The sequence below is a fragment of the Streptomyces sp. NPDC007095 genome (assembly GCF_040634475.1).
Classification (GTDB): domain Bacteria; phylum Actinomycetota; class Actinomycetes; order Streptomycetales; family Streptomycetaceae; genus Streptomyces.
Genome location: NZ_JBEYFS010000033.1, coordinates 1 through 57,671 on the forward strand (window position 1 = coordinate 1; position 57,671 = coordinate 57,671).

Here is a 57,671-nt window from a genome sequence, read left to right on the forward strand (position 1 = left end):
AGGGCCTGTGCCCGGCACGCCGAGAGCACGCACCTGACGCCGCAGGGCCCGCCCTCCGGGCGGACGACGGGAATTTGACGACAGGACCTAGGCCTGTCCGGTGGATCATGCCGCAGACGCGGGGCCTGGAGCGCGGTACATCGTCGTGCACGTGGAGAGGGCCCGGCGCCTGTGACAGGTGCCGGGCCCTCTCCACGTGTTGCGCGGGGACCGCCGCACCCCCGTTACCGGGGGGCGGGACGACGGCGGTCCCCGCGAGGGACGCGGGCCGGGTCAGGGCCGGGCTTGCGCGTCCGTGGCGTCCATGGAGGTCCGGGAGCCGCTCCGGAGGTCCTTGGCGCCGTTTTGGTGTCGGCCGGGGCGGGGAGCCGCTCCCGCCCTGCCGACACCCACTAATGTGCCGGACCCGTGTTAAGCGGGTGCTGCGCGGACGTGACGCGCTCGTACCACTTCCGCGAAGTTCCCTGCCGAAAGGCAGGAAGATCCCCCTCAGGAGGGGAACTTCGGGAAATATCCTCCTGCCACCTGCGGAAATCGCCCCGACCGGCGCCTTCTTGCCCGCGGGGCGCCCGTGCGCTCCTACTGCTTGGCGCCGCCCTTGGCGAGGAAGGACAGCAGGTCCTGGCGGCTGACGACACCGGTGGGCTTGCCCTCGACGAGCACGATCGCCGCGTCGGCGCTGCCGAGCACGGACATCAGGTCGCCGACCGGTTCGCCGGAGCCGACCTGCGGCAGCGGCGCCGACATGTGCTTCTCCAGCGGGTCCTGCAACGAGGCGCGCTGGGTGAACAGGGCGTCGAGCAGCTCCCGTTCGACGACCGACCCGACGACCTCGGCGGCCATCACGTCCGGGTGACCGGCGCCCGGCTTGACGATCGGCATCTGCGAGACGCCGTACTCGCGCAGCACCTCGATGGCCTCGCCGACCGTCTCGTCCGGGTGCATGTGGACGAGGGAGGGGATGGTGCCGCCCGCCTTGTCGTTCAGGACGTCAGCGACGCGCGCGCTCGGGCCGGAGTCCTCCAGGAACCCGTAGTCGGCCATCCACTCGTCGTTGAAGATCTTGCTGAGGTAACCGCGCCCGCTGTCGGGGAGCAGCACGACCACGACGTCGTCGGGTCCCAGCCGCTCGGCCACCCGCAGCGCGGCGACCACGGCCATCCCGCAGGAGCCGCCGACGAGCAGCCCCTCCTCCTTCGCGAGCCGCCGCGTCATCTGGAAGGAGTCCTTGTCGGACACGGCCACGATCTCGTCCGCGACCGTCCGGTCGTAGGCCGTCGGCCAGAAGTCCTCACCGACACCCTCGACGAGGTACGGCCGCCCGGACCCGCCGGAGTACACGGACCCCTCCGGGTCGGCGCCGACGACCTTGACCTTGCCGTCGCTCGCGTCCTTCAGATAGCGCCCGGTCCCGGAGATCGTGCCGCCGGTGCCGACGCCCGCCACGAAATGGGTGATCCGCCCCTCCGTCTGCTCCCACAGCTCGGGGCCGGTGGAGTGATAGTGCGAGAGGGGGTTGTTCGGGTTGGAGTACTGGTCGGGCTTCCAGGCGCCGGGCGTCTCACGGACCAGCCGGTCGGAGACGTTGTAGTACGAGTCCGGGTGCTCCGGGTCGACGGCCGTGGGGCAGACGACGACCTCGGCGCCGTACGCCCGCAGCACGTTGATCTTGTCGGTGCTCACCTTGTCGGGGCAGACGAAGATGCACTTGTAGCCCTTCTGCTGGGCCACGATGGCCAGCCCGACCCCGGTGTTTCCGCTGGTCGGCTCGACGATCGTGCCGCCGGGCTTGAGGGCCCCGCTCTCCTCCGCGGCCTCGATCATGCGCAGGGCGATGCGGTCCTTCACGGACCCGCCGGGGTTGAAGTACTCGACCTTCGCCAGGACGGTCGCCTGGATGCCCCCGGTCACGTTGTTGAGCCTCACCAGCGGGGTGTTGCCGACGAGACTGATCATCGAGTCGTGGAATTGCACCGTTGTCTCCGGAGCTGCGTTTTAACAGGAATGGTCCCGTCAGCCTAAGGCCCTGGGTGACGGTTCACTCGCCGTTGAGATTGGCCGACCTGCTCCACGGGGCAAGCAGTGGTTGTACGGCTACGAGGAGGTGGCGGCGACGTATGTCGAGCTTGTCGAGGGCGAGGGTGGCACGGCGGATCGCGGCGGGCGCGGCGTACGGCGGCGGCGGGATCGGGCTGGTCGGTGCCGCGGCGGTCGGGGTGGTGCTGGCCGAGGTGCAGCTGGCGAAGCGCCATGTGGGCAACGGGCACGCGCACGCGCCCCGCGCCGACGGTCTCTACGGGTACGCGTACGCCGTGCAGGACGGGCCGCCGCTGCGGCTGACCATGCTGGGTGACTCGACCGCGGCCGGGCAGGGCGTGCACCGGGCCCGCCAGACGCCCGGCGCGCTGCTGGCGTCCGGGCTCGCCGCGGTCGCCGAACGCCCCGTCGAGATGCGCAACGTCGCGCTGCCCGGCGCCCAGTCCGACGACCTCGACCGGCAGGTCGCGGTCGCCCTCGCGGACACCTCGCGGGTACCGGACATCTGCGTGATCATGATCGGCGCCAACGATGTCACCCACCGGATGCCGCCGACACGGTCGGTCCGCCATCTGTCGGCCGCGGTGCGACGGCTGCGTACGGCGGGGGCGGAGGTCGTCGTCGGGACCTGCCCCGACCTGGGCACGGTCGAGCAGGTCCAGCAGCCGCTGCGCTGGCTGGCCCGCCGCGCCTCGCGCCAGCTCGCCGCCGCGCAGACGATCGGCGCGGTCGAGCAGGGCGGCCGTACCGTCTCGCTGGGCGACCTGCTGGGCCCCGAGTTCGAGGCGAATCCGCGCGAGCTGTTCGGCCCCGACAACTACCACCCCTCGGCGGAGGGGTACGCGACGGCGGCGATGGCCGTCCTGCCCACCGTCTGTGCGGCGCTGGGCCTCTGGCCGGCCGAGGAGGAACGCCCGGACGTCTCCCGTCGCGAGGGCTTCCTGCCGGTCGCGCGGGCCGCGGCGGAGGCGGCGTCCGAGCCGGGCACGGAGGTCACGGCCGCCATGCCCACGGGGCCGCGGGGCCCGTGGGCCCTCCTCAAGCGCCGCCGGCGCCGGCGCGTCCCCGCCACGGACCCGGCTCCCGCGCCGACGCCGTCCGCGTGAGACACCGGGCGCGTGAGACACCGGACGCTTGAGACACCGTCCGCGTGAGACACCGTCCGCGTGAGACACCGGACGCTTGAGACACCGGACGCTTGAGACACCGGACGCTTGAGACACCGTCCGCGTGAGACACCGTCCGCGTGAGACACCGGACGCTTGAGACACCGGGTGCCGCCGAGGGGGTGTCCTGCCGCCGCGGGCGCGTCGGGGCCGGCCGCGCGGTTCCCCGCGCCCCCAGGACGGGGCGTCACCCCGGCTCCCGGCCCGCCCGGCTTTCTTCGGACGCCGGCCGGTGGGGGCTTGGCGCGCAGTTCCCCGCGCCCCTGGGCCGGGGCCGCACCCCGGATCCCCGCGCCCCTGAATGCCTCCAGCGACCGAGGCGAGGAAAGCAAGCGCTTAGAAATGCGGTCCTAGTCACACCGCCGGAGCGGTGACCCGCGCGGTACGGGCGGGTAACTTCCCAAGCAGCCCTGCCCGTCCACCCCATAGCGCCCATGGAGCCGTGATGCCCGAAGCCGTGATCGTCTCGACCGCCCGTTCCCCCATCGGCCGCGCTTTCAAGGGCTCCCTCAAGGACCTCCGCCCGGACGACCTCACCGCCACGATCATTCAGGCCGCTCTCGCCAAGGTCCCGGAGCTGGACCCCAAGGACATCGACGACCTGATGCTCGGCTGCGGCCTCCCCGGCGGCGAGCAGGGCAACAATCTCGGCCGCATCGTCGCCGTGCAGATGGGCATGGACCACCTCCCGGGCTGCACCATCACCCGTTACTGTTCCTCGTCCCTCCAGACGAGCCGCATGGCCCTGCACGCCATCAAGGCCGGCGAGGGCGACGTCTTCATCTCGGCCGGCGTCGAGATGGTCTCCCGCTTCACCAAGGGCAACTCCGACTCCCTCCCCGACACGCGCAACCCCTTCTTCGCGGAGGCCGAGGCCCGCACCGAGGCCGTGGCCCAGTCCGAGGGCTCGACCTGGCACGACCCGCGCGAGGACGGCCTCGTCCCGGACGCCTACATCGCGATGGGCCAGACCGCCGAGAACCTCGCCCGCATCAAGGGCGTCACCCGCCAGGACATGGACGAGTTCGGCGTCCGCTCCCAGAACCTCGCCGAGGAAGCCATCAAGAAAGGCTTCTGGGAGCGCGAGATCACCCCGGTCACCACCCCCGACGGCACGGTCGTCAGCAAGGACGACGGCCCGCGCGCGGGCGTGACGCTGGAGGGCGTGCAGGGCCTCAAGCCCGTCTTCCGCCCCGACGGCATGGTCACGGCCGCCAACTGCTGCCCCCTCAACGACGGCGCCGCCGCCCTCGTGATCATGTCCGACACGAAGGCCCGCGAGCTCGGCCTCACCCCGCTCGCCCGCATCGTGTCGACCGGCGTCACCGGTCTCTCCCCCGAGATCATGGGCCTCGGCCCGGTGGAGGCCAGCAAGCAGGCCCTCCAGCGCGCCGGCCTGACCGTCGACGACATCGACCTCTTCGAGATCAACGAGGCCTTCGCCGCCCAGGTGATCCCCTCCTACCGCGACCTGAACATCCCGCTGGAGAAGCTGAACGTGAACGGTGGCGCCATCGCCGTCGGCCACCCCTTCGGCATGACCGGCGCCCGCATCACCGGCACGCTCATCAACTCCCTCCAGTTCCACGACAAGCAGTTCGGCCTGGAGACGATGTGCGTGGGCGGCGGCCAGGGCATGGCGATGGTCATCGAGCGCCTCAGCTAGTTCCGTACGGGTGACCACCGCTGAGCCCAGCGTGACCGAATCGGCCCAGAGCCCGGTAACCACCGGGACTCTGGGCCGATTTGTGATCCAATCCCCCCCAAGATGTGACCTATCTCCCCCCGGAGAGGGATTTACGCAGGTCAGAGCCGCTGCGCGACTAAACCTGAGGGCCAAAGTCCTGTCCTATTCGTGACGTTACGCACTGACAGCAGGATGGTCCGCCCTTCAAGCTGATGTAGGAAGTCGGGGGGTCGACTTTGAACCGGGAGTACGTCAGTGAGCGCCATGCCGATTGCTTTGCTGCTCACCACCGCCGCGACCGCGGCCGTGGGCGTCGCCGTTCTGCGCACCCTGCAGGGTCTGCGCCGGCAGATCGCGGCCCTGCACGACGAGCTGGCCGAGAGCCGCGCCACGACCGTCACGCACGGCCTCGTACCGGCGGCGCGCTCGGCCGCGGACACGGACGAGATACGCGCTGCCGTCGCCGAGGCACTCGCCGAGGAGCGGGAGCGGGAGCTCGCCGAGGCACGGGCGTTCTGGGCCGCCCAGGAGGCACGTGACGCCTCGGACGCGCCCTCGCTGCTCGGTCTGCCCGACAGCGAACTGTTCATGCCCCGCGAGTCGGACTTCGTGAGCCTGGAGCCCCTGGAGCCCGTCACCGAGGCGGGCCTCGACGCCGACGAGTACGCGGGTGACTCGCCCGAACTGGCCGCGGCCCGCCGCCGTCACCCCTCGCACCCGGACTTCGTCCCGGTCCAGTCACCCGTCGTGAACGACCATGAGCGCACGGTGTCCTGCCTGGAGGAGCTCGCCGAGTCCCGCACGGAGCTGGCGGACGTCCGCCCCGGCCCGCTCGGCACCCTCGACGTCTACGTCTTCGCCGACGGTACGACCCTGTGCATGACCCCCGGCCACCGCGAAACCGCGGAACGGCTGGCCGCGGCCCTGCGCGCCGGTGAAACCCCGGTCCTCCTCGGCGGCTCCGGCGTCTCCGGCGCCTACGCCCTGACCTTCGCCTGCGGCGAGGAGAACATCTACATCCTGGCGGACAGGGTCATAGCGTCCCTGTAGGTCCCTGTAGGTCCCTGTGGGCAGGTCCCCGCAGGTCGCTGTAAGTCCCTGTCCGGCGTCACACCCCGGCTCTCTTCTGCGCCTCCTCCACCAGCACCACCGCCTCCGCCAGCTCTCTCTCGTCCCTCAGGACGACCGCCAGATCATGCGCCGCGACGGTGATTTGATCGGCGACGGCGAACATCCCCGCGTCCGGCATCTCGAAAGGCTCCGCCGCGGGGTCCTCCACACGCTGCGCCCACCGCGCCAACTCCCTGGCCAGCCCCAGCGCCTCCGCGGCGGCCCCCCGTTGCAGGCGGCTCTGCGGCGCGGCCCGCAACCGGTCGGCGAAGTGGTCCACGGCTCGGGTCAGCGGCGTCGTATCAAGCACGCCGCGAGACTACGCGCCGCGACGGGACTGTTGCCAACAACCGAACCCTCAGGCACCGTGGCGTGAAGGACCGGCTTACACCCCATTGCGTCCGGAGGCGCCGATGTCCCAAGTGTTCTCCCAGGAGACCCACCGCAATCTGCTCGCCCGCATTCCCCACTGCACCGGTCGTGAAGTCGCCGACTGGCTGCGCACCGTCGACGAAGGCCCCGCCCTCTTCCGCTTCGAGGAGAAGGTCAGTTGGCTCCGCGCCGAGCACAACCTCGCGTACGGCCACGCCAAGGCGATCATTCATGAGTACGACTTGAGGAGGGCCGCGCGCAAACTGCTCTGAGCGCGCACCACCAGGACCAGGCATCCCCATGGCAAAGGGCCCGCGAACCGATGGTTCGCGGGCCCTTCAGGCCGGTCACCGGCCCGTTCGGCCGGTGGGCTCGGCTAGTCGTCGCCGCTGAAGATGGCGACCAGCCGCAGCATCTCGATGTAGATCCACACGAGGGTCATGGTCAGGCCGAACGCGGCCAGCCAGGCCTCCTCCTTCGGCGCGCCGTACGCGATGCCGTCCTCGATCTGCTTGAAGTCGAGGGTCAGGAAGAACGCGCCGATCAGGATGGCCAGGATGCCGACGATCGCGCCCAGCGGGCCCATGCTGCGCAGTCCACCGTCGCCCGCAACGCCGAAGACGACGAGCAGCAGGTTGACCGCCATGACGACCACGAAGGCGATCGCGATGGTCATACCGATGCGTGCGTACCGCGCGGTCACACGGACCCAGCCCGCCTTGTAGACGAGGAGGGTCGCTCCGGACACCGCCATGGTGCCGAGCACGGCCTGGAAGGGCGCGCCGCTCCACCGGCTGTTGTACATCTCGCTGACGACCCCGAGGAAGACGCCCTCGAAGGCGGCGTAACCGAGGATCAGCGCGGGCGAGGCCGTGCGCTTGAAGGACTGCACCATCGCGAGGACGAACGCGACGAGCGCGGCGCCGATGGCCAGCCCGTAGCTGGTGCTGGACACCGGAAGCAGCGCCCAGGCGAGGATCGCGCCCACGGTGACGGTGCCGAGCGTCATGGCCGAGCGCATGACGACGTCGTCCATCGTCATCCGGCCGGTGGAGACCGGGGCCTGCGGCGGTGCGCCGTGCTGCAGGTCCTGCTGGGCGTAAGGGTTCTGCGCGTAGGGGTTCTGCGCGTAGGGGTTGCCGCCCTGCGCGTACGGATTGGCCTGCGTGCCGACAGCGGGTCCCCCGGCCTGCGGCGCCGCGTTGAATCCCGCGTAGCCGTTGTCGCGGCTGAACCCCCGTCGCGAGAAGACCGGGTTGCTGCTCCTCATTTCACTCCTCCATGGCCACCGTGCGCGGCCTTGGCTCAAGGGTAATGGGTAGGCAAAGGATCGACCCTACTGCTTGGGGAGGATCTTTCCCTCACGCTGCCAAGGTACGCGTGTGTTTCCCGGCCCGCGCGCACTGGTACCAAGCCGTGACAGGGCCCTTACGCCCTGCTTGACGGGGTGTCGGGACTTCCGCGGCGATCAGTCCAGAGGAAACCCGGTGTAACCCTCCGCCAGGTCCGCCTCGGCCGCCCGCGACGTGGCGATCCGGCGCAGCCTGGCCAGCTGGACGCGGTCCTCGAAGGGGGTCGCGTCCGGGGCGCGGTGCAGCAGGGTGGTCATGTCGTACGAGAACCGCTCGGCCTGCCAGACGCGGCGCAGACAGGTCTCGGAGTACGCGTCGAGACGTTCCGCCGATCCGGTCTCCTCCAGGTGGACCAACGCGCGGGCGAACGTCACCACGTCACCGACGGCGAGGTTGAGTCCCTTGGCACCGGTCGGCGGAACGATGTGGGCGGCGTCCCCGGCGAGGAAGAGCCGCCCGTGCCGCATGGGCTCGTGGACGTAACTGCGCATCGGGGTGACGGACTTGGAGGTGATGGCCCCGCGCTCCAGACTCCACCCGTCGGCGGTCTCGAGGCGCCGCTCCAGCTCGTCCCAGATCTCCTCGTCCGCCCACGAACCGGCGTCCGTGCCCTCGGGCACCTGGAGGTAGAGCCGGGAGACGGCGGGCGAGCGCATGCTGAGCAGGGCGAAGCCGCGGTCGTGGCGGGCGTAGACCAGTTCGTCGTGGGAGGGCGGCACGTCGGCGAGGATCCCGAGCCAGCCGAAGGGGTACGTCCGTTCGAAGACACGGGAGTGCTCGACGGGCACCGCCTGCCGGGCCACCCCCCAGAACCCGTCGCAGCCGACGACGTAATCGCACTCCAGTACGTCCTCGCGCCGCTCGCGCCGGAAGCGGACCCGCGGCCGCTCACTCTCCGCCCCCTCCACCGCCAGCGCCTCGGCCTCGAAGAGCAGCGGGCCGCCCTCCTCGATCTGGAGCGCGATGAGGTCCTTGCAGACCTCCGTCTGGGCGTACACCATCACGGAGCTGCCGCCGGTCAGGGCGGGGAAGTCGACCCGGTGCCGCTCCCGCGCGAACCGCAGCTCGATCCCGTCGTGCCGCAGCCCCTCCCGGTCCATCCGCCCGCCGGCCCCGGCGGCCCGCAGCACGTCCACCGTCCCCTGCTCCAGGATCCCGGCGCGCTGCCGCTGCTCGACGTACGCCCGGTCGCGGCTCTCCAGCACTACGGAGTCGATCCCCGCGTTGTGCAGCAACCGCGCCAGCAGCAGGCCGGCCGGCCCGGCTCCGATGATTCCGACGGTGGTACGCATCCGGCACGCCCCTTCGCGTTCCGCTCAGCCCGCAGTGCGGCCTGTTCGCCCAGTGCTTGCTCGTCCAGTGCTTGTTCGCCTGGCGCGTTGTTCGTCTGGTGAAAATTACTTCACCATTTACTGACGGGAGTTTGCGACGGCACGCGCTTGCTGTCAACGGTTCACGATGAAGTCGCCGAAGACGCCCCTGAGGGACGCAAAAGGACAGAAGGGTCGGAGGTGCCCGGAACCGGACTTGAACCGGTACGCCCGCGAGGGGCAGCGAGGTTTAAGCTCGCCGTGTCTGCATTCCACCATCCGGGCAGGCCATGGGCTCCGCATCGAGGTTCCGAGCCTATCGGGACGCATCCCTCGAACAACGGACGAGCGAACCGATGTTGTCTTATTTTATTGACGTCTGAGGGTGCATCAGCCCCCGGTACGGGCCATCCGCACTTGCCAATAGCCTTTCGGGCGGCACGGACCCGCGTATACGGAATGACGGAATTTCACCGTCCGAACGGACGCACTCACAGGAGTCGTACCCGGCCGGCGCTCAGGAAGCACTCAGGGAGCGCTCAGGGCGCGCCCTCATCCCCAGGTATGACAAGACCGTCCGCGGTCCGACCCGAGGCTGCCCCCTGAACCGGAACAGCGGCTGACTCCAAGGCGCAAAACGGCCGCGAGGATGGGACACGTCCCCGAAAACGCCGTCGTCCCGACAGGAGCACCCTCCCGTGACCAGCACGCCCCTCGCCGACCGGGCCACCACCGTGGCCGCCCGCGCCACGGAACTGTCGAAGGTCTACGGACAGGGCGAGACCCAGGTGGTCGCCCTCGACCGGGTCTCCGTCGACTTCCGGCAGGCCGAGTTCACCGCCATCATGGGCCCCTCGGGGTCCGGCAAGTCCACGCTGATGCACTGCGTGGCGGGCCTCGACACCTTCTCCTCCGGCTCCGTGCGCATCGGGGAGACCGAGCTCGGCTCCCTCAAGGACAAGCAGCTCACCAAGCTCCGCCGGGACAAGATCGGCTTCATCTTCCAGGCGTTCAACCTGCTGCCGACGCTGACGGCCCTGGAGAACATCACCCTCCCGATGGACATCGCGGGCCGCAAGCCCGACCGCGAGTGGCTGGACAAGGTCATCACGATGATCGGTCTCTCCGACCGCCTCAGCCACCGGCCCTCCCAGCTCTCCGGCGGCCAGCAGCAGCGCGTCGCCGTCGCCCGCGCGCTCGCCTCCCGGCCCGACATCATCTTCGGCGACGAACCGACCGGAAACCTCGACTCGCGCTCGGGTGCGGAGGTGTTGGGCTTCCTGCGCAACTCGGTACGGGAGTTGGGACAGACCGTGGTGATGGTGACCCACGACCCGGTCGCGGCGGCGTACGCGGACCGGGTGGTCTTCCTCGCGGACGGACGGATCGTGGACGAGGTGTACGGGCCGACGGCGGACTCCGTCCTGGACCGCATGAAGCAGTTCGACGCCAAGGGCCGCACCAGCTGACCGAGGGCAACTCGCCCCCGCCGCCCCTACCCGTCCCATCCTCGACCCGGGGGCTCCGCCCCCAGACCCCCGATCGGCCTGAACGGCCTCGTCCTCAAACGCCGGACGGGCTGAAAGATGCGCGCAGCGCGCCCATAAGGGGCGCGGCGAACCGCGCGCCCAGCCCTCACCGGTCCGCAGACAGGGCCACACACTTCACCTGCCGACCGCCTCACCCTCCTGGACTGAGAAACCCCATGTTCCGAACCGCCTTGCGCAACGTGCTCGCGCACAAGGCCAGGCTCCTGATGACCGTGCTCGCCGTAATGCTCGGCGTGGCGTTCGTATCGGGCACCCTGGTCTTCACCAACACCATCTCCGACGCCTACCAGAAGAGCTCCGCCAAGGGCTTCGACCAGGTCGACGTCGCCATCCAGCCCAAGACCCAGGACGACAAGGGCGACAAGGTCGGCAAGGAGCAGAAGCTCACGCAGGCACTGCTCGAGAAGGCCTCCGAGGCCCCCGGCGCCGGAACCACCGTGGGCGTCGTGACCGGCTTCACCGCGATAGCCGACAAGGACGGCAAACTCGTCGGCAGCGGCTTCCAGTCGCAGGGCGGCAACTACTGGGGCAGCAAGGACGCCCGCTACCCGCTGACCAGCGGCCACGCGCCGAAGGGCAAGAACGAGGTCGCGATCGACTCGGAGACCGCCAGGCGCGCGGGCTACAAGGTCGGCGACACCGTACGGCTCTCCGTCGACGGCCCCGTCCTCAAGCCCACCGTCGCCGGAGTCTTCACCACCGACGACGGCAACGTCGCGGCCGGCGGCAGCCTCGCCCTCTTCGACACGGCGACCGCGCAGCAGCTCTTCCACCGCGTCGGCGAGTACGACGAGATCGACGTGAAGGCCGCGTCCGGCACCAGCCAGACCGCCCTGCGCGCCGCCCTCGACCAGGTCATCCCCAAGGGCGTCGCCTCCACCACCACCGGCAAGCAACTCGCCGACGACCAGGCGAGCGCGATCGCCTCCGCGATGAGCGGCATGAAGACGGGCCTGCTGGTCTTCGCGGGCATCGCGCTGTTCGTCGGTACGTTCATCATCGCCAACACCTTCACCATGCTGGTCGCCCAGCGCACCAAGGAACTGGCGCTGCTGCGCGCCGTCGGCGCGTCCCGCCGCCAGGTCACCCGCTCCGTGCTCGTCGAGGCCTTCGTCGTCGGCGCGGTCGCCGCGGTGGCGGGTCTGCTCGCGGGTATCGGCATCGGCGCGGGCATGCGCTCGCTGATGGGCTCGCTCGGCGCCACCGTCCCGGACGGCCCGCTGGTGATCTCGCCCGGCACGATCGCCACGGCCCTGCTCGTCGGCATCCTCATCACCATGCTGGCCGCCTGGCTGCCCGGCCGTCGCGCCGCGAAGATCCCGCCGGTCGCCGCGATGACCAGCGTGCACGCGCAGGCGTCGACGAAGTCCCTGGTCGTACGGAACACGATCGGCGCCCTGTTCGCCGCGGCCGGCATCGCCGTCGTCCTGTACGCGACGACCATGAGCGGCTCGGACGGCCAGGCCCCGATGGGTCTCGGCGCGGTCGTTCTCATCATCGGCGTCTTCGTGCTGACCCCGCTGCTCTCCCGCCCCCTGATCGCGGCCGCGGCCCCGGTGCTCCGGGCCTTCGGGGTCTCCGGCAAGCTGGCCCGCCAGAACTCGGTGCGCAACCCGCGTCGTACGGCCGCCACCGCCTCCGCCCTGATGATCGGCCTCACCCTGATCACCGGTATGACGGTGATGGCGGGCAGCCTGCAGAAGTCGATCGACAAGATGGCCAGCTCCGCGATCAAGGCGGACTACGTCGTGTCGATGGCGAACCACGTCCCCCTCTCCCCGGAGGTCGCGAAGACCCTCGCCGGCCTCGACGGTGTCACCGACACCAGCCCCCTGCGCACCTCCCCTTCGCGCATCGACGGCACGTCCGAGATGCTGGCGGGCGTCAACGGCGAGTCCATCGCCAAGCTCACCGACCTCACGCTCGACGAGGGCGCCTTCAAGGTCGGCGGCACGCAGGTCGTCGTGGACGACGACACCGCCAAGTCGCACGGATGGAAGGCCGGTTCGGACCTCGCGGTCTCCTACGAGGACGGCAAGAAGCAGCGCCTCACCATCGCCGGGATCTACCAGGGCAACATGATGATCAACGGCATCATGGTCGACAACGCGACGCTCTCCCCGCACCTGACGGACGTCGCCGACATGCAGGTCATGCTGAAGACGGCCGGCGGCACGTCCGACGCGACGAAGAACAAGCTGGAGAAGGCCCTCGGCGACAACCCGGCCATCCAGGTCCAGGACAAGAAGGACATCTCCAACAACATCGCGCAGATGTTCACCCTGCTCCTGAACATGCTCTACGGCCTGCTCGCCATGGCGGTCGTCGTCGCCGTCCTCGGTGTCATCAACACCCTGGCCATGTCGGTCTTCGAGCGCTCCCAGGAGATCGGGATGCTCCGCGCGATCGGCCTCGACCGCAAGGGCATCAAGCGGATGGTCCGCCTGGAGTCCCTGGTCATCTCGCTCTTCGGCGGCGTGCTCGGCATCGGCCTGGGCGTGTTCTTCGGCTGGGCGGCCGGCGAGCTCGTCGGCAGCAAGATGTCGACGTACGAGCTGGTGCTGCCCTGGGACCGGATGGCTCTCTTCCTGCTCCTCGCGGGGACGGTCGGCGTGCTGGCCGCGCTGTGGCCGGCCCGCCGGGCGTCCCGCCTGAACATGCTGTCGGCGATCAAGTCGGAGTAGCGGCGCGGGACCGGTCACGAACGCCGGGGCCCCGTTCCGGATCGGAACGGGGCCCCGGCCGTTGCACGGGCGGACTGCGTCAGCGGCCGATGCCGACCGGCGATGTTCAGTGGGCGGGGTTCCAGGTTCTGGCCCGCAGGGGCATTCCGGAGGCGCCGGAGGGCTCGGGGGTCCTGACCGCCAGTACCTGGTTGACGCCGATGCGGTTGCGCTCGAAGGCGACCGCGGAAGCCGCCATGTAGAGACGCCAGACACGGGCGCGGCCCGGACTGGTGAGCGCCACGGCCCGCGCCCACTGCGCCTCCAGGTTGCCGACCCAGCGGCGGAGTGTGAGGGCGTAGTGCTCGCGGATCGACTCGACGTCGCGGACCTCGAACCCGGCGCGTTCCAGCTGGGTGACGGTCGTGCCGATGGGCGCGAGCTCGCCGTCCGGGAAGACGTACGCGTCGATGAACTCGTCGACGTCGTACGCCGATTCGTCCCGCCGGGGCGGCCGTGCGATCTGGTGGTTGAGCAACCGCCCGCCCGGCTCGAGGAGGCGGTACAGCACCTCGGCGTACTCCAGGTAGCGCTCGGCGCCCACGTGTTCGGCCATGCCGATGGAGGAGATCGCGTCGTACGGCCCGTCGGCGACGTCCCGGTAGTCCTGCACCCGGATCTCCACCCGGTCGGTCAGTCCCTCGTCCGCGACGCGCTTACGGGCGTACGCGGCCTGCTCGTGCGAGAGCGTGACCCCGACGACGCTCACGCCGTGCTCGCGGGCGGCGTGGATCGCCATGGAGCCCCAGCCGCAGCCGACGTCGAGGAGCCGCTGCCCCGGCCTCAGACCGAGCTTCTGCGAGATGAGTTCCAGCTTGTCGCGCTGGGCGTCCTCGAGGATGCCGCCGTCCTCCCAGTAGGCGCACGAGTAGACCATCGAGGGCCCGAGGACGAGCTCGTAGAAGTCGTTGCCCACGTCGTAGTGGTGGCTGATGGCGCGCTGGTCGCTGCGCTTGGTGTGGAGGTGGCCGCGGCGCCTGCGCACCTCTTCCTGGGGCGGGCTGGGCGGCAACGGGAGGCCGCCCATCTTCACCAGTCCGCGGACGGCGGCCCGTACCTCCGGATCGCGCAGGGCCTCCGCGACGCCTCGCGCGTCCTCGCCCCGGTCCCAGACGAGCCCCGACAGCAGGTCGAGCGCGGTGTAGAGGTCGCCCTCCACTCCCAGGTCCCCCGCGACCCAGGCCCGGGCGAGCCCCACCTCACCCGGTTTCCACAGCAGCCGGCGCAGGGCGCGCCGATTTCGTACGACAACGGCGGGTGCGCCGGGAGGGCCCGCCTCCGAGCCGTCCCAGGCGCGGATGCGGATCGGGAGCGGGGCCCCCACCAACTGTTCGACAAGGCTCTTCAGCCGCAGCGCGGCGTCCTGCATGGCGTACACCTCCGAGACAACACTCCCGAACGCTCCAACACCACGTAAACACCAACTGGCCTCGTGCGCAGTCCCCCTTCCGCGTTACAGCTGAGCAAAATACTTGTATTCACCATGTTCTTTCGGGCGGGTGGACGGGCGCGCGCTCCGGAACGCCGGACGCCCCGAGGCTTCCAGGGGCGCGGGGAACTGCTCGACCAGCCCCTGCCGGTCCGCAGCCGAACAACGCCGAAGGGACCTCCCGCACCACGGATGGCGGGAGGTCCCTCAGGGACGAGCAGGTGACCGGAGGTCAGGAGGCCTTGGCCTTCTCCTCGGTCTTGGCGGCGACGGCCGGAGCCGCGGCGGCCGCGGCCGGCGCCGGCTTCGCAGCCTCGTAGAACTCCTCACGAGGAGTCTCGATCGCACCGAGCGAGACGACCTCACGCTTGAGGAACATCGCGAGCGTCCAGTCGGCGAAGACCCGGATCTTACGGTTCCACGTCGGCATCGCCAGCCCGTGGTAGCCGCGGTGCATGTACCACGCCAGACGACCCTTGAGCTTGATCTTCATCTTGCCCATGACGATCATCGCGACGCCCTTGTGCAGGCCGAGACCCGCGACAGCGCCCTTGTTGGAGTGCGAGTACTCCTTCTGCGGGAAGCCCCGCATACCGGAGACCACGTTGTCGCCGAGGACCTTCGCCTGACGGAGCGCGTGCTGCGCGTTCGGCGGGCACCAGGCGTTCTCGACCCCGGCCTTGCGCGCGGCGACGTCCGGCACCTGGGCGTTGTCGCCGGCGGCCCAGATGTAGTCCGTGCCCTGCACCTGGAGGGTGGTCTGGGTGTCCACGTGACCACGCGGGCCGAGCGGCAGGCCGAAGCGGGAGAGGACGGGGTTCGGCTTGACGCCGGCCGTCCACACGATGGTGTTGGAGTCGACCTCGAGGCCGTTCTTCAGCACGACGTGGCCGTCGACGCAGGAGTCCATGGAGGTGGAGAGGTAGATCTCCACGCCACGGCTCTCCAGGTGCTCCTTGCCGTACTGGCCGAGCTTGGGGCCCACCTCGGGAAGGATCTTGTCCGCGGCGTCGACGAGGATGAAGCGCATGTCCTCGCGGGACACGTTGGTGTAGTACTTCGACGCGTCACGGGCCATGTCCTCGACCTCGCCGATGGTCTCCGCACCCGCGAAGCCACCGCCCACGAAGACGAAGGTGAGCGCCTTGCGGCGGATGTCCTCGTCGGTGGTCGAGTCAGCCTTGTCGAGCTGCTCGAGGACGTGGTTGCGCAGGCCGATGGACTCCTCGATGCCCTTCATACCGATGCCCTGTTCGGCGAGGCCGGGGATCGGGAAGGTGCGGGAGACCGCGCCCATCGCGATGACGAGGTAGTCGAAAGGCAGCTCGTACGCCTCGCCCACGAGGGGGGCGATCGTGGCGACCTTGCGGTCCTGGTCGATGGTGGTGACCCGGCCGGTGAGGACCTCCGCCTTGGGCAGGACGCGTCGCAACGGGACGACGACATGCCGAGGGGAGATGCTGCCGGCGGCGGCTTCGGGGAGGAAGGGCTGGTAGGTCATGTACGACCGGGGGTCGACGACCGTGACGGTCGCCTCGCCGTAGCGCATCTTCTTGAGAATGCGCCGAGCTGCGTACAGGCCTACGTACCCACCGCCTACTACGAGGATCCTGGGACGCTCCGTGGTGCTCATGCCATCGAGTATCCACCCGCCCCTGGGGGGTCGCTCGTGCGCCCCTTCACAAGCTTGGGTGGGGCCTCTGCTACACTGCGCCGCCCACGTGACCCAGGTCATGGCGGCGAGGGGGAACCACCGTGTAGTGGCGACCGTTGTCAACACCGCGTGAGCTGCCGCTCCGGGTATCCGAACCGGTCGAACCGCCCTTCCGCTTCACCCGCCGGAAACACTCCCGGAACGCTCCGTTGAGCACCCTCCCGAGCCTGGTGAGCCCCCCGAGAGCACCCAAGCGGGCTCATCGTCCCCCCGCAGGGCCGAATTCCTTGTGAAGAACTTCACGAACTTTTCCGGCGGCGTGTCGCCGAGAGGGTCCGAATGGCCCCCGGGCGCGCTCATACGTTATCCGACCTGCTCAAGGGAGGCTACCAGCGGGTAGCAAAGACTCCCTCACTTCAATGCCGTACTCGGAAACGGCACCCCTCGGCCCCGCGGTCAGCCCCTCACGCGATGGACCACGCGATCCCGTCCAGGATGTCGTGCTCGCTCACCACGACCTCCGCCGCACCGATCCGCTCCATGATCGCGAGCAGGACGAGGGCGCCGGCGGCGATGACGTCGACGCGCCCCGGGTGCATGGAAGGGATCGCGGCGCGCTCGGCGTGAGTGGAGGCCAGTAGCCGCTCGGTGATCTCGCGGACCTTCTCGTACGGGAACCGGGAGTGGTGGATGGCGGCCGAATCGTAGGCGGGGAGGTCCAGCGCGATGGCCGCGACCGTGGTGACCGAACCCGCGAGGCCGACCAGCGTGTGGGCCTCGTGCAACGGGACCGTCCGCTCGGCGAGGTCGAGGGCCGCCTCGATGTCGGCGCGGACGGCCTCGGTCTCGGCGGGGGTCGGCGGGTCGCTGACGCCCCCGTCGTGCACGAGGTGCCGCTCGGTCATCCGTACGCACCCGATGTCCACGGAGCGGGCGGCGCGCACGTGGTCGTCGCCCACGACCAGTTCGGTGGACCCGCCGCCGATGTCCACGACCAGGTAGGGCTTGGCGAGGTCGTCCCGGCCCGTCAGTTCCTTGGTCGCGCCGATGAAGGAGAACTCGGCCTCCTCGTCACCGGTGATGACCTCGGGCTCGACGCCCAGGATGTCCAGCACGCCGCGCACGAACTCGTCCCGGTTCTCCGCGTCGCGGGAGGCGGAGGTCGCCACGAAGCGCAGTCGCTCCGCGCCGTGCTCCTTGATGACCGCCGCGTACTCGCGACAGGCCGCGAAGGTGCGCTCCAGGGCCTCGGGGGCGAGGCGTCCGGTGCGGTCGACGCCCTGGCCGAGCCGGACGATCGTCATCCGGCGGTCCAGCTCGACGAGTTCTCCCGTCGCCGGGTTCGCGTCGGCGACGAGGAGGCGGATCGAATTCGTACCGCAGTCGATGGCGGCGACCCTGGTCATCGGTTGTTGTCTCCTGCTCGTGAATTCGGTTCGACGACGTGCGAGCGGTCCGGGGACCCGGGGCGAAGCCCCGGCCCTTCAGGGGCGGACGGAACCGCGCGCCCACCCCCCAGGGGCGCGGGGAACCGCGCGCTCAACCCCCACCCACCCGCGGACAAAGCACTCGGCGCAGGCCGGGTGTCGGGGCGAAGCCCCGCCTTGGGGGGCGTGGTGAACCACGCGCCCGACCTCCACCCACCCGCAGACAGAACACGCACCGGGAGGAGGGGGCGCTGCCCCCTCACTCTCCCTCGGACGGCGACTCCGCCGTCACCACGCACGCACCCTTGCGCCACCACTCCGGCAACATCGCGATCGCCTCGTCGCCCAGCGGATTCACCCCCGGCCCCGCGGCCAGCGAGTGCGCCACCAGCACATGCAGACACTTCACCCGGTCCGGCATCCCGCCGGCGCTCGGAAAGCCCGCGAGCACCTCGATGGCATCGCGCCGCGCGATGTAGTCCTCGTGGGCGGCCCGGTACGCGGCGGCCAGCTCGGGATCGGTCGCCAGCCGGTCCGTCATCTCCTTCATGACGCCGTTGGCCTCCAGCGTGCCGATCGCGGAGGCCGCGCGCGGGCACGTCAGGTAGTACGTCGTCGGGAACGGCGTACCGTCCGGCAGCCGGGGCGCCGTTTCCACCACGTCCGGCTGACCGCAGGGACAGCGGTGCGCGATCGCCCGCAGCCCGCGCGGCGGCCGGCCGAGCTGTTGCTTGAAGGCCTCGACGTCCGCGTCGGTCGGCTCGGTGCGCGGGGTGGGCGGCGGGGGCGTTTCCATGCCTGTGCTCAAGTCTCTTTCTTCTTCGATTCACCGGTTCACCGGTTCACCGGTCGTCAGGTCACCGGTCGTCAGGTCACCGGCCATCAGCTCACCGGTCGGAGTGGTCCGACTTGTCGACGCCGTCCCACACGTTGGCGTACCAGGGGCGGGCTGCCACCCTCAGATCCGTACGCGACTGCTTCGCCGCGTCCGGGTCGATCACGATGTATCCGGTCTCGCCCGGCATCACATAGTGCAGCCGTTCCCGGATCTGCTGCTTCGCGTACGCGTCGTCCTGCCAGCGCGCCTTGAGGTCGCGCAGTTGTTCGACTCGGGCGCGGGCCTGCTCCTGTTGCCGCTCCATATCGGCGATCTCGGCGCGCTGGGACACGTACTGCCTTATCGGGTACGCGAGGGCCACGATCAGAGAACAGAGTACGAGAGCCAGCAGCGCGGCGCGGCCGGTCAGGCGCGAGCGGCGGGCCTGGCGCTTGGTCTGCGAGCGGTAGACCCGGGCCGCCGTCTGCTCGCCGAGCAGCTTCAGCCTGGTCGCGGTGGAGAACCGGTCCCGGTCCTTCACGGCCATGTCCCGCCTCCCGTTCACACGCGCGTACGTCCCCGGACACGGTACGGGACCGGGTACGGGGACGTACGTACGACTGGCTAAGGCTTGACCCTCGGCGGGTGTCAGCCCTTGAAGCGCGGGAAGGCGCTGCGGCCCGCGTACACCGCAGCGTCGTCGAGGATCTCCTCGATGCGCAGCAGCTGGTTGTACTTGGCGACACGGTCCGAGCGGGCCGGGGCACCGGTCTTGATCTGGCCGCAGTTCACCGCGACGGCGAGGTCGGCGATGGTGACGTCCTCGGTCTCGCCGGAGCGGTGCGACATCATGCACTTGAAGCCGTTGCGCTGGGCCATCTCGACGGCGTCCAGGGTCTCGGTCAGCGAGCCGATCTGGTTGACCTTGACGAGCAGGGCGTTCGCGGAGCCCTCCTCGATGCCGCGGGCCAGGCGCTCCGGGTTGGTGACGAAGAGGTCGTCGCCGACGATCTGGACCTTGTCGCCCAGCTTCTCGGTGATGACGTTCCAGCCGGCCCAGTCGTCCTCGTACAGCGGGTCCTCGATGGAGACCAGCGGGTACGCGGAGACGAGCTCCTCGTAGTACTCGGTCATCTCGGCGGCCGAGCGGGACTTGCCCTCGAACTCGTACTTGCCGTCCTTGTAGAACTCGGACGCGGCGACGTCGAGCGCGAGCGCGATCTGCTCACCGGGGATGTAACCGGCCTGCTTGATGGCCTCGAGGATGAGGTCGAGCGCGGCGCGGTTCGACTCCAGGTTCGGGGCGAAGCCGCCCTCGTCACCCAGGCCGGTGGACAGGCCCTTGGTCTTCAGCACCTTCTTGAGGGTGTGGTAGACCTCGGCGCCCCAACGCAGGGCCTCGGAGAAGGACTCCGCGCCGATCGGGGCGATCATGAACTCCTGGATGTCCACGTTGGAGTCGGCGTGCGAGCCGCCGTTCAGGATGTTCATCATCGGAACGGGCAGCAGGTGCGCGTTCGGGCCGCCCAGGTAGCGGAAGAGGGGGAGGTCGGACGCCTCGGAGGCGGCGTGCGCGACGGCGAGCGAGACGCCGAGGATGGCGTTGGCACCGAGCGAGCCCTTGTTGTCGGTGGCGTCCAGGTCGAACATCGCCTGGTCGATCAGGCGCTGCTCGGTGGCGTCGTAGCCGACGAGCTCCGGGCCGATCTGCTCGATGACGGCGAGGACGGCCTTCTCGACACCCTTGCCGCCGTAACGGTTGGGGTCACCGTCACGCAGCTCGATGGCCTCGAAGGCGCCGGTGGACGCGCCGGACGGAACGGCGGCACGACCCGTGCTGCCGTCGTCGAGGCCGACCTCGACCTCGACCGTGGGGTTGCCTCGGGAGTCCAGGATTTCCCGGGCTACGACGACGTCGATGGACGGCACGAGCATCTCCTTCTGGGATGTGACGCGGGTACGCGGAGCCTGTGATGGCTTCGCGACATGAGCCTAACCGCCTCGGGGGGATCGGCCAGCCGGTCGCCCACCCCTTGGGCAGAACTGAACGTACACATTGTTCCAGAACGGAACAAAAACGGGTACCGAAATCCGGGTACGAAACGCTCGGCACGAAACGCTCGGCACGAAACGCCGGACATGAAAAACCCCGCTCCGGTGCATACGGGGGAACACGCACCGGAGCGGGGGGCCCGTGGGGACGGGGGTGACCCTCATCGGGGTCTCCAGTGTGGAGACCCCTTTCATGAGGGACCTGTCATTCGGCTGAGGTGGAGCTGCCGATCATCAGCCGAGGTGAAGCCGCTGACCCGGGTAGATGAAGTCGGCGTCGTCGACGATGTCCTTGTTCAGCTTGAACAGCTGCTGCCAGCCGCCCTTGACCTTCTTCTTCTCGGCGATCGAGCTGAGGCTGTCACCCTTGACGACCTTGTACTCGCCGTCACCCTTCTTGACCTTCTTGCCGGTCGGGGTGGAGACGGTCTTCTCGGCGGCCGGTCGGGACGCCGAACGGGAGGCCGCGGTGTCCGTCGAGCGGGTGGCCGTGCTGGTGCTCGGCGAGCTGTTCGACGAGGAGCTGTTCGAGGAAGACGAAGTCGACGGGGTGCTCGCACCGCCGGTGTACGCGGCGCCCGACAGGCCCGTGCCGCAGGTCGGCCAGGCGCCCTTGCCCTGCGCGGCGAGGACCTTCTCGCCGATGGTGATCTGCTGCGACTTGGAGGCCTGGTCGGCGGTCGCGGCGTACGCGGTGCCGCCGTACGCGGCCCAGGTGGAGGCCGAGAACTGCAGACCGCCGTAGTAGCCGTTGCCGGTGTTGATGGACCAGTTCCCGCCGGACTCGCACTGGGCGACGGCGTCCCACTCGGAGGCGGTGGCGGCGGAGGCGTTGCCGGCCGCCATCAGCGGAGCGGCGATGGCGACACCGGTGACACCGGCGAGCGTGGCGACACGGGTGGTCCGGTTGAAAACGGTCGGACGGCGGTGCTTGCCCTTGCTGGAAAACAGCATGGAGAGATCCCCTCACCGACGCCTGCGAGGTGAGCTGTCGGGTTCGGGCGGGTGAGTGCCCGGCCGTGCGCTCTGAGCGCTCGGCTTCACCCCGAGCCGCTCCCGGTCAACTACCGGGTGCGGCACTTACCTTGGGTCCCCCGCTCCTGCCTACGGCGCTGACGCGTCGACTGTTCCCGTACGGCCGTTGGCAGGATTCGGCGTTGGCGACCGTCGGGGCCCGCTGTGGCGAGCGGTCATGACCGTAAGCAGTCGATCGGCTGAATTCCAAAGACGATCAGGGCCTTTGAGATCCATCTCTCACTCGCGCCAAACCGGACATTACACAGCGAACCATGACGCGAACTGCCCCTACTTTTCGCCCGATTCAGCACCAACTGCAAGGCTCTGACCGGGGAGGATGAGGTTCGGGTCGACGCCGACCGTCTTCTTGTTCGCGTCGTACAGCTCGGCCCATCCGCCTTCGAGGTCGAGGGCGTCCGCGATGGTCCAGAGATTGTCTCCGGCGCGCACGACGTAGGAGCCGTCGACGACATCACGGGAGGCGCCGGCGCCACGCGAGGCGTGCCGCCCGGAGGGGTCGTCGGTGCGGCCGTCCACGGCGCTGTCGGTGGTGTTCTCGTCCGCGTCGCCGCCACGGTGGCGCCCGGCGCCGGCCGTCGCGTTCTCGGACGCGCCGGAAGAGTCGTCGCCCTGGCCGGAGTTGCCCGAGTTGTCGCCCTTCGTCGATTCCGTGTCGGAGTTGTCCGCTCCCTGATCGCCGCCGCCGGTGTCGGCCTTCGTCGTGTTCTCGGTCGCGTTCCCGGTCGCCTTCGAGGACGAACCGGACGAAGACGAGTCGGACGACGACGAATCAGACAAAGACGAACCGGACGTCGAGCCGGACGAGGCAGACGGAGTCGAAGTCGCGGAGGAACGGGACGAACGGGACGAATTCGATCCGTTGGACGAATCGTTCGCCACGCCCGTGTCGACCAGGATGTCGCCCGAGTTCTTGCTCAGCCCGGAGAGCGGTCCACAGGTCGGCCAGGGGGTGAGGCCCTGGTCGTCGAGGAGCTTCTCGGCGATGGCTATCTGCTGTGAGCGGCTGGCCTCGTCGGCGCTCGACGCGTAGGTGAGACCGCCGTACTTCTCCCAGTCCGCCTGGCTGATCTGGAGCCCGCCGTAGTACCCGTTGCCGCTGTCGGCACTCCACTGGCCGGCGCTCTCGCACTCGGCGACCCGGTCCCACGTGGTGCCGTCGGCCGCGCTCGCGCCGGTGGCACCGAGCAACGGGATCGCGATGGCGGATCCGGTCACTCCTGCCGCGACGATGAGGGCCGGGGCCTGACGGGGGCGACGATGGCGGCCGTTCCCGGAGAGCATGCGGAAGCCTTTCGCGTGACAGCAGGTGACTACGCGACGTGTGAGTCGCGTTGACGAGTGAACGTATCCGCACCCGAACACTTGTCACAAGTCGATGCAGCGCAGATCACGTGAAGATCACAGAGTTGAGAGCGTGTCAGGTTTGCGGGCCCGCGGGTGTATGGTCGCCCGCTATCGCGAGACCGGTACCGGAGGCGTGAACTCCACTGGAAGCGTGCGCAATCCGCGCATAATGAGACCACCGCGCCAGCGCAAATCGGCTGAATCTCCCGCGAGTCGAAGGTCGGGGAGACGGGTGAGGAGGGTGGCGAGCGCGGTCTGGCCCTCCAGCCGGGCGAGCGGGGCGCCGAGACAGTAGTGGATGCCGTGGCCGTAGCCGAGGTGTTGGTTGTCACGGCGGGAGAGGTCGAGTGTGTCCGGCCGTTCGAACCGCGCGGGGTCACGGTCCGCAGCCGCGAGGACCACGAGGACGGGGTCGCCGGGTGCGATGTCCTGACCGCCGATGCGGACGGCCGCGGTGGCGAACCGCCACGTGGCCAGTTCCACGGGCCCGTCATAACGCAGGAGTTCCTCGACGCCGGTCTCGAGGAGTCCGCGTTCGTGGGCGGCGAGGGACTTCTGGAGGCGCGCGCGCTGCTCGGGGTGGGTGAGTAGGGCGTACGTGCCGTTGCCGATGAGATTGACGGTCGTCTCGAACCCGGCGAAGAGCAGGATGAAGGCCATGGCGGCGGCCTCGTTCTCCGTGAGGTGCTCGCCGTGGTCGGACGCGCGGATCAGGCCGGAGATGAGGTCCTCACCGGGCGCGGGCGTATCCGGAAGGCCTTCCCGCTTCTTGTGAATGAGTTCGAGCAGATACCCGCGCATCTTCTTGACCGACCGCGCGACCCCGCCCCGCGGCCCGCCACCGTGCCGGATCATCATCCCCGCCCAGTCACGGAAGTCGTCCTGGTCCTCGCGGGGTACGCCCAGCAGGTCGCAAATGGCGTAGATGGGAAGCGGGAACGCGAACTCGTGGATCAGGTCGGCGGAACCCTTCTGCGCGAACCGGTCGATCAGCTGATCGGTGAGCTCCTGCACACGCGGCGCGAACTCGGCCACCCGTCGCGGCGTGAACGCCTTCGAGACCAGCCGCCGCAGCCGGGTGTGGTCCGGCGGGTCGATGTTCAGCAGATGTGTCATCAACTCGGCCTTGCGCTCCCCTGGAATACCCGTCTTCCCTTTCGCGTGAGCGGGTTCGTCGTGGTGCGCCGGATTCTTGCTGAGCCGCGCGTCTGCGAGCGCCTGCTTGGCGTCCGCGTACCGCGTCACCAACCAGGCCTCCACCCCACTCGGCAGCCGCGTCCGGTGCACGGGGGCGTGCTCCCGCAGCCAGGCGTACGCGGGGTAGGGATCACTGGCGAACTCCCAGGTGAAGAGTTCGGGAGCGGGGCTGAACGGCGGCGGCTGATCGGTCACTCCCTGACGGTATCCGGAGGGAGGGGAAGGACGGCACGGCGGAGGGAGGAGCCGGGGAAGGGCGGGGAAGAGCGGGGCGGCATGCCGGAGAAAGGGGGGAGCGGGGTGGGGGGTGATGCAAGCCGCGTCCCTTTCATCCCGGACCATCCATGAATCGGCCGCTGTTTGACTCTCAGGGCTCGCCACCTCCCTAATGCGCGCCGTGGACCCCGAAATACTCAGATCCAGCTTCGCGGTCGTCGAGAGACGGGCCGAGTTCGCGGTCAAGTACTTCTACTCGCATCTCTTCCGGCACAACCCGGACGTTCGCGGGCTCTTCCCCCTGGACTTCCCGGAGGACATGGAGCGACAGCGGGACCGGTTGTTCGCGGCACTCACCTATGTGATGGAGCGGCTGGAGGATCCGACGCTGCCGGGATATCTGCGGGAGCTGGGACGGGACCACCGGAAGTATCTGGCCGAGCCGGAGCACTACGCCGCCGTGGGGGCGAGCCTGATCGCCGCGTTCGCCGCCGTCGCGGGGTCGGCGTGGAACGCGCAGGCCGAGAAGGCCTGGGCCGAGGCATACGGGGCGATCACGAACGTCATGCTCCAGGGCGCGTGGGAGGCACAGCACGAGGGTGAACCGCCCTGGTGGGACGCCGAGGTCGTGTCCCGGACCCGGTACGGCGACGACCTCGTCGTACTGACCCTCCGCCCGCACGACCGGCTGCGCTACTCCCCCGGCCAGTACGTCAGCGTCAGCGTCCCCCACCTGCCGGGCATCTGGCGTCCGTACTCGCTGGGCAACGCACCCCGCGCCGACCACACCGTCGACCTGCACGTCAGCCGCGTCGAGGACGGGGTGCTGTCCACCACCCTGGTCCGGCAGACCCGAGAGGGTGATGTCCTGCGGCTCGGCGCACCCGGCGGCGGTCTGACCCTGCGGGCGCCGGTGGAACGGCCGCTGACCTTCATCGCGGCCGGCACCGGATGGGCCCCGGTCAAGGCGCTGCTCCAGCAACTCGACGCCACGCACGAGGCCCGGCTGTTCCTCGTGGCCCGCGACACCTCGTACCTCTACGACCGGTCGGCCGTGGAACGACTCCAGTCCCGGTTACCCCGCCTCGGCGTCACCTTCATCACCCCTGCCCCCGGCCGCCCCAAGGCCCAGGCCACCGAGCGGCTGCTGACCGCGCTGGGCAACCGCGCCGGCTGGGCCCGCCACGACGTCTATCTCGCCGGCCCGCCCCAGCTCCTCGAGGAGATCGCCGCGGCCCTCCCCGCCCTCGGCACCCCACCGGAACAGATCTTCCACGACCTCCTCCCACCCGCCGACCCCAGCCGCCCCCGCCCCCTGGGCCCCGCGGAGTGGCTCCTGGACCGCCCCCACCCCAACTGGCACAACCCGACAAGCCGCGCCCCCGGCACATAGCTCTGGGGGCCCTCCCCCTCCCCCTCCCTCCCCTCCCTCCCCCTCCCCGCTTCCGCTTCCTCAGGCCGTCTCCGTCACCCGGATCGCGTCCCGGTAAGCCCGCGCGGCCGCGCGCAGGGCGGCTTCCGGGTCCACTCCCTCGGCCTCCGCGTGGGCGGCGATGGCCAGCAGTTCGTAGCCGACGCCTTCGCCTCGGGGGAGTTCGACCTCAAGTCCCGCCGTGCGCACGCGCGATGCCAGCTTCGCCGCGAGGGCCAGGCCCGGCTGACCCAGCGGTATCCCCTCCGTCACGGACGTCCGCCGCTTCTCCTCGGCCTTGGTGCGCAGCCAGTGCTCCTTGACCTCCTCGGGGGTCGTGGCCGTCTCGTCGCCGAACACGTGCGGGTGACGGTGGATCAGCTTGGTGACGATGCCGCCGGCCACGTCGTCGATGGAGAAGGGTGCCTCGGCGTCCTCCTCCGCGATCCTGGCGTGGAAGACGACCTGGAGCAGAACGTCGCCGAGCTCTTCCCTGAGCTCGTCCCGGTCGCCCTCCTCGATCGCCTCGACAAGCTCGTACGCCTCCTCGATCCCGTACTTCGCGAGGCCCTTGTGGGTCTGCTGGGACGACCACGGGCACTCGACGCGGATGCGGTCCATGACCTGGACGAGGTCGAGGAGGCGGGCGCCCGGCAGGTCGTACGAGGCCGGGAGCAGCTCCAGGTCCGGCATCTGTATGCGGCCGGAGCCGGCGAGGCGGGCCAGGCCGTCGGTGAGGCGCGGCTCGCCCTCGCCGGTGGCGACGACGACCACCGTGCGGCCGTCGGCGCAGGCGTCCACCAGGTCCTGGGCATCGGGGGACGCCTCGTCGACGCTGATGCCCGCCTCACGCAGATACGGCAGCTGCGGATGCGCGCCGTCCGCGCACAGCACCTGGTCGGCGGCGCGCAGCATCTGCCAGGCGGGCCAGGACAGCAGCCCGGGGGCAACGCGGTGGCTGGTGGTGAGCAGGACGATACGGCCGGGGTCGGGAACCTGGGCGGTGGCGTCGGAGCTGGTTGCGTTCACCCCACGAACGTAACCCACGCCACCGACGGCTCCAGGAGTTATCCACAGGGCGGGAGGGAGTCGAACCGTTTATCCACAGCCCTGCCCCCAGGCCAGGACCTGGCGTTGGGCTGCTGACCTACCGGCCCAGTGGACTCCTACTGCACTCCTGCCGCGCTCCTACTTCTCTCCTGCTGACCCACTACGCCGTCTGCTGCGTCCCGGTCGACGTGACCTCCCGCAGCCACGGCGTCTTCACATCGACGCGGCTGCTCTTCTGGACGTCCCAGGCGCCGTAGCGCGGGTTCAGGTCGACGTTCAGCTTCTTGGACGCGTCGGACATGGCCTTCCAGAACGTGGCCTTGCCCTCGGTGGTGTTCATGTCGGCGCCGAGCGCGGCGGCGAGTTTCTGGGCCTCGATCTCGGTACGGAGGTTGTCGTCGAGGCGCCGGGGCGCCACCCCGTACTGCTGCAGCCAGGCCGTCTCCAGCGCCTTCGCACCGCCCGCCTGGCCCTCCAGCGTCGCCCGCATCTGCTGGGTGTCCGCGCGGGTGACGCTCACGCCCGCGTCCTCGGCGGCCCGGTCGAGGACCTGGTCGAGGACCATGGTGTGCAGGGTGTCGCGGGTGAGGCTGCCGGTCTTGGCGATGGCCTGCTCGTACTGGGCCTCGTCCTTGACGGCGGCGCGCTGTGCCGAGCGCACCTCGTTCACCCGGCTCTCCAACTGCGCGACCGTGATCCGCCGGCCACCGACGACGGCCGCGGCGCCTGGGTGCGCCTCGCCACCGCACGCCGTGAGAAGGGGGGCCGCGACGACGATCGCGGCGGAGAGGACGAACGCGGTGCGACGGCGGCGGTGCAAGGAAACCTCCCGAGGAGATTGTGCGACGGTGCACAAAGTCTTGCGGTGATCGATGGTAGGCAGTGGCCCGGCTCTCGGCCAGCCATTCGACCAACGATTCGCGGAGACTTCAGATACCGGCGCGGCCGCCGTGGCGAGCGGGACGGCCACCGTCCGCTCGTACGACCGTTCGCATCCGCTCGTGCGACCGATCAAGTCCGGTCACACAACCGGCCGCGTCGGGTCGTACGGCCGATCGCGTCCTGTCGTAGCGGCCCCGGCTAACCGCGCGCCTCGACCTCGCGCTCGACGACCCCGGCGACCTCGGCGCGCAGTCCGTCGCCGACGCGTGTCACGGTGATGTTCTTGGCGCCCGTGGAGTCGGCTCCGGCGTCCCCCACCAGCACGAAGTCGACCTTCTGGTGCTGCGGGGCGGTCTGCGTGGCCGCCGTGAGCTCGGGTCTTCCGGTCGCGACGACCACGTCGCAGGACCGCTGGAGCAGGCCGTTGAGGTAGGGCCGCGCGTTGGCCGCGGACTGCTCACCGGTCACCGGGACATAGCTCACGCGTGCGTGCGTCCTGAGGGACGCGTCCTGCATGCCCTGCCAGACCTCGGCCGCGGTGGTCCCGGCCGTGATCCCGCCCTTGCCGGTCAGCAGGCAGGCGTCGACGTCCTTGTAGTGGCGGGCCCGGGTGTCGGGCAGCTGTCGCTTCGTGCCCGTGCGGGAGAGGAAGTACCCGGTGACCGCGACCGCGACCGCGACGATCACCGCACCCGCCACCATCGCGACCCCCCGGCCGCCCAGTACACGCGGCCACTGGAGTACCGCCCGCACACCGGCGGCGAGCCGCGACTCCTGCTTGGCGTCGCGCGCCGCCTTCGCGCGCTGCGCCTGCGGCACCTGTCTGACCCGCTTGACCACGTGGTTCCCGTACTTCCGCTCTTCGCTCTTCCGCTCTGCGCTCTTCGCTCTTGCGTGCTTTTCGTCCGGCCGGTCCGGCCGGTGCGCCGCTAGTACCCGACGCGCCGGGGCCAGACCGTCCAGGCGTGCACCGCCGCGCCGACCATCGACACCAGGATCAGGAGCACGTCGTCCGCGAACTCAAGGCCGTGGGTGGTCTCGGGTGTGAGCGAGAGCTGCATGACCCACGCCACCAGCACCGCGCAGAACCCGCCGAAGACCGCCCAGTCCGCGCGGGCGCCCCGCCGCAGGGCGATGACGAGGGACGGAACAGGACACAACAGCCCCAGGCTGACGACGGGAAGCGCCGCCAGCCCGGCACGGACGGCGGACGGTCCGACGACCGCCGGCAGCCTTTCGACCCTCATGCCCTGCTCCTCCTCTTGGTGCTCTCCGGTCGTTCTCCGGTTGGCGTTGTCCGGCGTTCCCGGGATGCGTCCGGATGTCAGCCGGTGATGGCGACCGGCGCGTCCCAGGCGTCGCGGTCCACGGTGATCGTGTAACCGCCGATGGTCTCCTTGCTGTTGACCATGTACTGGTGGGCGCGGCTGTGGTTGGTGAACTGGGTGGAGCCCCACGGCCAGTCCGAGGTCGTGGTGTTGGTCTTGTCCCACAGCGCGTACCAGAGGTTGCCCGGCAGGTCCGTCTTGTCGGTCGCGGTCGCGATGGCCTTGGCGCTGGAGCTGGTGAAGCCGTAGAAACCGGTGCGGTACGTCTTGGCGTGCAGCGCCTTGTCGAAGGCGCGTACGTACGTCAGCGTGGCCTTGTTGCACGCCGTGTTCGTGATGTCGTACGACTCCATGTCCAGGTAGACCGGGCTGCCCGCCTTCATGCCCAGCGCGGACGCCTTGGTCACCGCGTCCGCGGCGTCGGTGGCGCCGAGCGAGGCGGCGTTGGTGGCGGTGAGCTTCTCCGGGTTGGAGCCGGTCTGGCAGGACGGCTGGGCGCCGACGTACAGCGGGATGAGCTTCCAGCCCAGCGTGCTGACCGACTTCACCCAGGACGCGGTGAGGTTGGGCTGGCTGCAGCCGCGGTTCTTGCCGCCGATGTAGACGGCGGCCGCTCCGTAGAAGCCGGTGTGCCAGGCCTTCATCGCCGTCAGCGAGGGTGCGGCGCAGGTGTCGAAGGCGCGGCCCGTGAACGTCCGCTGGGCGGGCCAGGTGGTCGCCGCCATCGACGTCTGCGCCGCGATCCCGGCTCCGGCGACCACGGCCGCGCCTGCCGTCGCCCAAGCGATGTAGCGGCCCTTCTTAGACATCCGATGGCTGGACATCCCCACCCCATTCAAGACGCGCGCACGTCACGGCGCGCGGGACGCCCGGAACGTGCGGACACATAGATCGAAACAAGACAGTTCAAGACACTTCAAGACAGTTGAGCCCCGTCGGCGCCCATTCCGGCTCACCGACGAGAGAGGGTGACCGGCCCCCGGCGCGCGGAGCGGATCGCACCGTAACCGACCCCACCCCCTTGATCAGGAAACCCTGCACCTCAATCGCCACAAGAATCCCTCAAGCCACGGCAAAACATGGGGAGTCCATGGAACCCCGGACCGATCGACCCCCTCTTTTACCTACCTTTGGCACCCCGATGCCTGTGTACGGCCTGTGCACCCATAGAGTCCGCTCGGCTCAACAGCACCACTTCTCGAAGAAGGACTCAGACATCCCGATGCGTCACCCCTCCCGCGCGGCCAAGGCGCTGCTCGCCGCAGCCGTGCTCCCGCTGGCCCTGGCGGCCTGCTCCTCCGGAACCACCGTCCAGCCCTCGTCCGCCAAGACGAAGCCGGCCAAGGACCCCAACGCCGGTCTGCTGACGGGCGCGCAGCTCAAGAAGGCGCTGGCACCCGCGTCCTTCTTCGCCGCCGGTTTCGCGGTCGACCCGAGCGGCGCGCGGGACTCCGGCACCACGTACGCCCCGCCGAGCTCCTCCCCCGCGCCGAAGCCGGACTGCTCCCTGCTGGGCGGCACCAGCTGGATATCCATCACCGGCGACTCGGGGGTGTCCTTCGCCCAGAACGACTACGTCAGCAAGAACACTTCCGAGGACATCGCCCAGGAGGTCGACACCTACCGCGGCACGACCTCGAAGACCGTGCTGACGGACCTGGAGAAGACCGCCACCGCGTGCGCGACCTTCACCGACTCCGACACGCACACCAAAGTGAAGGTCACCGGCGTCACCACGCCCGGCCTGGGCGACGCCGCGTACACCATCACCCTGACCAACAGCGCCTGGCAGAACGGCACGACCCTGATCGCCGTGCGCGCGGGCACCGACGTCGTCAGCGTCATGTCCACGGACGGGCACGACAACGGCGCCGCCACGGCCAAGAAGCTGGCGACGCAGATCGTGACGTCCCTGAAGGGCGAACACCAGCGCGTGTGACCCGCTGGATGGGAGCATGACGCCCCCCGAGAGGTTTCTCGGGACCCGAGAAACCTCTCGGGGGGGCTCGTAGGGCGCTCGTGGGTGCTCAGGGGGGTGATGGCATGGGCATGGACATGGGCATGAGCGTGGACAAGCGCCTGGAAGCCAGCTGGGCCCAGCGGATCGCGTGGTCGGTTCTGGTGGTCGCGTCGCTCGGTCTGCTGGTGTGGGTGCCGTTCCTGTATGTCGCGATCCGCCGCGGAAGGCGCTCGGACTGGGGCGCCTTCGCCGCGTTCCTGCTGTACGAGCTGGTGACGCTGCCGTGGGCGACCGTTCAGTCGGACGCGGGTGATCCCGTCCTCGGCGCGGTCGCCGTCGTCACTCTGGCGATGGCGGTCTGGCTGCTGCTGTTCGCGCTGTTCGACAAACGCACACCGAAGAACCCCACGGCGAACGCGGGTCGGATCCCCGGAACCATGCCGGGCCCGGCGCCGGGCAACCCGTATCTGCGCTGAGGTCACCCGGACACCCTCGACCACGCTCAAGCCACCCGGCGGTTCACCCCCGCCGGGTGCCGCGCAGAACCCTGACGGCCGGCCAGGCCAGAAGCGCCCCGACGGCCCAGAGGAAGACGGTGAGGCCGGCCCATTCCCCGGTGCTCGTCTCCGGGTCCGAGGCGCCGAAGACGGTGTACGAGAGGGCCAGGAGGGACCAGAGCCCCGCGAGGAGCCCGAAGATGACGAGCATCGCCGTCTGCCCGCCGGTACGCCGCGCCGACGCCTTCTGCTGAACCTGCTGAGCCGCACCGGATCCTCCGGCCTGCCCCGCCGAAGCGGCACCCTCCGGCTGCCGGTGCTGCTGTTGCCGTTGCCGGGGCGGCAGGTGCACCACCGCGCGCGGATGCACCGCAGCGTCGATGGTCGCCATGGTGTGCGCGTCGATCCCGTACTCCCCCGGCTCCACCTCCACGGACAGCCCGTCGGTGCCGATGAGCCGGCGCCCGCCGTCGGCCCAGCTGAGCAGGGCGGCGCACGCGCGGAAGGCCACGGTGGCCTGCTCCTTCCCCGCCGTCAGACTGACCCCCTCGCCCCCGACGACCAGGGCCGTACCGTCCTTGCGCACGGCCTCGAAGCGCGTGCCCTGGACGGTGTACGACGAAGTGGTCGGGGCCGCCGTGTACCCGGCCCAGTCGGCCCTGTGCCCCGAGGGAGCCTGCAGCAACGCCGTCCCGGCTGCCTCCAGGGCCACCGCGTGCACATGCTGCGGCGTCGTCGCCCACAGCTCGGCGCGCAGTTCGTCGAGCCCGCGCGGCGGACGGTGGGCGAGCAGTTCCTCCGCCGCGCCCGGCAGCCGCCGTACGGCCGCGTCGGGCGCGGTCAGTCTGGCGTCGCTGCGCCCCCGTACGGCCTCCAGGTCGGCCTGCGCGATCCGGCCGACCTGGAGGCCCGCGAGCACGTCGACGAATCCGCCGAGGACCGCGTCCTGCTTGGCGGGCAGGGCGTCCGCGAAGGCGGTGACGGTCGCGAAACCGTCCCGGCGGGAGGTGTAGTCGCCGGCCGCCGTGTAGGAGTAGCCGCCCTCCTGCCGCAGGGAGCGGGAGAGCTCGCGTTCCAGGACACCGGTGTAGAGCCGGGCGGCGGTGGTGTCGGTGACGACGGCGTCGAGCAGGACGCCGCCCTTGCCGTCGGAGAAGTAGGCGGGGGCGGTGGGGAGGGCGGAGGTGACGGCGGGCATCGGGCGCCGCTGACCGCCGGCCAGCTTGAGCGAGAGCCCGGCCGGCAGCCGCTCCCCCGCGATCCACAGCACCGCGTTGTCCCGGGTGAACCAGGTCCCGGCCCATTCCCGTACGTCGTCCGGCCGCAGCCCCCGTACGCCCCACTCCGGGTAGCTGACCAGCCCGTACCCCTGGGCCCCGTACCGCCACAACGGCAGTTGTCCGGGCTCCCGGCGCGCCTCCTCGGTGCGCAGGATCTCCTTCTCGGTCTCCAGCCGCTCCATGGGCAGATCGAGGAGGGAGGTGCACACACCGTCGAGGTAGGCGACGATCTCGTGCTCGGCGCCCTCCACATGGAAGTGGGTGAACGCGGCCTTGGTGGCGCCGTTGAAGTGGTAGTCGGCCAGGCCCTGACGGTGCAGGGCCAGGTGCTCGACCAGGTGGGTGATCCCGGCCCCGGCGAGCGTCTCGTCGGCGACGCCGACACGGAAGACCAGTCCGGCGCGCATGGGCCCGGTGGCGTACGCGAAGAGGGTGGGTATGCCGTCGACCTCGGTGTGATGGATGCCCTGGCTCATCGTCTGCCTCTGCCTGTCCTGTTCGGCATCCGCTCAGCCTCTTCCGAGGGCGGCGGAACGGTGTTTGACGTACGCGTCCGCGGGCTTGCCGAGGTAACTCCACGGGTACTCGGAGGCCAGGTTGCCCAGGGCGCGGAAGTGCGCGGCGGCGCGTGCGGTGTCGCCGCTCAGCGAGAAGAGCGCGGCGAAGACGCCCTGGATGGTGACCCAGCCGTACGCGGGTCGGTAGTACGGGTGCAGGACGGAGCGTTCGGCGGCCTCGACGAGTTCGGCGTGGACGTGGGCCTGGCGCAGATAGTCGGTCCGCTCACTCCCCGCGGAGGGCAGATCGAGCCAGCGCTCCAGGTGCGCCTCCGCCACCAGACCACCGTTGAGCGACCCTTCGGGCGAGTTGAGCAGGCACTCGCGGGCGAACCCGTGTGCCGCCTCCCAGCTCCCGCTCCACTTGGGACACAGCTGCTGGAGCAGCCGGGCCTGCCCGGTCAAGTGGTGCGGGTGGTACGCGGCCAGTCGGTCGTACCTCCGCCGCGCCTCGTTCTGCCCGAGCTGCAGTCCCATGGCCGTGGTCAGGCGCGCGGCCCAGGCCGCGTCGTGGGACGGGTCGAGGGCGGTGGCCCGGATGAGCAGCCGCTCGGCCTGCCGCAGATGCTCGTGCAGCTGCCGGAACTGTTCCCGGCTGACGTGCTCGGCGCGCGCGCTGCTCCGGATCTCCCAGCCGATCTCGATCTCGCGGGTCCCGAGCGTCGCGAGGGCCAGTACGTCGTCGGGGGCGGCGGCGACGACTTCCCGCAGGAAGTGCTCGACGCCGGGCACCTCGGCGACGACCCGGACGAGGAACGCCCGGTCGGTGCCCTGCGGCAGCCCGTCGGCGTACTGCCTGATCCCCGCCCAGTCCCGCGCGGCGGTGGCCTGCCGCAACCAGCCGGCCTCCGGGAAGGCGGAGGCGAGCTCGAAGTCGGGGGGTGGGAGGGATGCGTCGGTCGACATGGAGCGGATGGTAAGTGGATGGTTGGAGACGGTTTTTGGTCAGGTGCGGGGAGGTTGTGGGAACAGAATGGCCAAAAAGTGCATACGGGTGTCCACTTGACCTTACGATGACCGGTCTTGACCGGGTCATGACTCGAACTTGAGTTCGCCTTGTGGGAGGTGACCTATCGCCTTGCCGCCGGCTTGGAACAATCCATGCGACCGCTGTCACCGACACCGCCACCCCGCTGTCGCCGCCACGGTCACCTCACCGTCGCTGTCACATTCACTGTCACTTTCACGTCACCGTCACCAGGAGACCCACCCGTGGCACTCAACGCCCGTCGCGCCAGACAACTGCTGGAGATCTCAGCCCCCTTGCTGCTCCAGGGCGAGCAGGTCGAACTCACGAGCGTGGCCGGGATCGGGACGGTCTCGGTGCGCAAGCAGGCCCTCACCGCGGCGGTGGTCGGCGTACTCAGCGCGGGAACGGTGATGGCGACGGTCACCCCGCGCCCGATGTACCTCGTCCTGACGAACCAGCGGATCCTGTTCTTCGACGGCAACCGGGGCGGCAAGCCGGGCAAGTTGCTGATGAACCTCCCGCGCCCGTACGTCACCGCGAGCGCACCCAAGAAGACCTTCCTCGGCCTCAAGGTGGTGACCCACCTGACCGTCGAGGGCCAGCAGGGCGCCCTCAAGGTCGACTTCCCGGTCCAGACCCGCGCCGACGGGCACCGGTTCGCAGCGGCGCTGCCGGTCACGCGCTGACGCGCCTCACCGACGTCGGCCTCATGCATAGACCCGAGGCATAGTCACTCGAACGGCTGAACCGATCCCGAGCCACCCGACGGAACGCCTCCACGTCACTACATTCCGTCACATGGTCAGCTCAGCGCATGAGGCGATGCACCAGATCTTCAGGGAGGACCCGGGGCTGTTCGCCCGGGCCCTCCCGAAAGCGGGCATCGCCTTACCCGAACCCACCACGATCCAGCTCCTGGACACCGATCTCACCGAGATCAAACCCATGGCGCGCCGTGTGGACACCCTGATGCGCGTCGACACGACGGACAGCGGAAGCTACCTGCTCGCCGTGGAGGCGCAAGGCAAACCGGGAAGCGGCTGGGGCGCAGGCGAGACGTGCAGGTCTGGGCAGCTCAAGCTGCCAACCACTGCACTCTCCCCACAAAAGTGGCGAAGTCCTGGCTAGAGCATCGACGCTGGATCTGAAGCACGAATAGGCAAATTCAGTCATCGAAAGGGTTGGAGCCAAATCGGAACGGAGGACACCCCACTTGCTCCCAAGTCTCGCAGTAAAGGTTCCTCCAGTAGCCTTCAGGATCGCCGAAAGCCACAGGGTCAACGGCTCGTACCTGCCAAAGGTACCTTTCGCTCACCGACCAGAGGAACTCATCGTCGGGCTCGGCAGATTCAGGCATCCCTGCCAGACCCTCCGCAGAGGGCGCCCCGAACAGTTCACTGTACTGATCGGCTTCTAGATCGAGAGCCCTCAAGAAGGCAGGCACGGACGTATTGACCAGTCGCGGCACGCCGAAGGCAGTTTCCGAGTCGACTTGCTTGGACGGCAACTTGGGATGCGCCCGGAAGACTCTCCCGGTATGAGCCTCCACACCAAAGCAACAATACGCCGTCCCTCGATTCCATAGGGACACCTTACGAACGATCTCGTACAGAGGGTCAACTCCCTCGAAACGGAGAACCGGGGCCTGGCCCTCCTGAATCCAGGCAGCTTTCCAAGAGCCAACCATTCTTGGTAGGCCAACAGTCCGCAGAGCTTCCTTCGCGTCCGCGGGAAGATCCCAGCCCTCGACACAGTGGCTGCCGAATACACGATCAACGGGAAATTGCGTCACTGCCAGAAACTCCTCGGACAGACCACACGGGACGCCGAAGGCCGGCGTCCCGTGTCGGTAAGTGTGATGCAAACTCCTCAGATGATACCGCGGCGGCGCATCGCACCCGTGATGAGGTCCTTCAGGATGGCATTACTGTCCTTTCGGACCTGTGCATCCTCGGTCCAGGCCACTGAATGGCTCACCGGGACACCTGGGAATTCAGACTTCACGAAGGCGTCGCAGTTGGCGCTCCAGTCCCCGCAGGGAGCGCGTTCCGAATAGATACCCGCAACATCTCCTTGCCCGTATCCAGCCTTGGAGATCGCGTCAGGCAATCCGACTTCTGCGTGATCTTCGGCGCCCTTACTGATCGCCCCTACGAACTGTCCGTCCTCCATCTTGGCAACGGCCACGTTCCTTCCAGCGCTGAAATTCTTGATCTTCATCCGGAACTCGAAGGCACCCTTGCTCATGCCTTCATGTCCGTACAGCTCGTTAACTGCTCCGGTTGGACATTCCTCATCGATGTTATGGACGAGGACGGGCGTCGCCCCAGCCTCCACGTAGTACGTGTGCAGGGTGCCGATGGTGAGGTCGTACGTCGTGGTGTTCGCGTGGTACAGACGGACGCCGCCGACCTCGGCGGTGCCGGTCGGGGTCTGGAGGACGTCTCCGGCGTGAAGGTCCCTGGCCTCGACGAAGGCCGACTGGGTCACGTCGTAGAACGGGTGGTGGAACGTCGTCGTCAGGTGCGCGCCCTGGACGTCTTCCGCACCGGCCACGGCCTTGGTGTCCTGCGCGGACGTCGTGCTGACCGCCGCCACCGGAGCCGTCGCCGGCTCCTGCCCGTACCCGTGGCTCGCCGCCAGCGCGCCCAGCACCGCCGCCGAGGCCGCCAGCCCGAACGCCGCCTTGCGCACCACCTTCCGGGCCAGGGACTTCGCCCCGCCCTTCTCGGTCCGCACAGCCGCCGATTCGGTCGCCTTCTTGATGCCGACGTCGACGAAGTCGTGGTCCGTGTGCGTGACGATCACCGCGGTGACCTTGTGCGCCTGCACACCGGCCACTCCCGGCACCGAGTTCGCGATCGTGTCACCGACCCGCACCTGGTCGATCGCCTTCGTCGAACCATCGGCCATCAGCACCCGGGTCGAACCCGTGAAACTGTGCGTCGGTGCCTTCGCCCCCGGGATCTTGCAACTCCCGCCCGACTCCGACTGACTCTTGGTCCCCGCCCCCTCCGACTCCGCCGCCGAAGCCGCCTCGTCCGTGGCGTCCGCCGCCGCCGAATCCCCGGCCTCGGTCGCCCCCTTCCCGAACAGCCCGCCCACGACCTTCATCGCCTTGGGCGCCACCTTCGCCAGGAGCTTGCCGCCGAGGCTGCCGAGCGCACCGCCGACCGCGCCGGAGACCGCGCCCTCGAGTGCGGACTCGCCGAACGCTCCCGCGCTGCAGTCCCCGCCACCGTTCTCGGCGCACTTGAAGCCCTGCTCCACCAGCGAACCCGCCGCACCCGCGGCAGCGGCACACCCGATCGTGCCCAGGCCGGCCGTGAACGCCTCACAGCCCGCGAACACCGCCGTCGACACCACGAACGACGTGATCGCAGCCGCGTGGTGCTTGACGTACGTCGCCGTCGCCTTCGCCGCCTTGACCGTCGCGTGGTACGCGGTCCGCGCGACATGGGCGACCGCCTTGGCTGCCTTCTTTATGTGGCTCGCGACCTTGTGCGCCGCCCTCTTCACCGCGTGGACCACGCGATGCACCACACGTGAGGCCTTGTGATACGCCGTATGCACCGCATGGACTGCCGCGTGATAGATCCGTCTGACGTGCCGTGCCGCGTAGTGGTACACGCGCCGCACCACCCGCACCGTCGCGTGGTACACGTCCCGCACGTGATGCACGATCTTGCGGGCCGCGTGCTTGACCGCATGGACGATCTTCCGCGCCGCGTGCTTCACCGCGTGGTACACCTTCTGCGCCACGTGCGAGACCGCGTGCTTGACGTGATGGGCGACCTTCTTCGCCCCGCACACCACGTCGTACCAGGAACAGTTGCCCGACTCGTCCGTACCCGCCATCGGGTTGTCGTCGACGTAGGCGAAGGGGTTCGCCGCCACCGAGTTCGGCACCGCGTTCAGCGAGATGCTGTCCTTGTTCAGGAACTGGCCCGTGTCCGGGCTGTACCAGCGCGACGCCGTGCCCACATCACCCGTGCCCGGCTCCGTCCAGCCCGACTGGAAGCCCAGATGGCCCATCACCGTGTTCGTCGGTGAGACCACCTTGCCCAGCGGGTCGTACGACACCGAACCCGCCAGCGATGTCGCGCCCGAGGTGAACGTGCCCACCACGTCGCTGTGCAGGTCCGTCAGGGCCAGCGCCCCACTGCCGCCCGACGGCTTGACACCGATCACGCCACCCGCCGGGTCGTACGTGTACGTGCTGTCGCCGTCCGACGCGATCGTGTTGTCCGCACCCGAGTAGGCGAACGTGCGCGTGGTCTGGTCCGTCGTGTCCGTGTCGGTGATGTTCCGGCCCAGCGCGTCCAGCGTGTACGACTGCGTGCCCGCCGTGATCTGGTCGCCGAACGCGTCCGTCTTGTACGCCACCGAACCCGACGTCTGCGACTCCTGCGTCATCGTGCCGCGCGCGGAGTAGTCGTAGGAATGGGTGCCGTCCGAGGTCAGCTCGTCACGGGCGTCGTAGGTGTAGACGTCCGAGCCGTTGCGGATGCGGTTGCCCGAGGCGTCGTACGCGTACTGCTTCGTCGTCGAACCGTTGTTCCACGACGTCAGACGGTCCGACCAGTCGTACGTGTACGTGTTCGACGAGGCGCCGGACACACCCGTCGTCGCCTTCGACGTCAGGTTGCCGTTGTTGTCGTAGCCGTACGAGAAGCTCGCCAGCGTCGACACGCCCTGGACCAGGACATCGCTCGTCAGCTCGTGCGAGCTGTTGTAGCCGAACGTACGGGTCTGGCCCGTCGAGCCGTACTTGACCGACTTGACCTCGTTCAACTGACCGTATGTGTACGTCAGTTGGGTGCCCGTTGCCGCGTCGTTCAGGGACGACAGGCGGCCCGCCGTGTCGTAGCCGTACGACGTCGAACCCGCCGCGTCCGCCCGCGTCAGCATCGACGCGTCGTCGTTGTAGGTGAAGCTGGAGGAGCCCGCCGAGCCCGAGGCACTGAGCACATCGCCCCGGTCGTCGTACGTGAACGCGTCGTGCGTGGACGACTGGTGATCGTCCGCGCCCGTGATGCCGGCCTCGGCCGTGTCCGCCGAGAGGACCCTGCCGTCGGCGTCGTAGTTGAAGCTGCGCTGGGCCGTCGCCGCGTCCGCACCGGAACCGGACATCGTCTTCAGCTGACCGTTGACGTCGTACGTCATCGAGGTCGTGACGCCACCCGGAAGAGCGGCCGTCGTCAGCTGGCCGTCCGCGTCGTAGGCGAAGGTCGTCGTCGAGTCGGCGGCCGAGGTGTACTTGTCGGTCGTCGGCTCGATCACCTTCTCCTGCTGGCCCCACGGCGTGTACGTGTAGCGCCAGGAGTTGCCGCGGCCGTCGGTGAAGCGCGTGCGGTTGCCCGCCGCGTCGTAGCCGAAGGTCGTGGTGATCGACGTCGAAGCGTCCACCGGCTCGACCTGCTGCGTGATCGCGCCCGACGCGTCGTACGTCCAGCGCGTGGTGTGCTGGTTGGCGTCCGTGGACGCGACCATGTTTCCCACACCGTCGTACTGCTGCGAGGTCTCCGACAGCTTGGTGCCGCTCGCGTCGTACTCGCGCGTCGCCGTCGGGTCGTCCGAGGCGTTGTAGTCCGTCTCGGTCCAGGTGCCGTCCGCCAGCGTCGTCTTCGTCGTGTTGCCCTCGAAGTCGTAGCCGTAGCGGGTCGTGTTGCCCGCGCCGTCCGTGACCGAGGTGATGTCACCGGCCCGGTTGTAGGCGTAGGTGTTCGTGACACCGCCCGGCGTGGTCGTCGACGCGGTGTGGGCGCCGTACGGGTTGCCGGCCGTGACCGCGTACGAGTTCGTCGTCGTCAGCGTCCTCGTCGACGGGTAGCGCTCCATCGTCGTCGAGGTGAGCTGGCGGCCCATGAAGTCGAACGTCGCCTGGGTCTGCGCGCCCGCCGCGTCCGTCGCCGACAGCTGCTCGCCGTCGGTGTCGTACACCGCGTGCGTCTTGGTGCCGTCGGGCGCCGTGATCTGGGCGAGGTTGCCCATCTGGTCGTAGAGGTACGAGGTGGTCCTGCCGCTCGGGCTGATCTCGTCGGTCCGGTTGCCCTCGCTGTCGTACTTCCAGACCGTGGTGCCCGCGTTGGGCGCCGAGGCGCCCGCGGGGGTGTACGAGGGGAGTGCCTCGGAGACCTTGTTGCCGTTGGCGTCGTACGCCGTGGTCGTCACCAGGCCGTTCGGGTCCTCCTCCTCGACGCCCTCGCCGAAGGTGTTGAAGCCGCTGGTGGTGACGGGGTGGACGGTCGCCGCCGTGGTGCCGTCGGGCTCCGACTGGACTGCCGGCGCGGTGGACACCGCGAGGTTGCCGGCCTCGTCGTAGGCGTACGTCGTGGTGTTCTGCTCGGCGTCCGTCGTGGACGTCGGCAGGCCCCGCTTGTCGTAGGCGTACTTGGTGGTCTGCTCGGTGGAGGAGCCGACCGTGCCGCCGGTGCGGCCCTTGCCGTAGAGGGAGGTGACGTCGGCGGCGGACAGGGCCCGCTGGTAGACCTGCACGTCACCGACCGAACCGGCGACGACGTCGCTCGTCGTGCCGTCCGCCTTCTCGGTGCCGCCGATGGAGAGCGGTCCGGTGCCCGTCCAGGGCGCGGTGTTCGTGCCCGAGCCTGCCTGGGCGCCGTTGACGTACAGCTTCATGGAGCCGGTCGTCGAGTCGAAGACGCCGACCAGGTGCGTCCAGGTGTTCAGCGTCGGTGCCGCGGTGGCGGTGGCGTCGTAGAACGCGGTCGGGGAGGCCACGTCGGCGTTGGCCGCGTGGAAGCGGTACGCGTTGTCGGCCTTCGAGTACTGCAGATAGAAGGAGGCCCGGTTGGTTCCGCCCTGCGCGACGAAGGTGCGGTAGGTGGAGGTGTCGCCGAGGTTGACCCAGGCGGACACCGTGTAGGACGCGGTGGTGTCCAGGACCGGGCCGGTGGTGTCGATGAGGTTGCCGGTGCCGGTGGTGGTGCCCGCGAACTTCGCCGCGCCGTCCGACCAGGTCACGCCCGATCCGGCGGTGGCCGTGTTGCCGGTGCCGGAGGAGTCGGTGATGTTGGTGCCGGAGTCCTGGTCGAGCTTCCACCAGCCGGCCGGGTGCCCGGAGGCGTCCCCGTACAGCGTCTCGCTGAGCACGTTGCCCATGGCGTCGTACGTGCTGGTGGTGGTGCGGTCGTAGCCCGTGGCGTCGTGGTCGTTCTCGCTCGCGACCTGGTCGTCCGGGGTGAACGAGACCGTGGAGACGCGGTCCACGCCGGTCGGGTCGACCGTGGTGGAGGTGGTGCGGGAGGCCGCGTCGACCTTGTAGTCGGTGACGGTCTCACCGTTGTCGGAGGCCGAGGTGAGCAGGTTCCCGGCGGCGTCGTAGGTGTCCGACTCCAGGACGTAGCTCTTCGTGCCGTCGGCGCTGGTCCGCTTCACCGAGGCGGTCAGACCGTCGTCCAGGTACGTGTACGAGGTGGTGTTGCCCATCGCGTCGGTCACCGACTGGAGGCGGCCGGCCGGGTCGTAGGCGCGCGAGGACTCGGTGAGCAGGGTCGCGGTCCCCGGGTTGACCGGGTCACCGGTGTACATCAGGGCCTGCGTGAGCAGGTTGCCGTTGTCGTCGTACGTGTAGCGGGTCTCGTTGCCCGCCGAGGTGACTTCCTTGGTCTTGTTGCCCTGGTTGTCGTAGGTGTACGTGGTCGTGTTGCCGTTGCTCGCACCCGCGACGGCGTTGGCGTCCGACTCGGTCAGCAGGTGGTCGTAGGCGTCGTAGGTCTGCGTCTCGGTGCGCGCGGTGTCGCCGCCGCTCGCGTCGGCGACGGTCTGCGAGGTGACGTTGCCGTCCTCGTCGTAGACGGTCGAGGAGACGGCGGCGTGGGTGGCGCCGGTGACGCGGTCGGTGAGCTGCGGGTCGTGCTCCTCGGTGACCTGGCCGTTCAGGTCGTACGTGTACGAGGTGGTCAGGCCGTTCGGGTAGGTGTCCGAGACGACCTTCTGGCTGAGGACCTGGCCGAGGCCGTCGTAGGTGTACGTCGTCACCAGGCCGATGGCGTCGGTGGTCGAGGCGACGTCGCCGTTCTTGAAGTACGCCACCTGGTTGACCGCGCCGCCGGGGCTGATCGTCTTCACCGGCAGGCCCTTGGGCACCACTCCGCCGTCGGCGGACGGGTAGGTGCTGGTGCCGTCGCTGTAGACGGTCGTGGTGGTGCGGCCCTTGGGGAATCCGGGGACGGCCGGGCCGGTGATACCGGTCTGGTTGCCCTGCGCGTCGTATGCGTACGAGGTCAGGTAGGTGTTGTCGGTCGCCGACACGGAGCGGCCGTCGCGCTCGGTCAGCAGCTGGTCGTTGCGCGGGTCGGTGGTGGTGAGCTGGGCCGTGGTGTCGTCCGGGTAGTACGTGTAGTACTCGGTCGAGCACTTGTTCGCGGACTCGTCCTGGCAGGCGGTCGAGGAGACGATGTTGCCGCGTACGTCGTGACCGGTGACGGTCATCGAGCCGTTGGGGTCGGCGACGGTGTGCTCGAAACCGGCGGAGTCGTAGCCGAAGCTCGTCTTGTTGCCGAGGCCGTCGGTCTCGGTCAGCGCCCGGTTGCCGTTGTCGACGTCGTAGGTGTAGGTGAGCGTGGCGTTCGCCGGGGAGGTCACCTTGACCGTCTCGACCGGCAGGAGACCGGTGGAGTTCTTCGCCGCCTCCCACTGCTGGGCGACGTCCGCCGCGGCCAGCTGGGAGCGGTAGACGGCGACCTCGGCGATCGAGCCCTTGAAGTAGGTGGCGTAACCGGTGTTGCTGGTGGTGCTGGTGTGCGACTCGTCGGGCCAGTTGCCGCCGATGAAGCCCCCGCCGACGTACTGGTTGGTCTGGACGCTCATCGCGGCCGTGCCGGTCTGTGAGGCCACCAGCGCGTCGTCGAGGTACAGCGCCTGGCTGTCGGGCGCCGTCGACAGCACCACGTGGTGCCACTTGCCGTCGGTCACCGCGGCGGCGGAGCCGACGGGTTTGGTGGATCCGCCGGAGAAGTAGAACTCGCCGTACAGCTTTCCGCTGCTGCCGACGTAGAGGACGGGCGTGTAGTTGCCGGTGGTGGTGCCCCCGCTCAGCGGGTCCTTGGACGCGCCGAGCAGCACGCCGTTGGCCGTGGAGGTCTTGAACCACATGCTGACCGACTCGGCGCCCACGCCGGGCAGGATGCCGCTAGGCAGCGCCATGGACGAGGTGCTGCCGTCGAAGGTCGCGGCCTTCTGGTCGGTGAACGGACCGGTGGCGCCGAGCGTCACCGCGTTGTACGTGCCGTTGCCGCCGCGCACCTCGTCGACCGCGGCGGTCGCGCCGGCCGCCTCGCCGAGGCGGAAGTAGCCGGCGGGCGCTCCGCCGAGGACCGCGCCCCGGTAGGTCTGGCTGGAGCCCGCGACGGTGGGGGCGGCGAGCTTCCACACGCCGCCGTTCTCGTCGGTGAGCTGGGTGAGGGTGGTCGTGCCCGGGTCGTACTGCATCGCCGCGTACGTCTTGCCGGACGGCCGGGTGATGGAGGTCAGCAGGCTCGCCGCGTGGGTGCCGTACTGGTAGAGGGCGTTGACGTCGGCGGCGACCAGCGGGCGGCCGTACCAGGCGGCGTCCGCGACCGCGCCGTTGAAGTAGGTGGCGTAGCCGGTCTTCTCGCTGGAGCTCTGGTGCGGCTCGTCGGGCCAGTTGCCGCCGAGGAAGCCGGTGCCGAGGTAGTTGAAGGACTGGTTCTTGCCGAAGGCGACCGCGCTCTGGATGGAGACGGTGCCGGTGCGCGAGCCGATCTTCGCGTTGTCGACGTACAGCGTCTGCGAGTTGCCCGCGGCCGACAGCACCACGTGGTGCCACCTGCCGTCGGCGACCGACGCGGTCGTCACGATCGGGTTGATGCCACCGCTGTACCAGAACTCGGCGTTCAGCTTGCCGTCGGTGCCGACGTAGATCGAGGGGGTGTAGAAGCCGGCGGCCTGTCCGGAGCCGATGGGCTGGGAGGCGTAGGAGTAGAGGACGCCGGGGCCCGCGGAGGTCTTGAACCAGAGCGAGAGCGCGCCGGAGTCGGTGTCGTTGCCGGTGTTCTTGGGCAGCGAGACGTCGGAGGAGGTGCCGTTGAAGGCGGCGACGGTGGTGGACGAGCCGGTGAGCGGGCCACCGCTCTGGCCCGTCGTCACGTTCTCGTAGGCCGCGTTGTCGGTGCCCTCGCCTGCGAGGACGGCGTCCTTGGCGGTCGTCGCGCCCGAGGCCTCCGACAGTGGCCACATGGCGTGCGGGTCGAGGTCGAGCGAGGCGTTCTGGTACTGCGAGCCGCTCGTGTAGCCGTACGTCGTGCACTTGGTCGTCGACAGCGGCGAGCACACCTTGGTGAGCTGGTCGCCGGTGTAGCCGTACGTCCAGGTCTGCGCCGTGGACGAGTCGCCCGCGGTGACCGGGTCGGTGACGACGGTCTGGACGTGCGCGGCCGACGCGCCGGACGGCGTGAACCAGGTCAGGTTGAGGGAACGGCTGGAGACCGCGGACGTCATCTTCGTGATGTGGCCGCTGGTCCAGGTGAAGGTGATGGACCGCCCGTTGGCGTCCGTCACGGAGAGCAGACCGTACGCGCCCGAACCCAGGGACTGGGTGAACGTGTAGACCGTGTCGTCCTTGTCGGTGAGCGTGTAGCCGCCGGTGACCGTCTTGAACGTGGCGAACCGGCCGTTGCCGGGCGTGAAGGTGCCGTCGCTGTTCTTGCCGTAGCCGACCTGGGACCCGTCGGGATAGGTGACGTTGACACTGGCGACCGCACCCGACGCCGTGTACTGCTCGGTCGCCCGGGAGTCGAAGATGCTCGACCAGCCGGAGCCGAACGCACCGGTCCAGCGCGGGTCACGGGAGTTGTAGTCGCGCTCCACGTCCAGCGAGGGGCCGACGGTGGAGATCGAGGCGTCGGTGTCGGAGGTCGTGTAGTTGCCGATCGACGCGTCGAAGCCGTGGTCACTGCTGTTCTGCGACAGACCCGAGGTGATCACGGGTTGCGGCACTTGGACCGAGAGCGCGTACGGGTCCGCGGTCGAGTACAGAGCGGTGGTCGAGTCGTACGCCTGAACGGTCCACGTGTACTGCTTGCCCCAGGCCAGCTTGCCCGCCGGGACCGTCCAGTCGCCGGTGGAGACCAGGCCCGAGTCCGCGACCTTGGTGTTGTTCGCGTCGTAGACCTTGAAGACGTACTGGCCGGCGCTGCCGCTGGAGTTGGCGCCGCCCGCCCAGGCGGTCAGCTCGGGGGTGGTGGTGCCCACGACCGCGTTGTCGGCGGGGAACTGCTCGTACAGCTGCGGCGCCGTGTTGCCCGTGTAGGTGACCACGATGTACGGGCCGAGCCCGGGGTCGTTGAAGGAGCCGAACTGCTTCCAGTGCAGGGTGTCGGCGGTCGACGCGTAGATCGCGAGGCCGTAGTCGGCGGTGGTGCCGTTCATCCAGCCCTGGATGGCGGACGTGGACAGGGAGACGGTCACGTTGTCGCCGACGGTGCGGTCGGCGCCGGTGTTGGCGCAGGCGTTGGGCACGCTCGGCGTCGCGTTGCCGATCGAGGAGCCGTACGTCGGCCCCGGGTAGCTGGTGACGCCCTCCGGGGTCCAGGCCTTCGTCACCAGCGCGACGTCGAAACGCTCGGCGGTGCAGGTGGAGGCCCAGGTGTCGAAGAGGTGCAGGGTCGCGGAGGAGACGGTGACGCCGCTGCCGTCCCAGGCGGTGTCCCAGTGGTTGACGTAGCCGGCCGCGGAGTGGGTGCCGGAGTCGTAGGAGCCGACCTTGACGGTCTGCTCGTAGGAGTGGTCACCCGCGGCACCGGACTCGGCGTAGGTGGTGGTCCAGCCGTCCGTGACCTGCGGGTCGACGGTGACCGGGAAGACGCGGCGCGCATCGTGCAGCCAGCTGTCGTCGAGGGTCACCTTCAGCGCGTAGCCGTCCTTGTCGTGGACGAGCTCGGTGGTGACGTCGTGGGTGGTGGCCGGGTCCCCGGAGCGCGGGTTCACCTTCGAGTCGTAGGCGTACGACGCGGGGACACGCTCGACGGTCCTGCCGGCGGAATCACGCAGGTCGATCGACCCGCTCCTGGTCTGCACGGGCGTGAGGCCCTTGAGGTCCAGCGGGAAGGTCCAGCTGTTTCCGGCGTCCGCGGAACGCAGGACGACCGCGTCCTTGACCCCGGTCGCGGTGGGGGCGACCTGGAGATCGGTGTCCGTCAGGACGTTCTCGTACGTGACGCGCGAACCGTCCGCCGTGCCCTTGACGGAGGCCGCGCCCTTCAGTCCGTAGGAAAGGGAGTGCGCGCTGTCGGCGGCGAAGGAGACGAGGCCGGAGTCACTGGCCTCGGCGCCGAAGTCGACGCCGACGGAGTTGGCCTTCTCGTGCCAGCGGCCGTCAGGACCGGCTCTCACGTCCACATCGATCGGCGCCCATCTCCCCTTCCCCACCTGATAGTTGACGGGCGTCGGGGATATTCGGCGGGTGGTGCTGCCGTCGGCGTTGTCGTAGACGGTGTCGGTGCGCGAGGACTTGGCCGCGTTGCGCTTGCTGGTCTTGGGGTTGTAGGTGCCGCCGCTGCGGCTCTTGCCCTGCTGAACGGCGGGCTTGTGCGGCTGGTAGGCGGCGAGTTCGCCCTTCCCCTTGCCCGGCGCCCTGCCCACACCGCGCTTGGCGTCGGTCGTCTTCGCGGAGACGTGGTGGGCGTGTCCGGCCGCGGTGCCCGACTTCTGGTGCGGGGTCCGGCCCCAGTGCGGGTCCTGGAACCAGGCCGCCACGGAGGACAGGCTCGGCATCGAGAGGGACACCTGGCCCAACTCACGCCCGTCGGCCACCGCCTGCTGGGTCGTCAGCATCAGTGCGAGCGCCGTCAGGGCGACCATGGCCACCTGCCGCCGGATGCGGCGCATACGGCTGACGGGACGGCGGGGCTGGCGGGAACGGCGGGCAGGCCGAATGCGCACGGCTTCGACTCCAACAGTCAAAAGAGATCAGGCAGGGGAAACGCGCAGGAGACGCACAGAAAACCCGCTGATCTTGACTGTTGTGAACATGTCGCGAACAGGCACGAGGAACGTTTTTGGCCTTACCTTGACCGGATCTTGCTGAACCAAATCGACTTGTTTCGACTCGCCCCTTTGCTTCTTGTGAACTCCTTTGTGGACTCCTCACCTTCTTGACGGATTCTCGTCATCTCGCCCTTGCGCCGGGCCATATGAAACGACGTCAGTTGGCGGTGAACCGCTTCGGCGCCTGGGTCGGGTTGCCGCCCGAGGGAAGCTTCTGGCCGGGGCACCCGGAGAGCACCTTCTTCATCGCGGCCTTCTCCCCGCCGGTGACCCACAACCCGTACTTCTTCTTCACGGCCACCTGCGCGGCCACATACGCGCAGCGGTATCCCTTGTTGGGCGGGAGCCAGGTCGCGGTGTCGCCGTCGCCCTTGCTGCGGTTGGTGCTCGCGTCGACGGACAGCAGGTTGAGCGGATCGTTGGCCAGCGCTATCCGCTTGCTCGCGTCCCAGTACTTGGCGCCCTTCTGCCAGGCGTCCGAGAGCGCGACGAGGTGGTCTATGTCCACCAGGCTGCGGCCGCGCTTGTACGTCACTTCCTTACCGGAGTACGGGTCCGGGTCGAGCGCCCCGGAGACCACCTTGCAGGTGCCGCCGGTGAACTTCACGTTCTTCAGGTCCCGCTTGAGGATGTCGTCGCGGGTGTCGCACTTGTTGGAGTCCGTGTCGGCCCAGGCCGTGCCGAACCTCGCCCTGCTGTAGCCCGTCTTGGGCGCGCGCCCCTTGACGGTCAGCGAGTCCACGGCGGTGAGTGCGGCGCCGCCGCCGGCCGCCGTGCCCTGCGGGCCGGCGGAACCCGTGGTGTCCTTCTTGCAGCCGCTGACCCCCGCGCCGACGACGAACAGCACCAGTGCGGCAGCCGCCGCCCCACCCCTCAGACGCACCACGACGCCCCTCCCCTTGTTCCCCGGGTCCGCCCTGTACAGGGCGCGTTTCCCTGGTGCCCACGGTAGCGGCGGGTATGCCCAGGCCATACCCTCCTTCAACGGGCAATAGGTGCACGCCGGGCGTATCGTCGGTGGTGACAGACCTCCGGAAGGAGTTCCCGCATGGGCATCTTCGACAGATTCAAGGATCAGGCGAAGTCCAAGGGCAAGGACATGTCCGACGCCGGGGAACGGGAGATCAACGAGAAGACGGGCAACAAGTACACGGACCAGGTCGACGACGCCCAGCAGAAGATCGAGGGCGCGACGGGCATGGGCCGCGAACCGACCGACCGGCCCGATCAGCCGTAGACCCCGGTCAGCCGTAGCCGCGGAGACGCGCGAGGCACGACACACCCACCGATCGACCTGTGACACCGAGGCCGTCCGCGAAGCTCCACCCCCGCGGGCGGCTTCACTCGCGTCGCCCGGCACCGCACGCACTCACGCCCGCATGCTCACACCCCCACGCACCCCCACACCCTCCCCTTCACACCTTCCCGATCCCCAGCGTGGACTCCGACGGCAGCAGCCCCGAACCCGGCACCGCGACCCAGAACTCACCCAGCAGCTCGGTCAGTCGGGTGCGGTCGGCCGGGGTGAGGGCGAGCCAGGGCGCGGCGGCCAGTTCGTCCGTGTGGCGTTCGACCTCGGCGCGCAGCTCGCGGCCCGCGGATGTGGCGGTGCCGGATTCGGTCACGAGTCCACGCACGGCGAGGCGTTCAAGGGCGGCGCTCCACTCCTGCGGGCTCCGGCCACGGCTCTCGAAGCGCTCGGCGGAGGCCGCGCCGATCGCCACGAAGGACACGAGCGCTTCGACGGGGTCGAGTCCGGCGACGAGCAGCGCCGCGAGGTGGCCGTCGTCCCGGTGCTCGCGCAGGATCGTCGCCGCATGCCACAACTGGAGGTGCGGGGCGGCCGGTCACGCCGGCTCCGCGTCGGCCGCGGCCATGGGCCGGCCCGCGGTGTCCGCGGCCTCGACGGCGCGGCGCAACAGCCCTGCGGCCTCGACGAGTTCGGGGCTCGCCGCGCGGTCGCCGCGCTCACCGAGGCCACGGACCTACGGGACGCGGGCGTCCACTACGTACGCTTCGCGCGTGAGCACTCCGCGCACTTCCAGGTGATGTTCACGCCGGAGCTGCTGCGCGAGAACGACCTGGAGCTGACCACGGCCCGCGCCCTGACCGCGGCCCGCCTGCGCCAGGCCGTCTCCGACCGGGTGCCGGAACCGGGCACCGACCCCCGCCTCGCCAACGTCGCCGCCTGGTCCCTGGCCCACGGCTTCGCCACGCTGCTCCTCGGCCACAACCTGGACGGCGCGGTCGGCGGCCAGGACCCCGAGGAGGTCTTCCGCACCCTGACGGGAATGCTGTTCCAGCCACCGTCGACGTGAGCCCGGCCTCCACCACCAGCCGCGACGACTCCGTACGACCTCTACGACCTCTACGACCTCCACGACCTCTACGACCTCTACGACCTCTACGACCTCTACGACCTCTACGACCTCTACGACCCGAGAATCGTCGCCAGGAACTCCCCGGTCCACCCCAGCAACTCCCGCCCGACCAGCGGCTTCCCGCCGACCTTCGCCGTCTTCGGGCGGGGCACCAGGAGCTGGTGGGCGGCCGGCTTGATGACCGTGCCCGGGTAGAGCCGCTTGAGGCGGAGTTCCTGGGACTCGCGCAACTCCGCCGGTGCGAAGCGGATGTTGTTGCCCTGGAGCACGACCTCGCCGACGCCGCACGCCCGCGCGAGCATCCGCAGGCCCGCGACGAGCAGCAGGTTCTCCACCGGCTCGGGCAGCTTGCCGTAGCGGTCGGTGAGTTCCTCGCGTACGGCCCTGACGTCCTCCTCCGTGTTGGCGGAGGCGATGGCGCGGTAGGCCTGCAGACGCAGCCGCTCGCCCGGCGCGTAGTCGTGCGGGACGTGCGCGTCGACCGGCAGCTCGATCTTGACCTCCAGGGGCGGCTCCTCCTCGACTCCGCCTTCCAGGGAGGCCCGGTAGTCCGCGACCGCCTCGCCGACCATACGGACGTACAGGTCGAAGCCGACGCCCGCGATGTGACCCGACTGCTCGCCGCCGAGCAGATTGCCCGCGCCGCGGATCTCCAGGTCCTTCATCGCCACGTACATGCCCGCGCCCATCTCCGTGTGCTGGGCGATGGTCGCGAGCCGCTCGTGCGCGGTCTCCGTCAGAGGCTTCTCCGGCGGGTACAGGAAGTAGGCGTAGCCGCGCTCACGGCCTCGGCCCACCCGGCCGCGCAGCTGGTGCAGCTGTGAGAGACCGAAGTTGTCGCCGCGCTCCACGATCAGCGTGTTGGCGTTGGAGATGTCGATGCCGGATTCGACGATCGTGGTCGACACCAGCACGTCGAACCTCTTCTCCCAGAAGTCGACGACCACCTGCTCCAGAGCCTGCTCCCCCATCTGGCCGTGCGCCGTCGCGATACGCGCCTCGGGGACGATCTCACGCAGCCGCGCCGCCGCCCGGTCGATCGACTCGACCCGGTTGTGGATGTAGAAGACCTGGCCCTCGCGCAGCAGTTCGCGGCGGACGGCCGCGCCGATCTGTTTCTCCTCGTAGGGGCCGACGAAGGTCAGCACCGGGTGCCGCTCCTCCGGCGGGGTGGTGATCGTGGACATCTCCCGGATGCCCGTCACCGCCATCTCGAGCGTACGGGGAATGGGGGTGGCGGACATCGTCAGGACGTCCACGTTGGCGCGCAGCTTCTTCAGCTGCTCCTTGTGCTCGACGCCGAAGCGCTGCTCCTCGTCGACGATGACCAGGCCCAGGTCCTTGAACTTGGTCTCGGCGGAGAACAGCCGGTGGGTGCCGATGACGACGTCCACCGCGCCGTCCCGCAGGCCCTCCAGGACGGCCTTCGCCTCCGTGTCGGTCTGGAAGCGGGACAGGGCGCGGACGTTCACCGGGAACTGCGAGTAGCGCTCGGAGAAGGTCCCGAAGTGCTGCTGCACCAGCAGCGTCGTCGGCACCAGGACCGCGACCTGCTTGCCGTCCTGCACCGCCTTGAAGGCCGCGCGGACCGCGATCTCCGTCTTGCCGTAGCCGACGTCGCCGCAGATCAGGCGGTCCATCGGGACCGTCTTCTCCATGTCCTCCTTGACCTCGGCGATGGTCGTGAGCTGGTCGGGGGTCTCCGCGTACGGGAAGGCGTCCTCGAGTTCACGCTGCCAAGGGGTGTCGGAACCGAACGCATGACCAGGGGCCGCCATGCGCGCGCTGTACAGCTTGATCAGGTCCGCCGCGATCTCCTTGACCGCCTTCTTGGCGCGCGCCTTGGTCTTCGTCCAGTCGGCGCCGCCCAGGCGGTGCAGGGTGGGGGCCTCGCCGCCGACGTACTTGGTGATCTGTTCCAGCTGGTCGGTGGGGATGTAGAGGCGGTCGCCCGGCTGGCCGCGCTTGGCCGGGGCGTACTCCACCACCAGGTATTCGCGAGTCGCGCCCTGGACGGTCCGCTGCACCATCTCGATGTAGCGGCCGACACCGTGCTGCTCGTGCACGATGTAGTCGCCCGCTTCGAGCGTGAGGGGATCGATGGTCTTGCGGCGGCGGGCCGGCATGCGCGCGCCGTCCTTGCCTGCCGCCTTCTGGCCGGAGAGGTCGGTCTCCGTGAGGACGGCGAGCCTGAGCGCCGGGTCCACGAAGCCGTAGTCGATCGAACCGCACGCGACCTGCACCACGGCGGGCGTCAGCTCGGTCAGCTCCGCGTCGAGGCGGGCCGCGATGCCCTCGCCGCCGAGGACCTCGACGGTACGGGCGGCGGGGCCGTGCGCCTCGGTGACGTACACCGTGCGCCAGCCGTCCGCGAGCCAGCCCTTGGTGTCGGCGAGCGCCCTGGCCGTGTCGCCGCGGTAGGTCTCGGGGGCGTGCATGCCGAGCTTGAGGGTGTCCGCGTCCAGTTCCTCGTCGGCCGCGAACGGCGACACCGACCACCACATCATGTCCAGCTCGCGCGCCCGGTCGCGGACGTCCGCGATGGCCCACAGGGAGGCCGCGCCGACGTCGATGGGGGCCTCGCCGCCCCCGGCCGTCGCCGCCCAGGACGCCTGCAGGAACTCGTGCGAGGTCGCCACCAGGTCCGCGGCCCGCGTCCGCACCCGCTCCGGGTCGCAGACGACGGCCATCGAGCCCTTGGGCAGGACGTCGAGCAGCAGTTCCATGTCGTCGACGAGGACCGGAGCCAGCGACTCCATTCCTTCCACGGCGATGCCCTCGGCGATCTTGCCGAGCAGTTCGCCCAGCTCGGGGTGTTCCTCGGCGAGCCGGGCCGCCCGCTGCCGGACCTCGTCCGTCAGGAGCAGCTCGCGGCAGGGCGGCGCCCACAGTCCGTGCTCGGCGACCTCGAGGGAACGCTGGTCGGCGACCTTGAAGTAACGGATCTCCTCGACGTCGTCGCCCCAGAACTCCACCCGGAGGGGGTGCTCCTCGGTGGGCGGGAAGACGTCCAGGATGCCGCCGCGTACGGCGAACTCGCCGCGCTTCTCGACGAGCTCGACCCGGGAGTACGCGGCTGCCGCGAGCGCCTCGACGATCCCGCCCAGGTCGGCGCCCTGCCCCGTCCGCAGGGCGACCGGCTCCAGGTCTCCCAGGCCCTTGACCTGGGGCTGAAGCACCGAGCGGACCGGGGCGACGACGACCGACACCGGGCCGGTCTCGGGGTCGTCCGGGCGCGGGTGCGCCAGGCGGCGCAGCACGGCGAGACGGCGGCCGACGGTGTCCGACCGGGGGGAGAGCCGCTCGTGCGGGAGCGTCTCCCACGACGGGTACTCCACGACCGTGTCGGCCGGGAGGAGGGACCTGAGCGCCGCGGCCAGGTCCTCGGCCTCACGTCCCGTCGCCGTCACGGCCAGTACGGGGCGGCCGGCGTCGCGGGCCAGGGCCGCCACCGCGAAGGGGCGGGCGGCGGGCGGGCCGACCAGGTCGATGTGCATCCGGTTGCCGTCGGTGGCGGCCTTCACCGCTTCCGCGAGGGCGGCGTCCTTGACGACGGCGTCGAGCAGACCGTGCAGGCTCATGAAGGGCTTCCATCCCGGAGAGAGGGCAACGCGAACCGCCCGACACGTCTCGACGGGCCGGGGTTGTCCAGCCTACGACGGCGCCGCGCTCCCTGTGAGACGCAAGAGGTGGACGGCCCCCGGCCCCGGTTCGACGGCCCGTCGGGGAATCGGGGCGCAGCCCCGGCCTCAGGGGCGCGGGCAACTGCCCGCCCAGCGCCCGCCGGCCCGCAGCCAGGCAACCCAGCCCGCCCCAGTCCAGCCGACGCCACCCACCCCACAGGAAGTGACCCGCACCACACCCCCAACCGTCAACCACTTCCCACGTCCCCGGCGTATACCCCGTGACACGTGATCACGTACCGGGAGCCGCATGAGCTCGAACCCGACCCCCGCCGACACCGCCACCGCCACCGCCCCAAGAACCGACAGCGCTTCCATACCCCCGCCGGTCACGGCCGTCCCCGGCCGTGACCGGCGCCCCCGCGACCCCCAGCTCCTGGCGGTCCTGTTCTTCATCGCGTACGCGACCCTGTCGGTCTGCCGCTGGCGGCATCTGGCGACCCGTTCCTGGGACCTCGGCATCTTCGAGCAGGCCGTCCGCGCCTACGCCCACCTGCGCGCTCCCGTCGCCGATCTCAAGGGCCCGGGCAGCAACCTCCTCGGCGACCACTTCAGCCCGGTCACCGCCCTCATCGCGCCCGCCTACCGCCTCTTCCCCACCCCGGTCACCCTCCTCGTCGCCCAGGCCGCGCTGCTGGCCCTGTCCGCGGTCCCGGTCACCCGTGCCGCCGCCCGGCTCCTCGGCCGCTCCCGGGGACTCGCGCTGGGCCTCGCGTACGGGCTGTCGTGGGGGATCCAGCGCGCCGTCGACTTCGACTTCCACGAGATCTGCTTCGCCGTCCCGCTGATCGCCTTCGCCCTGGAAGCGGTCCTGGAGCGACGGTGGCGCGCGGCCCTCCTGTGGGCGTTCCCGTTGGTCCTCGTCAAGGAGGACCTCGGGCTCACCCTGGCCGCGATCGCCCTGGTCGTGGCCGTGCGGGCCCGTAGGGCCGCCCCGCGTACGGCCCTGTGCGCGCTCGGGGCCGGCGTCCTCGGGGTGGTGGCCGCGGTGCTCACGTTCACGGTGGTGATCCCTGCCTTCAGTACCGCGGACGCCTACAGCTACTGGAACAAGGCGGGCGGTGATCCCCTCGACGGCCTGGGCACCAAAATCCGCACCCTCGCCTGGCTGCTGATCCCCACCACCGGTCTGCTGGCCCTGCGCTCCCCGCTCCTCGTGGTCGCCCTGCCGACCCTGGGCTGGCGTTTCCTCTCCTCCGACCCGCACTACTGGGGCACGGACTGGCATTACAGCGCCGTCCTGATGCCGGTCCTCTCCCTCGCTCTCGCCGACGCGCTCTCCCGGGCCCGCTGGAGCCCGCGCCCATGGCTGCGCTCGTACGCGCTGCACCTGCCCACGGCCGTCGTCGCGGCCGCGCTCGCGCTGACGACCTCGCTCCCGCTGTCCGCGCTGGGCGAGCCCGCCGCGTATCGCAAGCCCGCGCGCGTGAGTGCCGTCGAACGGCTGCTGGCGCGTGTCCCGGACGGGGCGAGCGTCGAGGCGAACGTCGGCCCGAGCAGTCGGCTCGTCGCACGCTGCCGGGTCTTCTGGACGGGCGGCACCGGTGGCGTCACCCCGGACTTCATCGCCCTCGACGACTCCGACCACTCGATCCAGGACGTCCAGGCGTACGCGGGCCGCCTGCACCCCCGTGCCGTGTACGACGTCGTGGGCGCCGCCTACGGCTACGTACTGCTGGAGCGGCGCACCTGAGGCACCGCGCACGGCCGCGGGCCCGGCCCAGGAGGTGAAGTCCTCCTGGGCCGGGCCCGTCCCCCGTAACCCCCGTATACGGTGGCTTCGCGGCTGCTGCTGCCGGCTAGTCGGTGGCGATGGCGTTCAGTACGTTCATCCGGCCCGCCCTGAACGCCGGGATCAGGGCGGCGAACAGGCCCACGAACGCCGAGCCGATGAAGACCCCGATGATGGTCGGCCAGGGGATCTCCAGGACCTTCAGGCCCTCCAGGGCGAGGAGCTTCTGGGCGGTGGCACCCCAGCCCATGCCCAGGCCGAGGCCGAGCAGCGCGCCGAAGAGGGCGATGACGACCGACTCCAGGCGGATCATGCGGCGCAGCTGGCGGCGGGACATCCCGATGGCGCGCATCAGGCCGATCTCGCGTGTCCGCTCCACCACCGACAGGGCGAGGGTGTTGATCACGCCGAGGACTGCGACGACGATCGCGAGGGCGAGCAGGCCGTAGACCATGTTCAGGAGCTGGCCGATCTGGTCCTTGAGTTCCTGCTTGTAGTCGCTCTGGTCACGGACCTGGTACTGCGGGTACTGCTCCATGGACTTCTTCAGGGCCGCGTACGCCTGCTTCTCCTGGCCGTTCTTGGCGCTGGCGAACATGATCTGGTCCGGCGGGATCCGGTCGGCCGGGAGGTACTTGCGCATGGTCTCGGTGCTGAGGTACCGCGCGCCCTGGTCGATGGCCACGTCGTCGTCGGTGATCGCGGCGACCCTGAGCTTCGCCGTGCTGCCGCCCTTGAAGGCGACGGTCAGAGTGTCGCCGAGCTTGACGTGGTGCTTGGTGGCGAACTTCGAGCCTACGGACATGGAGTCCTTGCCGTAGGCGGCGGTCAGTTCACCGGCCGTCGTCTTGCGGTGCAGGTCCTGTGCGTAGGTGGGGTCGGCGGCCGTGACGCCGTCGCTGTCCGAGGATCCGTCGGGGGTGACGATCTTGGCCTCGATGTCCCGGTAGTGCGTGACGTGTTCCAGGCCGGGCGTCGTCTCGATGGCCTTCGCCGCCTGCGGGACGATCCGCTGGTTGCCCTGGATGATGAAGTCGGTGCCGACCGACTTGTCGAGTTCGTCGGTCGCGGAGGCGACCATGGACGAGCCGACGACCGACAGGCAGGCGACCAGGGCGAGGCCGATCATCAGGGCCGCGCCGGTGGCTCCGGTGCGGCGCGGGTTGCGCAGCGCGTTGCGCTCCGCCATCCGTCCGACGGGGCCGAAGAAGCGCAGCAGCACCGCGCTGATCACCCGGACGACACCGCCCGCGAGCAGCGGGCCGATGATGACGAACCCGATCAGGGTCAGGACGACTCCCGCGCCCAGCACCAGCGAACCGTCGCTCGCCTTGTCGGCATTGGCCGCCGTGAAGAGCGCGAAGGTTCCGGCGCCGGTGAGGACCAGGCCGATGATTCCGCGGACGAGACCGGCCTTGCCGTCCGCCGGTGTACCGGCGTCGCGCAGTGCGGCCATCGGGGAGACCTTGCCGGCCCGGCGGGCGGGCAGATAGGCGGCGAGGACGGTGACCACGACACCGAGCACGAGTCCGATGACCGGGGTCGTCGCCTTGACCGTCAGATCGCGGGTGGACAGGTCCATGCCCGCCGCCGACATGAGTTTCATCAGGCCGACCGCGAGGCCGACGCCCGCGCCGACGCCGAGGATCGAGCCGAAGAAGCCGAGCAGGGTCGCCTCGACCAGGACGGACCGGTTGACCTGCTTGCGGGACGAGCCGATCGCCCGCATCAGGCCGATCTCGCGGGTGCGCTGGGCGACCAGCATGGAGAAGGTGTTGATGATCAGGAAGATGCCGACCAGGAAGGCGATCCCGGCGAAGCCGAGCATGGCGTACTTGATGACGTCCATGAAGGAGCCGACGCCGGAGCGGTTCTCGTCCGCGTACTCCTTCTGCGTCTGCACCTTGTAGGCGCCGGTGCCGATCGAGGCGATGACGTTCTGCTTGAGCCGGTCGTCGGTGACACCGGTGGCGGCGGAGAGGTTGATGTGCGTGAACCGGCCGGTGGCGCCGAGCAGTTCGCGCTGGGCGGTGGCGGTGTCGAAGTAGACGACGGCGGCACCGGGGTTGGTCACCTTGAAGGTGGCGATGCCGACGATCCTGGCCTTGAAGTCACCGGTGACGGCGATGGTGCGCAGTTCGTCGCCGAGCTTGAGGTGGTGCTTGTCGGCGGTGTCGGCGTCGACCATCGTCTCGGTCGGTCCGCGCGGGGCGCGTCCGGAGGTGATCTCCATCGAACGCAGGTCGTTGCGCGTCCAGTTGCCGGCGATCGTCGGGGCCCCGGTGCTCGACCCCATGTTCTTGTTGGCGCTGTTGACGACGGTCACGTTCATGGAACTGACCGCGCCCTCGGCATACTTGACGCCGTCCGCCTTCTTGGCCCGGTCCAGGACGGACGCCGGAATCGAGTCGGGCTTGCCGTTCTGCGGGG

The 57,671-nt window shown here is 69.6% G+C and carries 40 protein-coding genes, 1 tRNA gene and 1 riboswitch (1 of these 42 running past the window's edge); of the genes, 14 read left to right on the top strand and 27 right to left on the bottom strand.

Going from position 1 to position 57,671, the window contains the following annotated elements:
• Positions 1 to 579: 579 nt before the first annotated feature.
• Positions 580 to 1,974, bottom strand: a complete 1,395-nt coding sequence (locus ABZ656_RS13970) for a cystathionine beta-synthase (RefSeq protein WP_101404775.1) — start codon at positions 1,972 to 1,974, stop codon at positions 580 to 582.
• A 143-nt stretch (positions 1,975 to 2,117) separates the two neighbouring features.
• Here ABZ656_RS13970 and ABZ656_RS13975 point away from each other — a divergent pair, with 143 nt between their 5' ends.
• From ABZ656_RS13975 to ABZ656_RS13985, 3 genes are all read left to right on the top strand, one after another.
• The gene (locus tag ABZ656_RS13975) at positions 2,118 to 3,143 is read left to right on the top strand and encodes an SGNH/GDSL hydrolase family protein (RefSeq protein WP_180362483.1); all 1,026 of its coding nucleotides are present in this window, start codon (positions 2,118 to 2,120) and stop codon (positions 3,141 to 3,143) included.
• Between the two features lie 505 nt (positions 3,144 to 3,648).
• Positions 3,649 to 4,869, top strand: coding sequence for an acetyl-CoA C-acetyltransferase (locus ABZ656_RS13980; RefSeq protein WP_360267720.1), 1,221 nt, complete (start codon positions 3,649 to 3,651; stop codon positions 4,867 to 4,869).
• Between the two features lie 285 nt (positions 4,870 to 5,154).
• Positions 5,155 to 5,940, top strand: a complete 786-nt coding sequence (locus ABZ656_RS13985) for a hypothetical protein (RefSeq protein ID WP_101404772.1) — start codon at positions 5,155 to 5,157, stop codon at positions 5,938 to 5,940.
• A 58-nt stretch (positions 5,941 to 5,998) separates the two neighbouring features.
• On the opposite strand, the gene ABZ656_RS13990 is transcribed toward ABZ656_RS13985, so the two are convergent.
• Positions 5,999 to 6,310, bottom strand: coding sequence for a hypothetical protein (locus ABZ656_RS13990; RefSeq protein WP_168492345.1), 312 nt, complete (start codon positions 6,308 to 6,310; stop codon positions 5,999 to 6,001).
• 103 nt (positions 6,311 to 6,413) lie between these two features.
• Between ABZ656_RS13990 and ABZ656_RS13995 the strand changes: the two genes are divergently transcribed.
• Positions 6,414 to 6,644: a DUF4287 domain-containing protein gene (locus ABZ656_RS13995; protein ID WP_101404771.1), complete on the top strand. Its 231-nt coding sequence runs from the start codon at positions 6,414 to 6,416 to the stop codon at positions 6,642 to 6,644.
• A 104-nt stretch (positions 6,645 to 6,748) separates the two neighbouring features.
• On the opposite strand, the gene ABZ656_RS14000 is transcribed toward ABZ656_RS13995, so the two are convergent.
• The 3 genes from ABZ656_RS14000 to ABZ656_RS14010 all read right to left on the bottom strand — a co-directional run bounded on the left by ABZ656_RS14000 (position 6,749) and on the right by ABZ656_RS14010 (position 9,319).
• Entirely contained in the window at positions 6,749 to 7,642 is an 894-nt protein-coding gene (locus ABZ656_RS14000) for a Bax inhibitor-1/YccA family protein (protein WP_101404770.1), read from the bottom strand.
• Positions 7,643 to 7,840: 198 nt separating this feature from the next.
• A complete protein-coding gene (locus ABZ656_RS14005; protein ID WP_101404769.1) occupies positions 7,841 to 9,016 on the bottom strand; it encodes a 4-hydroxybenzoate 3-monooxygenase in 1,176 nt (391 codons plus the stop codon).
• A 220-nt stretch (positions 9,017 to 9,236) separates the two neighbouring features.
• Positions 9,237 to 9,319: transfer RNA gene (locus ABZ656_RS14010), tRNA-Leu, on the bottom strand.
• Between the two features lie 413 nt (positions 9,320 to 9,732).
• Between ABZ656_RS14010 and ABZ656_RS14015 the strand changes: the two genes are divergently transcribed.
• A complete protein-coding gene (locus ABZ656_RS14015; protein WP_054237271.1) occupies positions 9,733 to 10,503 on the top strand; it encodes an ABC transporter ATP-binding protein in 771 nt (256 codons plus the stop codon).
• Positions 10,504 to 10,739: 236 nt separating this feature from the next.
• Entirely contained in the window at positions 10,740 to 13,268 is a 2,529-nt protein-coding gene (locus ABZ656_RS14020) for an ABC transporter permease (protein WP_101404640.1), read from the top strand.
• A gap of 106 nt (positions 13,269 to 13,374) precedes the next feature.
• Here ABZ656_RS14020 and ABZ656_RS14025 read toward each other — a convergent pair whose 3' ends face one another.
• The 9 genes from ABZ656_RS14025 to ABZ656_RS14065 all read right to left on the bottom strand — a co-directional run bounded on the left by ABZ656_RS14025 (position 13,375) and on the right by ABZ656_RS14065 (position 24,460).
• Positions 13,375 to 14,676 (bottom strand): cyclopropane-fatty-acyl-phospholipid synthase family protein, encoded by a 1,302-nt coding sequence (locus ABZ656_RS14025; RefSeq protein WP_101404639.1) that lies wholly within the window; start codon positions 14,674 to 14,676, stop codon positions 13,375 to 13,377.
• Positions 14,677 to 14,968: 292 nt separating this feature from the next.
• On the bottom strand, positions 14,969 to 16,369 hold the full coding sequence (locus tag ABZ656_RS14030; RefSeq protein ID WP_101404638.1) for an NAD(P)/FAD-dependent oxidoreductase: 1,401 nt from the start codon (positions 16,367 to 16,369) through the stop codon (positions 14,969 to 14,971).
• Positions 16,370 to 16,854: 485 nt separating this feature from the next.
• Positions 16,855 to 17,796, bottom strand: coding sequence for a Ppx/GppA phosphatase family protein (locus ABZ656_RS14035; RefSeq protein WP_101404637.1), 942 nt, complete (start codon positions 17,794 to 17,796; stop codon positions 16,855 to 16,857).
• Positions 17,797 to 18,076: 280 nt separating this feature from the next.
• Positions 18,077 to 18,613 carry a DUF501 domain-containing protein gene (locus tag ABZ656_RS14040; protein WP_101404636.1) on the bottom strand — a complete coding sequence of 179 codons (537 nt, stop codon included), beginning with the start codon at positions 18,611 to 18,613 and terminating at the stop codon, positions 18,077 to 18,079.
• Positions 18,614 to 18,704: 91 nt separating this feature from the next.
• A complete protein-coding gene (locus ABZ656_RS14045; RefSeq protein WP_101404635.1) occupies positions 18,705 to 19,181 on the bottom strand; it encodes a septum formation initiator family protein in 477 nt (158 codons plus the stop codon).
• Between the two features lie 101 nt (positions 19,182 to 19,282).
• On the bottom strand, positions 19,283 to 20,569 hold the full coding sequence (gene eno, locus ABZ656_RS14050; protein WP_060897729.1) for a phosphopyruvate hydratase: 1,287 nt from the start codon (positions 20,567 to 20,569) through the stop codon (positions 19,283 to 19,285).
• A gap of 351 nt (positions 20,570 to 20,920) precedes the next feature.
• Entirely contained in the window at positions 20,921 to 21,640 is a 720-nt protein-coding gene (locus ABZ656_RS14055; protein WP_101404634.1) for a transglycosylase family protein, read from the bottom strand.
• 4 nt (positions 21,641 to 21,644) lie between these two features.
• Positions 21,645 to 21,808: riboswitch (cyclic di-AMP (ydaO/yuaA leader) on the bottom strand.
• A gap of 183 nt (positions 21,809 to 21,991) precedes the next feature.
• Positions 21,992 to 23,005: a transglycosylase family protein gene (locus ABZ656_RS14060; RefSeq protein WP_101404633.1), complete on the bottom strand. Its 1,014-nt coding sequence runs from the start codon at positions 23,003 to 23,005 to the stop codon at positions 21,992 to 21,994.
• A 171-nt stretch (positions 23,006 to 23,176) separates the two neighbouring features.
• Positions 23,177 to 24,460 (bottom strand): cytochrome P450, encoded by a 1,284-nt coding sequence (locus ABZ656_RS14065; protein WP_360267731.1) that lies wholly within the window; start codon positions 24,458 to 24,460, stop codon positions 23,177 to 23,179.
• A 202-nt stretch (positions 24,461 to 24,662) separates the two neighbouring features.
• Here ABZ656_RS14065 and ABZ656_RS14070 point away from each other — a divergent pair, with 202 nt between their 5' ends.
• The gene (locus ABZ656_RS14070; RefSeq protein WP_101408046.1) at positions 24,663 to 25,874 is read left to right on the top strand and encodes a globin domain-containing protein; all 1,212 of its coding nucleotides are present in this window, start codon (positions 24,663 to 24,665) and stop codon (positions 25,872 to 25,874) included.
• A 60-nt stretch (positions 25,875 to 25,934) separates the two neighbouring features.
• On the opposite strand, the gene ABZ656_RS14075 is transcribed toward ABZ656_RS14070, so the two are convergent.
• The 5 genes from ABZ656_RS14075 to ABZ656_RS14095 all read right to left on the bottom strand — a co-directional run bounded on the left by ABZ656_RS14075 (position 25,935) and on the right by ABZ656_RS14095 (position 29,976).
• Positions 25,935 to 26,921: a nucleoside triphosphate pyrophosphohydrolase gene (locus ABZ656_RS14075; RefSeq protein ID WP_360267735.1), complete on the bottom strand. Its 987-nt coding sequence runs from the start codon at positions 26,919 to 26,921 to the stop codon at positions 25,935 to 25,937.
• A gap of 181 nt (positions 26,922 to 27,102) precedes the next feature.
• Positions 27,103 to 27,762, bottom strand: coding sequence for a SurA N-terminal domain-containing protein (locus ABZ656_RS14080; protein WP_101404630.1), 660 nt, complete (start codon positions 27,760 to 27,762; stop codon positions 27,103 to 27,105).
• Between the two features lie 260 nt (positions 27,763 to 28,022).
• Complete coding sequence (locus ABZ656_RS14085; protein WP_360267739.1) at positions 28,023 to 28,664, bottom strand: hypothetical protein; 642 nt, start codon at positions 28,662 to 28,664, stop codon at positions 28,023 to 28,025.
• Positions 28,665 to 28,753: 89 nt separating this feature from the next.
• A complete protein-coding gene (locus ABZ656_RS14090; protein ID WP_101404629.1) occupies positions 28,754 to 29,071 on the bottom strand; it encodes a hypothetical protein in 318 nt (105 codons plus the stop codon).
• A 77-nt stretch (positions 29,072 to 29,148) separates the two neighbouring features.
• Positions 29,149 to 29,976 carry a glycoside hydrolase domain-containing protein gene (locus ABZ656_RS14095; protein ID WP_101404628.1) on the bottom strand — a complete coding sequence of 276 codons (828 nt, stop codon included), beginning with the start codon at positions 29,974 to 29,976 and terminating at the stop codon, positions 29,149 to 29,151.
• 398 nt (positions 29,977 to 30,374) lie between these two features.
• Between ABZ656_RS14095 and ABZ656_RS14100 the strand changes: the two genes are divergently transcribed.
• Both ABZ656_RS14100 and ABZ656_RS14105 read left to right on the top strand, forming a co-directional pair.
• A complete protein-coding gene (locus tag ABZ656_RS14100) occupies positions 30,375 to 31,091 on the top strand; it encodes a hypothetical protein (RefSeq protein WP_360267744.1) in 717 nt (238 codons plus the stop codon).
• Between the two features lie 122 nt (positions 31,092 to 31,213).
• The gene (locus ABZ656_RS14105; RefSeq protein WP_360267747.1) at positions 31,214 to 31,588 is read left to right on the top strand and encodes a hypothetical protein; all 375 of its coding nucleotides are present in this window, start codon (positions 31,214 to 31,216) and stop codon (positions 31,586 to 31,588) included.
• A 43-nt stretch (positions 31,589 to 31,631) separates the two neighbouring features.
• Here the strand turns inward: ABZ656_RS14105 and ABZ656_RS14110 are convergent, their stop codons facing one another.
• Positions 31,632 to 33,365, bottom strand: a complete 1,734-nt coding sequence (locus ABZ656_RS14110) for an insulinase family protein (RefSeq protein WP_101404626.1) — start codon at positions 33,363 to 33,365, stop codon at positions 31,632 to 31,634.
• Between the two features lie 33 nt (positions 33,366 to 33,398).
• Positions 33,399 to 34,352 (bottom strand): hypothetical protein, encoded by a 954-nt coding sequence (locus ABZ656_RS14115; RefSeq protein ID WP_360267750.1) that lies wholly within the window; start codon positions 34,350 to 34,352, stop codon positions 33,399 to 33,401.
• A gap of 306 nt (positions 34,353 to 34,658) precedes the next feature.
• Between ABZ656_RS14115 and ABZ656_RS14120 the strand changes: the two genes are divergently transcribed.
• On the top strand, positions 34,659 to 35,102 hold the full coding sequence (locus tag ABZ656_RS14120; RefSeq protein ID WP_360267753.1) for a hypothetical protein: 444 nt from the start codon (positions 34,659 to 34,661) through the stop codon (positions 35,100 to 35,102).
• A gap of 112 nt (positions 35,103 to 35,214) precedes the next feature.
• Entirely contained in the window at positions 35,215 to 35,544 is a 330-nt protein-coding gene (locus ABZ656_RS14125; RefSeq protein WP_360267756.1) for a hypothetical protein, read from the top strand.
• Positions 35,545 to 35,581: 37 nt separating this feature from the next.
• Here ABZ656_RS14125 and ABZ656_RS14130 read toward each other — a convergent pair whose 3' ends face one another.
• The 3 genes from ABZ656_RS14130 to ABZ656_RS14140 all read right to left on the bottom strand — a co-directional run bounded on the left by ABZ656_RS14130 (position 35,582) and on the right by ABZ656_RS14140 (position 48,331).
• Positions 35,582 to 36,208, bottom strand: coding sequence for an SUKH-4 family immunity protein (locus ABZ656_RS14130; protein ID WP_180362467.1), 627 nt, complete (start codon positions 36,206 to 36,208; stop codon positions 35,582 to 35,584).
• Positions 36,209 to 36,285: 77 nt separating this feature from the next.
• Positions 36,286 to 47,286: a LamG-like jellyroll fold domain-containing protein gene (locus ABZ656_RS14135; RefSeq protein ID WP_360267760.1), complete on the bottom strand. Its 11,001-nt coding sequence runs from the start codon at positions 47,284 to 47,286 to the stop codon at positions 36,286 to 36,288.
• Positions 47,287 to 47,602: 316 nt separating this feature from the next.
• Positions 47,603 to 48,331 (bottom strand): HNH endonuclease family protein, encoded by a 729-nt coding sequence (locus tag ABZ656_RS14140; RefSeq protein WP_101404620.1) that lies wholly within the window; start codon positions 48,329 to 48,331, stop codon positions 47,603 to 47,605.
• Between the two features lie 162 nt (positions 48,332 to 48,493).
• Here ABZ656_RS14140 and ABZ656_RS14145 point away from each other — a divergent pair, with 162 nt between their 5' ends.
• Positions 48,494 to 48,682 (top strand): Rv0909 family putative TA system antitoxin, encoded by a 189-nt coding sequence (locus ABZ656_RS14145; protein WP_360267763.1) that lies wholly within the window; start codon positions 48,494 to 48,496, stop codon positions 48,680 to 48,682.
• A 178-nt stretch (positions 48,683 to 48,860) separates the two neighbouring features.
• On the opposite strand, the gene ABZ656_RS14150 is transcribed toward ABZ656_RS14145, so the two are convergent.
• Positions 48,861 to 49,271, bottom strand: coding sequence for a hypothetical protein (locus ABZ656_RS14150; RefSeq protein WP_101404618.1), 411 nt, complete (start codon positions 49,269 to 49,271; stop codon positions 48,861 to 48,863).
• Between ABZ656_RS14150 and ABZ656_RS14155 the strand changes: the two genes are divergently transcribed.
• A complete protein-coding gene (locus ABZ656_RS14155) occupies positions 49,263 to 49,763 on the top strand; it encodes a TetR-like C-terminal domain-containing protein (RefSeq protein WP_360267767.1) in 501 nt (166 codons plus the stop codon). The genes ABZ656_RS14150 and ABZ656_RS14155 overlap by 9 nt on opposite strands.
• Before the next feature lie 113 nt (positions 49,764 to 49,876).
• Here ABZ656_RS14155 and mfd read toward each other — a convergent pair whose 3' ends face one another.
• The gene (gene mfd / locus ABZ656_RS14160; RefSeq protein WP_101404616.1) at positions 49,877 to 53,407 is read right to left on the bottom strand and encodes a transcription-repair coupling factor; all 3,531 of its coding nucleotides are present in this window, start codon (positions 53,405 to 53,407) and stop codon (positions 49,877 to 49,879) included.
• 352 nt (positions 53,408 to 53,759) lie between these two features.
• Here mfd and ABZ656_RS14165 point away from each other — a divergent pair, with 352 nt between their 5' ends.
• Positions 53,760 to 55,202 carry a DUF2079 domain-containing protein gene (locus tag ABZ656_RS14165; RefSeq protein WP_101404615.1) on the top strand — a complete coding sequence of 481 codons (1,443 nt, stop codon included), beginning with the start codon at positions 53,760 to 53,762 and terminating at the stop codon, positions 55,200 to 55,202.
• 106 nt (positions 55,203 to 55,308) lie between these two features.
• On the opposite strand, the gene ABZ656_RS14170 is transcribed toward ABZ656_RS14165, so the two are convergent.
• Positions 55,309 to 57,671: the 3' portion of an FtsX-like permease family protein gene (locus tag ABZ656_RS14170; RefSeq protein ID WP_360267771.1), read on the bottom strand. The gene runs 205 nt beyond the window's last position; 2,363 of the gene's 2,568 nt are visible here — the last part of the coding sequence; its start codon lies beyond the right edge, outside the window — the gene reads right to left on this strand; the stop codon is at positions 55,309 to 55,311.

Excerpts from the sequence above, each read along its gene's own strand:
- ABZ656_RS13975 (WP_180362483.1), top strand. The coding sequence starts at position 2,118 with ATGTCGAGCTTGTCGAGGGCGAGGGTGGCACGGCGGATCGCGGCGGGC.
- ABZ656_RS13980 (WP_360267720.1), top strand. The coding sequence starts at position 3,649 with ATGCCCGAAGCCGTGATCGTCTCGACCGCCCGTTCCCCCATCGGCCGC.
- ABZ656_RS13985 (WP_101404772.1), top strand. The coding sequence starts at position 5,155 with ATGCCGATTGCTTTGCTGCTCACCACCGCCGCGACCGCGGCCGTGGGC.
- ABZ656_RS13995 (WP_101404771.1), top strand. The coding sequence starts at position 6,414 with ATGTCCCAAGTGTTCTCCCAGGAGACCCACCGCAATCTGCTCGCCCGC.
- ABZ656_RS14000 (WP_101404770.1), bottom strand. The coding sequence starts at position 7,642 with ATGAGGAGCAGCAACCCGGTCTTCTCGCGACGGGGGTTCAGCCGCGAC.
- ABZ656_RS14005 (WP_101404769.1), bottom strand. The coding sequence starts at position 9,016 with ATGCGTACCACCGTCGGAATCATCGGAGCCGGGCCGGCCGGCCTGCTG.
- ABZ656_RS14020 (WP_101404640.1), top strand. The coding sequence starts at position 10,740 with ATGTTCCGAACCGCCTTGCGCAACGTGCTCGCGCACAAGGCCAGGCTC.
- ABZ656_RS14025 (WP_101404639.1), bottom strand. The coding sequence starts at position 14,676 with ATGCAGGACGCCGCGCTGCGGCTGAAGAGCCTTGTCGAACAGTTGGTG.
- ABZ656_RS14030 (WP_101404638.1), bottom strand. The coding sequence starts at position 16,369 with ATGAGCACCACGGAGCGTCCCAGGATCCTCGTAGTAGGCGGTGGGTAC.
- ABZ656_RS14035 (WP_101404637.1), bottom strand. The coding sequence starts at position 17,796 with ATGACCAGGGTCGCCGCCATCGACTGCGGTACGAATTCGATCCGCCTC.
- ABZ656_RS14040 (WP_101404636.1), bottom strand. The coding sequence starts at position 18,613 with ATGGAAACGCCCCCGCCGCCCACCCCGCGCACCGAGCCGACCGACGCG.
- ABZ656_RS14045 (WP_101404635.1), bottom strand. The coding sequence starts at position 19,181 with ATGGCCGTGAAGGACCGGGACCGGTTCTCCACCGCGACCAGGCTGAAG.
- eno (WP_060897729.1), bottom strand. The coding sequence starts at position 20,569 with ATGCTCGTGCCGTCCATCGACGTCGTCGTAGCCCGGGAAATCCTGGAC.
- ABZ656_RS14055 (WP_101404634.1), bottom strand. The coding sequence starts at position 21,640 with ATGCTGTTTTCCAGCAAGGGCAAGCACCGCCGTCCGACCGTTTTCAAC.
- ABZ656_RS14060 (WP_101404633.1), bottom strand. The coding sequence starts at position 23,005 with ATGCTCTCCGGGAACGGCCGCCATCGTCGCCCCCGTCAGGCCCCGGCC.
- ABZ656_RS14090 (WP_101404629.1), bottom strand. The coding sequence starts at position 29,071 with ATGAGGGTCGAAAGGCTGCCGGCGGTCGTCGGACCGTCCGCCGTCCGT.
- ABZ656_RS14095 (WP_101404628.1), bottom strand. The coding sequence starts at position 29,976 with ATGTCCAGCCATCGGATGTCTAAGAAGGGCCGCTACATCGCTTGGGCG.
- ABZ656_RS14100 (WP_360267744.1), top strand. The coding sequence starts at position 30,375 with ATGCGTCACCCCTCCCGCGCGGCCAAGGCGCTGCTCGCCGCAGCCGTG.
- ABZ656_RS14105 (WP_360267747.1), top strand. The coding sequence starts at position 31,214 with ATGAGCGTGGACAAGCGCCTGGAAGCCAGCTGGGCCCAGCGGATCGCG.
- ABZ656_RS14110 (WP_101404626.1), bottom strand. The coding sequence starts at position 33,365 with ATGAGCCAGGGCATCCATCACACCGAGGTCGACGGCATACCCACCCTC.
- ABZ656_RS14115 (WP_360267750.1), bottom strand. The coding sequence starts at position 34,352 with ATGTCGACCGACGCATCCCTCCCACCCCCCGACTTCGAGCTCGCCTCC.
- ABZ656_RS14125 (WP_360267756.1), top strand. The coding sequence starts at position 35,215 with ATGGTCAGCTCAGCGCATGAGGCGATGCACCAGATCTTCAGGGAGGAC.
- ABZ656_RS14135 (WP_360267760.1), bottom strand. The coding sequence starts at position 47,286 with ATGCGCCGCATCCGGCGGCAGGTGGCCATGGTCGCCCTGACGGCGCTC.
- ABZ656_RS14145 (WP_360267763.1), top strand. The coding sequence starts at position 48,494 with ATGGGCATCTTCGACAGATTCAAGGATCAGGCGAAGTCCAAGGGCAAG.
- ABZ656_RS14155 (WP_360267767.1), top strand. The coding sequence starts at position 49,263 with ATGCCACAACTGGAGGTGCGGGGCGGCCGGTCACGCCGGCTCCGCGTC.
- mfd (WP_101404616.1), bottom strand. The coding sequence starts at position 53,407 with ATGAGCCTGCACGGTCTGCTCGACGCCGTCGTCAAGGACGCCGCCCTC.
- ABZ656_RS14165 (WP_101404615.1), top strand. The coding sequence starts at position 53,760 with ATGAGCTCGAACCCGACCCCCGCCGACACCGCCACCGCCACCGCCCCA.